This window comes from Pseudoalteromonas luteoviolacea NCIMB 1944, from assembly GCF_001625565.1.
Taxonomy (GTDB): Bacteria; Pseudomonadota; Gammaproteobacteria; order Enterobacterales; family Alteromonadaceae; genus Pseudoalteromonas; species Pseudoalteromonas luteoviolacea_F.
Genome location: NZ_AUXS01000052.1, coordinates 1 through 55,750, shown reverse-complemented (window position 1 = coordinate 55,750; position 55,750 = coordinate 1). Strand labels below are relative to the sequence as shown.

At 40.9% G+C, this 55,750-nt stretch carries 40 protein-coding genes and 1 pseudogene; 27 read left to right on the top strand and 14 right to left on the bottom strand.

Translation table 11 applies throughout. The features are described from left to right. The 4 genes and pseudogenes from N483_RS27535 to N483_RS19360 all read left to right on the top strand — a co-directional run. Positions 1 to 268, top strand: a pseudogene (locus N483_RS27535) (transposase); the annotation flags it as partial. Positions 269 to 745: 477 nt separating this feature from the next. Continuing rightward, complete coding sequence (locus N483_RS19370; protein WP_023399079.1) at positions 746 to 1,429, top strand: hypothetical protein; 684 nt, start codon at positions 746 to 748, stop codon at positions 1,427 to 1,429. A gap of 691 nt (positions 1,430 to 2,120) precedes the next feature. Further along, positions 2,121 to 2,432 (top strand): hypothetical protein, encoded by a 312-nt coding sequence (locus N483_RS19365; protein WP_023399080.1) that lies wholly within the window; start codon positions 2,121 to 2,123, stop codon positions 2,430 to 2,432. A gap of 529 nt (positions 2,433 to 2,961) precedes the next feature. After that, on the top strand, positions 2,962 to 3,294 hold the full coding sequence (locus N483_RS19360) for a hypothetical protein (RefSeq protein ID WP_023399081.1): 333 nt from the start codon (positions 2,962 to 2,964) through the stop codon (positions 3,292 to 3,294). Positions 3,295 to 3,429: 135 nt separating this feature from the next. On the opposite strand, the gene N483_RS19355 is transcribed toward N483_RS19360, so the two are convergent. Continuing rightward, positions 3,430 to 5,274, bottom strand: coding sequence for a di-heme oxidoredictase family protein (locus N483_RS19355; protein WP_196764417.1), 1,845 nt, complete (start codon positions 5,272 to 5,274; stop codon positions 3,430 to 3,432). A 510-nt stretch (positions 5,275 to 5,784) separates the two neighbouring features. On the opposite strand from N483_RS19355, the gene N483_RS19350 reads away from it, so the two are divergent. The 5 genes from N483_RS19350 to N483_RS19330 all read left to right on the top strand — a co-directional run bounded on the left by N483_RS19350 (position 5,785) and on the right by N483_RS19330 (position 12,746). Next, a complete protein-coding gene (locus N483_RS19350) occupies positions 5,785 to 6,792 on the top strand; it encodes a ferritin-like domain-containing protein (RefSeq protein ID WP_023399083.1) in 1,008 nt (335 codons plus the stop codon). Positions 6,793 to 6,803: 11 nt separating this feature from the next. Continuing rightward, positions 6,804 to 8,960 carry a LodA/GoxA family CTQ-dependent oxidase gene (locus tag N483_RS19345; protein WP_023399084.1) on the top strand — a complete coding sequence of 719 codons (2,157 nt, stop codon included), beginning with the start codon at positions 6,804 to 6,806 and terminating at the stop codon, positions 8,958 to 8,960. Between the two features lie 9 nt (positions 8,961 to 8,969). Further along, complete coding sequence (locus N483_RS19340) at positions 8,970 to 10,091, top strand: NAD(P)/FAD-dependent oxidoreductase (RefSeq protein WP_023399085.1); 1,122 nt, start codon at positions 8,970 to 8,972, stop codon at positions 10,089 to 10,091. A gap of 164 nt (positions 10,092 to 10,255) precedes the next feature. After that, positions 10,256 to 12,163 (top strand): ammonium transporter, encoded by a 1,908-nt coding sequence (gene amt, locus N483_RS19335; protein ID WP_196764416.1) that lies wholly within the window; start codon positions 10,256 to 10,258, stop codon positions 12,161 to 12,163. 349 nt (positions 12,164 to 12,512) lie between these two features. Further along, a complete protein-coding gene (locus N483_RS19330; protein ID WP_023399087.1) occupies positions 12,513 to 12,746 on the top strand; it encodes a hypothetical protein in 234 nt (77 codons plus the stop codon). 284 nt (positions 12,747 to 13,030) lie between these two features. Here N483_RS19330 and N483_RS19325 read toward each other — a convergent pair whose 3' ends face one another. The 5 genes from N483_RS19325 to N483_RS19305 all read right to left on the bottom strand — a co-directional run bounded on the left by N483_RS19325 (position 13,031) and on the right by N483_RS19305 (position 23,084). Continuing rightward, complete coding sequence (locus tag N483_RS19325; RefSeq protein WP_023399088.1) at positions 13,031 to 13,927, bottom strand: heparin lyase I family protein; 897 nt, start codon at positions 13,925 to 13,927, stop codon at positions 13,031 to 13,033. A 468-nt stretch (positions 13,928 to 14,395) separates the two neighbouring features. After that, positions 14,396 to 15,730 carry a glycosyl hydrolase family 28-related protein gene (locus N483_RS19320; RefSeq protein WP_023399089.1) on the bottom strand — a complete coding sequence of 445 codons (1,335 nt, stop codon included), beginning with the start codon at positions 15,728 to 15,730 and terminating at the stop codon, positions 14,396 to 14,398. A gap of 420 nt (positions 15,731 to 16,150) precedes the next feature. Next, positions 16,151 to 19,441 (bottom strand): TonB-dependent receptor, encoded by a 3,291-nt coding sequence (locus N483_RS19315; RefSeq protein WP_023399090.1) that lies wholly within the window; start codon positions 19,439 to 19,441, stop codon positions 16,151 to 16,153. Positions 19,442 to 20,444: 1,003 nt separating this feature from the next. After that, a complete protein-coding gene (locus N483_RS19310; protein WP_023399091.1) occupies positions 20,445 to 22,037 on the bottom strand; it encodes a S8 family serine peptidase in 1,593 nt (530 codons plus the stop codon). A 669-nt stretch (positions 22,038 to 22,706) separates the two neighbouring features. Next, positions 22,707 to 23,084: a hypothetical protein gene (locus N483_RS19305; RefSeq protein WP_023399092.1), complete on the bottom strand. Its 378-nt coding sequence runs from the start codon at positions 23,082 to 23,084 to the stop codon at positions 22,707 to 22,709. 1,154 nt (positions 23,085 to 24,238) lie between these two features. Between N483_RS19305 and N483_RS19300 the strand changes: the two genes are divergently transcribed. Beyond that, positions 24,239 to 25,084 carry an alpha/beta hydrolase gene (locus N483_RS19300; RefSeq protein WP_023399094.1) on the top strand — a complete coding sequence of 282 codons (846 nt, stop codon included), beginning with the start codon at positions 24,239 to 24,241 and terminating at the stop codon, positions 25,082 to 25,084. Between the two features lie 146 nt (positions 25,085 to 25,230). Here N483_RS19300 and N483_RS19295 read toward each other — a convergent pair whose 3' ends face one another. Then, positions 25,231 to 26,523, bottom strand: a complete 1,293-nt coding sequence (locus tag N483_RS19295) for an alkaline phosphatase (RefSeq protein WP_023399095.1) — start codon at positions 26,521 to 26,523, stop codon at positions 25,231 to 25,233. Positions 26,524 to 26,652: 129 nt separating this feature from the next. Here N483_RS19295 and N483_RS19290 point away from each other — a divergent pair, with 129 nt between their 5' ends. From N483_RS19290 to rnd, 3 genes are all read left to right on the top strand, one after another. Next, a complete protein-coding gene (locus N483_RS19290) occupies positions 26,653 to 27,525 on the top strand; it encodes an alpha/beta fold hydrolase (protein ID WP_023399096.1) in 873 nt (290 codons plus the stop codon). A 122-nt stretch (positions 27,526 to 27,647) separates the two neighbouring features. After that, complete coding sequence (gene fadD / locus N483_RS19285; RefSeq protein ID WP_023399097.1) at positions 27,648 to 29,297, top strand: long-chain-fatty-acid--CoA ligase FadD; 1,650 nt, start codon at positions 27,648 to 27,650, stop codon at positions 29,295 to 29,297. A gap of 51 nt (positions 29,298 to 29,348) precedes the next feature. Beyond that, positions 29,349 to 30,479, top strand: a complete 1,131-nt coding sequence (gene rnd / locus N483_RS19280) for a ribonuclease D (protein ID WP_023399098.1) — start codon at positions 29,349 to 29,351, stop codon at positions 30,477 to 30,479. A 177-nt stretch (positions 30,480 to 30,656) separates the two neighbouring features. Here the strand turns inward: rnd and N483_RS19275 are convergent, their stop codons facing one another. Beyond that, entirely contained in the window at positions 30,657 to 31,751 is a 1,095-nt protein-coding gene (locus N483_RS19275) for an MBL fold metallo-hydrolase (protein ID WP_023399099.1), read from the bottom strand. Positions 31,752 to 31,851: 100 nt separating this feature from the next. Here N483_RS19275 and N483_RS19270 point away from each other — a divergent pair, with 100 nt between their 5' ends. Further along, positions 31,852 to 32,106: a hypothetical protein gene (locus tag N483_RS19270; protein ID WP_023399100.1), complete on the top strand. Its 255-nt coding sequence runs from the start codon at positions 31,852 to 31,854 to the stop codon at positions 32,104 to 32,106. A 49-nt stretch (positions 32,107 to 32,155) separates the two neighbouring features. Here the strand turns inward: N483_RS19270 and N483_RS19265 are convergent, their stop codons facing one another. Beyond that, positions 32,156 to 33,106, bottom strand: coding sequence for a carbohydrate kinase family protein (locus tag N483_RS19265; protein ID WP_023399101.1), 951 nt, complete (start codon positions 33,104 to 33,106; stop codon positions 32,156 to 32,158). Further along, entirely contained in the window at positions 33,103 to 34,296 is a 1,194-nt protein-coding gene (locus N483_RS19260; RefSeq protein ID WP_023399102.1) for an AGE family epimerase/isomerase, read from the bottom strand. Before N483_RS19260 ends, N483_RS19265 begins: the two co-directional genes overlap by 4 nt. Positions 34,297 to 34,537: 241 nt before the next feature. Between N483_RS19260 and N483_RS19255 the strand changes: the two genes are divergently transcribed. From N483_RS19255 to asd, 13 genes are all read left to right on the top strand, one after another. After that, on the top strand, positions 34,538 to 35,809 hold the full coding sequence (locus N483_RS19255; RefSeq protein ID WP_036976004.1) for a sugar MFS transporter: 1,272 nt from the start codon (positions 34,538 to 34,540) through the stop codon (positions 35,807 to 35,809). Positions 35,810 to 35,995: 186 nt separating this feature from the next. Beyond that, positions 35,996 to 38,323: a GH92 family glycosyl hydrolase gene (locus N483_RS19250; protein WP_231105483.1), complete on the top strand. Its 2,328-nt coding sequence runs from the start codon at positions 35,996 to 35,998 to the stop codon at positions 38,321 to 38,323. A gap of 2 nt (positions 38,324 to 38,325) precedes the next feature. Further along, positions 38,326 to 39,087, top strand: coding sequence for a basic secretory protein-like protein (locus N483_RS19245; protein WP_023399105.1), 762 nt, complete (start codon positions 38,326 to 38,328; stop codon positions 39,085 to 39,087). Positions 39,088 to 39,263: 176 nt separating this feature from the next. Then, the gene (locus N483_RS19240; RefSeq protein WP_023399106.1) at positions 39,264 to 41,153 is read left to right on the top strand and encodes a methyl-accepting chemotaxis protein; all 1,890 of its coding nucleotides are present in this window, start codon (positions 39,264 to 39,266) and stop codon (positions 41,151 to 41,153) included. A gap of 187 nt (positions 41,154 to 41,340) precedes the next feature. Beyond that, positions 41,341 to 42,093, top strand: coding sequence for a DUF3450 domain-containing protein (locus tag N483_RS19235; RefSeq protein WP_023399107.1), 753 nt, complete (start codon positions 41,341 to 41,343; stop codon positions 42,091 to 42,093). A gap of 61 nt (positions 42,094 to 42,154) precedes the next feature. Then, positions 42,155 to 43,474, top strand: a complete 1,320-nt coding sequence (locus N483_RS19230; RefSeq protein ID WP_419555115.1) for a MotA/TolQ/ExbB proton channel family protein — start codon at positions 42,155 to 42,157, stop codon at positions 43,472 to 43,474. 2 nt (positions 43,475 to 43,476) lie between these two features. Next, positions 43,477 to 44,004 (top strand): MotA/TolQ/ExbB proton channel family protein, encoded by a 528-nt coding sequence (locus N483_RS19225; RefSeq protein WP_023399109.1) that lies wholly within the window; start codon positions 43,477 to 43,479, stop codon positions 44,002 to 44,004. Between the two features lie 18 nt (positions 44,005 to 44,022). Next, positions 44,023 to 44,433: an ExbD/TolR family protein gene (locus N483_RS19220; protein ID WP_023399110.1), complete on the top strand. Its 411-nt coding sequence runs from the start codon at positions 44,023 to 44,025 to the stop codon at positions 44,431 to 44,433. Between the two features lie 9 nt (positions 44,434 to 44,442). After that, positions 44,443 to 45,048: an energy transducer TonB gene (locus N483_RS19215; protein WP_023399111.1), complete on the top strand. Its 606-nt coding sequence runs from the start codon at positions 44,443 to 44,445 to the stop codon at positions 45,046 to 45,048. A gap of 20 nt (positions 45,049 to 45,068) precedes the next feature. Then, the gene (locus N483_RS19210; protein ID WP_023399112.1) at positions 45,069 to 46,373 is read left to right on the top strand and encodes a tetratricopeptide repeat protein; all 1,305 of its coding nucleotides are present in this window, start codon (positions 45,069 to 45,071) and stop codon (positions 46,371 to 46,373) included. A gap of 176 nt (positions 46,374 to 46,549) precedes the next feature. Then, positions 46,550 to 48,163: a hypothetical protein gene (locus N483_RS19205; protein ID WP_023399113.1), complete on the top strand. Its 1,614-nt coding sequence runs from the start codon at positions 46,550 to 46,552 to the stop codon at positions 48,161 to 48,163. Between the two features lie 80 nt (positions 48,164 to 48,243). Continuing rightward, positions 48,244 to 50,958 carry a TonB-dependent receptor plug domain-containing protein gene (locus N483_RS19200; RefSeq protein ID WP_023399114.1) on the top strand — a complete coding sequence of 905 codons (2,715 nt, stop codon included), beginning with the start codon at positions 48,244 to 48,246 and terminating at the stop codon, positions 50,956 to 50,958. Between the two features lie 676 nt (positions 50,959 to 51,634). After that, positions 51,635 to 52,744 (top strand): aspartate-semialdehyde dehydrogenase, encoded by a 1,110-nt coding sequence (gene asd / locus N483_RS19195; protein ID WP_023399115.1) that lies wholly within the window; start codon positions 51,635 to 51,637, stop codon positions 52,742 to 52,744. 46 nt (positions 52,745 to 52,790) lie between these two features. On the opposite strand, the gene N483_RS19190 is transcribed toward asd, so the two are convergent. From N483_RS19190 to N483_RS19175, 4 genes are all read right to left on the bottom strand, one after another. Then, positions 52,791 to 53,216, bottom strand: a complete 426-nt coding sequence (locus N483_RS19190; RefSeq protein ID WP_023399116.1) for a hypothetical protein — start codon at positions 53,214 to 53,216, stop codon at positions 52,791 to 52,793. A 300-nt stretch (positions 53,217 to 53,516) separates the two neighbouring features. Then, positions 53,517 to 54,404 carry a sterol desaturase family protein gene (locus tag N483_RS19185; protein ID WP_023399117.1) on the bottom strand — a complete coding sequence of 296 codons (888 nt, stop codon included), beginning with the start codon at positions 54,402 to 54,404 and terminating at the stop codon, positions 53,517 to 53,519. A 9-nt stretch (positions 54,405 to 54,413) separates the two neighbouring features. Continuing rightward, on the bottom strand, positions 54,414 to 55,010 hold the full coding sequence (locus N483_RS19180) for a hypothetical protein (RefSeq protein WP_023399118.1): 597 nt from the start codon (positions 55,008 to 55,010) through the stop codon (positions 54,414 to 54,416). Between the two features lie 86 nt (positions 55,011 to 55,096). Next, positions 55,097 to 55,681, bottom strand: a complete 585-nt coding sequence (locus N483_RS19175; RefSeq protein ID WP_023399119.1) for a TetR/AcrR family transcriptional regulator — start codon at positions 55,679 to 55,681, stop codon at positions 55,097 to 55,099. Positions 55,682 to 55,750 lie beyond the last annotated feature (69 nt).

Here is a 55,750-nt window from a genome sequence, read left to right as displayed (position 1 = left end):
GTTACCGTTTGAATTTAAATATTACTTAGAACTCGTTGATTTGACGGGGCGTTGTATTCGCGAAGGTAAGCGCGGGTTTATCACAGACACTCAGCCCATCTTAGCAAGGCTTAACATACAACCAGAGAATTGGTTAAAACTAACCACTAAGTTTACCAAAGTCTTTAAAGGGTCAGTTGGCAGACCAGGCGCAAAACAAAAATACTGTGAGCATTTAAAGCTAAGGCGACGAGGCAATTTGAAGCAGTGTAGTGAATTGCTTGCTTAGTCCTTAATGCGCATTAAATACCGAAAATTAATTGTAACTTTTTAAAAGTTATATGGTTAGTTTCGTCTTAACCCCCTGAAAACATATAAAATTAAACAACATATCTGAGTAATCAACGCGAATTGAGTATTTTTAGAGGTTTATTTCTGTTTTGAAATTAGCAGGGGTGTTGCATTGGTATAAATAGATTTGGATGTCATGTTAAATTGTCAGCGCTGAGTTTAGTTCAGTAATTCATTACTCTGCTTCATCAATGTCAAACTTTCAGAAAAAGAAAAAGGTTTCTAAATATGAGAAGAAGTTAGGTTATCACGCGACTATGAGAGCTGGAATGGATGGGCTTTATGACCTAGCTCTTCATGAGATGGCACACACTTTTAATCAGACGGATCCGATAGGGCTGACAGGCCCGAAATTTCAAAAGCTGGAAGAAAAAAGGGCAGATTCATTCTTAAAAGAGATTAGGGGCTTTTAAATATGCGATTAAGTAGGGTTTTAATATTGCCGCTCGTTGTTGGTAGCACCTTAATGATGGGCTGTAAGGCCAAACAGCAATCATCGGAGAGCTTAAATACGGTGGATTCAGCTAAAATAAAATTCCATTACGTAAAAACGGGTTTGAGTAGTTCTAAAAAAGGTAAGCTCGAGAACCGTTATACTTTATCTGTTTATATGGATATTAAAAATGATGAGATTAATTTCGAAAGCGAAAGTGTAAACTCTCCGGGAATTGGTTGGCCCGGTAGTTATGACTTTTATCAAGAGTTGGATTGTGTTGAGTATTCGCACAAGTATTTATGTATTCCGTCAATCAAGCTGGCTATTCCAATTTCTAAATTTCAGTCAGAACGTCACTGGTCGCATAACTCTTTGAATTACTCAAATGGAGGGCTTCAAGATATCCCTACGCTGAGAGAGTTTGGAAAAGTTTTCGTTATAAATGCAATGCTGCAAAATAGTAGAGAGATAATATATACATACTATTTTACACTTAAGGGTGGCTTAGTAGCGTTCTCAAAAGGAGGGAGTCATGATACTTGGGTTCTCAGTGATAAAAATGAGTTTGGTGCCGGTGCTCTTTCACTTGGTAAATCCCTTGGCGTAAACTCTTGGACGGTAAACGACATCAAAAACTATTCTGTAATAAAAATGGTACGTTAGATGATTGTAAAATAGGCAGTAATTAGCAAGGGACAAATCAAGTTTGTCTCTTAGGTGGCAATATAAGCATGACATATATGGAAACTTCATTTATGTCATGTTAAGCAACTCCAACGAGGCAGTATTACTGCCTCGTTATATTTCACTTTAATACCTACTGGCCGGTTTCTTCTATTAACCGTTTGACTACTTCACTGAGTCAAATCGCTAATTCTATAGCAAGAGCTTATTTCAACTCACATAGACTTAAAGCGTTACTCGTCATTATCACGATTTCTACCTCAATTATCTTTAACTATAAGTTTAGTGTATAGGAATTATTGGTAGGCTAATGTCCTGCTAAAGCTTAATGCTCGCAGTTTTTCCATAAAAACTTCCGTTTAATAGAATTGATGAAGATACTTAAGATATTATGCTTTAATTCATTTTTATTTTTGTTAACATGGCAAGCCTTGCTTATAAGTTGTATAAGATCGCATTTTATACAGATTCAAATGGGTAAAACGGTTTTCTAGCTTGTCTATCAAGCGAATCATATAAGCATTGAAGGTGATGAGATTTTTGAAAGGGAGATTTGGTGTTGAATTACTTCTATATATCCAAACTCTCAATGTTTTCAAATCGATATGTTACTCGTGTTTTTAAAATGAAAACTGGTGCACAATCTACTTTATATCTAAAGGTTTAAATAATGATAAAAAAATTAATCCCAAGCGTAATATTTGCGTTTTCCCTTCTTACTTTCCAAGCTGCTGCGGAACAAAAAAATGATTTCAATGCAAAAATTACTCATGTCTATATAAATTCATATGATGACCTATTAATAAGAATTGATTCAAGCAGCGATTGGATTCGACTCGGTAAAGTTGGGGAGAAACGAGCTGAAATGATGTATTCTACAGCACTAGCTGCCAAGGTTGCCGGCGCGAATGTGTGGGTAAGGTACTGGGACTATTCAGATGATAAATATAGCGATATCAGAATTGTCTCTGTTCAGGGTTAAAGTATAACTTAGGCTCAACTTAATGCTTATTTCGTACTCATTTTCCTTTGTCTAAATATGCAGGTTATTCTGGAGTTTGACGAGAAGCGAAAAGAGTCATGAGATCGCCCTAATACTGCCTAATAGCACGGTATGGATACCGTGCTTTTTTGTATGCAGGTAATGGTTCTGGATTACATAAAATTAAGACAGCTGAAGAGCACGAAAGACGCAAACAGGAGCGTAACTTGCCAAGTTCTAAGTGCAGATATAATTTGTTGCTTACTGGTGACGGTGAAGTGATAGTCACAATAGAGTTTAATAGGCTAGAAGGGAGTTCTTTGCATAAGAAATCGAGCATTTAAAATAGTAGCTGATTGCATTTTAACCGAAATTTATTATATATGTTGAGTTTCCCTTATAAGTTCGAATTTTAAATATAGCCCTCGCTTTTGGGTGTGTTGTAAGGTAAGTTAATTTAATTTAAATTTAATTTTAATTTTTAACTCTTTTTTGTATATAATTTCAACCTTTATAAAAGGGTATGTATATGAGACTGTTAATTGTACTATTGGCGCTTTATAGTGGACTAAGTTTTGCGACACCAAGTCACACTGGAAAAATCACATCTGTATTATCTGGGCCTGTGTATGGTGATAAGTTATTTATAAAAGTTGAAGGTTCACTTATCAAAAAACCTTCCTGCCATACAAACACAAACTTTGATTATGTATTAGACACTTCAACTGCTGCAGGCGATAAGTATATGAGCTTGATCTTGACTGCGTATGCATCCGGAAAAAGCGTAACTATAACAGGTTACGATGGGTGTTCTATTTACACCGGTGTGACTAACTTTAGGTCAATTAACTTAAAGCAATGATAAAGGCAGTAAATCATCTTGATTAAGTGGCTAATGTTACTAGCCACTTAAGTTTTTTAATTAGTATAAGGCATAGTTAAAAAATAGTGTTTTAATAACCAGTACTTTATAAACTTCTTTCCACTAACAGCACTTCTACTTGCTCACGTACTGCACTTCAGATACACCTTCTTGTATGGGGAGTTTAAGGCTCTCTAAAAACTCAATGAGCGCTTGTTGCTCTTTTGCTGAAAGATTGTTGAAGTTGTCGAATTCTTTTTTCGCCTCACTTCCTTCGGCACCGTGCAACTGTATGGCTTCGAGCAAAGTCCTCGCTCGACCATCATGCATGTAAGGCGCGGTGTCACCGACCCCCCAAAGTGGTCGTGTTACATAGACACCAGGTTGAGCTGCATATCCCTTAGTATCAGTTGGTTGCGGGTAATTATCAGACAGTTTTTTGCCCATAAAATGAAGTTTCAAGTCACTGTACAAAGGTACTGAAGTCGAAGCCCCATTTTCGCTAAATAGCCTAGGCCACACATAATCTGGTACTTGGTTGTGGGCATATCCGGAGAGATTCAAATCAATTTGATAGTTACCTTCGGCTAAATGTTTGACGTGAGTCGTGTGAAGGTGCGGTAATGCGGTTTGATACAGTTTTTCAGGGGTAATTAGTGTATTTGAGCGAGTTAATGCTAACACTGACTGGTTTTGAAATGCATGCTCGATTTGTAGCATGGCTTCTTTCGCTGCACCAGAAAGTCGATCAGCTGGGTTGATCAGTTGTGCAACTTCACGGGGACAGGCTTCATCGTCAGGCACATCAGGAGGGGTCATTATGGTCAGTGTCGGGTTGTCTATTGTCAAACTAGAAGTGTGGCAGTTTATACAGCCAACCTGTTCAAAGAGCGCTTTACCAGGTGGCACTTGTGCGCTTTTGTCGTCGTAAACTGGCTGAATAGGCGGTCTAAACATACTGACATATGCTGTGAGAGCAGTCACGTTGCCTACTGTGATCTCATCAATAAGACCATCTTGGTCACAATCCTTGTTGCCAACTTTCTCAACAGCTTGAACGCTGAAGTGAAAGTCTAATGCGTCGCGAGCAAAGTGTCTGACCGTAGAGGAAATTCCACCCCATTGGAACGGGCGAACAACAAAGTCTTTCTGCACGCCGACAACTTTTGAAGTGTTTTCATCACAGTCATCAATTCCGCCCTTTTTACAGGTGACAGAGTAACGTCCGAATTTAATGCCTTTAGATGTCAATTGAATACTCTGAGTGTCGTTTCGATACAATCGAGCAACCATTTTGGTCGCTTCTACCTGAGCCTGTAATTCGGTTGTCATCTCCGTCGCTAACCGTTGGGTATAACCCGTACCGAATACATGAGGTGGATTGCGTACGAACTTGGTCATAACCGCTTTGGTGTTTGGATCAGTTCCCAGTAATTGATAGAGCTCTTCTGGAAACTGATCATTAATAAAAGCATTGCTGGCTACAGCAGCAGAGCCCCCTTGTGTCGCAGGTTTTCGAACCTGAGCAATCGTTTTAGCGTCGTTTGGTGTGTATTGTCCAATGGTATTGTGGCATTCAAAACAGCTTTGTGAATCAAGACCATTCACTCTTAAAAATGGCCACGCAGCTGGGTCTTTATCGGTACCACCCCGGTTATTCCATATGTACCTTTGCTTAGATCTAGGGCCCTGTGCGCCTTCGCCATGGCCATTGGCTGGGTCAAACGGAACATTAAACTGGTTTTGTCCAGCTTCAAGCAGTTCATTTAGAGAATATCCACCGGCTAGTAGCGTATCTTGATCTATACTCGGAACGCGCTGCGGGGTCTCATTTCCTCCTTTTGGGAAAGCGACGTAGAGATCCGGTGAAATTTTACGTATCCCAGAATCCGAAAACTGAAATGTGTTTGGCTCTTCAGGTTTCTCTTCATTGGTAAATATGTTGCAGCCAACAACTGTGCTTACTAGTATAACAGACATTGTGCCTAGCTTTAGCGTGGCCCTTGATGTGTTCAGACGGTGTTTCATCATAGTCCCTTGCTCATTGTGTCTCAAATCAAACTATTCTTGCCAAGAACAGCCCCATTCAAGCGTATCGCACCGCCTGATTTAAGGTATTACATCTTGTTACATTAAGTCCGTCCGCTGGTGTAATAAAGTGTAAGGTTAATTGACTGGCATTTTGATATATCGAGTCTAAGGTTTCGATGAGGTAAGTAGCAATCGAGGGGCGCGCATCTACTTTACCCGATACATTTTTGACAAAATTGGTGTTACTCAACAAGTACGCTACGTGTTGGTTAGTGTTTTGTTTGAACAGTCATTTTTGATCGTGTCAACGTGGTTCGCTCCTCATTTACTCCTTATGTACCGTCAAAGTTTGTTCGTAAAGTTACGCTCGATGTCTTTAGAGTTTGCATTGATCCATAGATGCGACTGGGGATGGCATTAAGTGGGTTTGCGACAAGCTAAACCCATAAAGGAATTATCATGATAAAACTTGTCAATGCTTCGCCCTTGCTAAAGGCAAAAAAGCTCATTAAACCTAAAAAAGTGGCTAGAGATGATCTCTGGACATTGGATGCTCTGCACGAGCATCTTAAATGGGCGGTTGATGTTGAACTGTATACAATCCCGTTTTATATGGCGGCAATGTATTCGATAAAGGATCAATCAACCGAAGCTGGGCGACTTATAAAGTCTATCGTTAACCAAGAAATGCTGCATATGCAAAGTGCTGCCAACATCGCCAATGCCTATGGGACAGAACTTCAAATATGTGCCCCAATGTACGGAGGAGAGATCCCACATCTAGACTTTGACTTAGATACACCCAACCCCAAAGATATTTACTACCCTTATTCAACCGCCATTGGTGCTTTTGATATTCAAAGATTAAATACCATGTGCATCATTGAGTATCCGGATTGGTCAGCGCCGGATAGCACACAGGTATCCGATGAGTATGGTTCAATTGGTGAGCTGTATAGTGCAATAGCAAACGGTTGCTATCATTTAAGAGAATGTATTCAAGGTAACCATAAACAAATTAATCATTTTGAACGCTTCTATCCGGATACGCAGTTGACCATTACAGAGTCTCGTGAACAGGGACTTCCTCAAGTGAATAACCTAATCAATCTGATCGTCGATCAAGGGGAGGGCGTTGCCAAGGATGCACAATATGTCCCTCCTGAATATCAGAATCGTGTTGATGACGTTCAACCAACGTGGGATCACTACGAGAAGTTTACTTATATGCTCAAGCAGCCACTGCCCGAAACATTTGCAATAGAACCCTATGGCGAGCGGCAGAAAAAATTACAGGAAATTCAACTTTCTCACTTCAATGAGTTTCTGTTGATTATGAATGAAACATTCACCACAGGTAACACGCCCAAAGACTTTGCCACTGTGATGTACAAAAATGGCGCGGCGATATCCGCGTGTTGGCAAAACGGTGTACTACCTGTTTTTTCGATGTCCAATGAATCATAAGGAACATGAGTATGTCTAAAACAATATTTAGAGTTCATCCAGCCATTGGCATTGCACGTGTTGGAAACAGTGAAGAATATTACCTTGCGCCAGAGTCTATCGCGGCGTTACCTCAACCAGGAAAGCCTGAAGATAAAACAAAGGGCGGATTGCCGCTCGACCCAGATACTGGAGAGGTCATCAAAAGTAGCCAGCTGAGAGATCAACAAGGAGCATTTAAGCGACAAGCTGCACGTTTTAGAGTCTTTGCATATAGCGACCTTGATAAGCCAAGCTACCCCGAACAGGCTTCTGAACAAGAAGTGACAATAGGGTCTCAGATCCAAGGGAAGACAGTTAAAAATATTAAATGGTGTGTGCACTTAGCCAATAAAAAATCGGCATGGTTTGTCAACGACGATGATCATGGTGTTGTTGCTTATGAAAACGGAAACTTTCCAGTATTAAGAAATTTACCTGAAGGCTTAGACCCCTACAATGAGAGCCGTTTGCGCCGTTTGGTAATTGATGCTGGACCAAGAGTGGTCGATCAAAACAATGATCTTGCACAGTTCGACAGTGAAAGCCACACACAGGCAGCATATTTAAAAGGTGCCGAAACAGTCAGTGTTGCAGATTACCCATTTTCCTTTCCTTTTATGCACTTTGACCATTTAGATATTCCAAAAAAGGGTGAAGACACCAAGCTCTGTACAGGAAAGCCGCTTCAAAAAAGTAGAGAAGCAAGGGGGATAACCAGCTTAGGAAACGTGCTAACAGACAGTTGCGGTAGGCTAATCGTGGCGGGTGGCTATGGTAAAGCAGTTGGTTGGCGGCTTGATAGCAAAGATAATCCCGTTCCCATTGATGGGCCGGTTAATAATGACCAATGGTTTGACGACACATCGGATGGTCCTGTAACAGCAGTGATTGAGTTTGAAGATGGCTCTTGCGAAGAAGTTTTTGGCGGCTGGGTTGTTGTAACAGATCCGAGTTACGCACCTCAAACCTTAAACGTAGTATCACTTTTTGATGAGGCGTATGACACGTTTGTGAGAAAGTTAAACTTGCAACCTGATGTGTTTTGCAATGGTCGCTTTAACCCTGAGTACAAACCTGCATTTGATGATCACATCAAACCTATTTTTAAAGCGACAGGGCAGCAACTTTGGAATGCCTATCTTCCGGAAATTGCGATACAAGCACATAAGTCTGTAGATGAGATCACCGCAAACGATGATCCCGACACGACAATTCTTGCTGGTTTAGCCTATATCCGCCAACCTAACCCCGGTACTGAGGCGACGTGGCGATCACAGTCAATTGACGAAGGTGCGCCACTTATGCCGTTATCGCTCGGGGATTCGAGCGAAGCGGGAGGAAAGCCATTTTTGACACCAACGGTTACGCAATATCAGTTCTTACATAGTTGGTCAAATCACAATTATGTAGAGAGCTACACGCAAAAGTTAGGTGAAGGCGAATATCTCGACCGAGCTACATTGCAAAATTGTCTGGGAGGTCGGTTTAGCCCTGGAATTGATATGACATGGATCATTAGAGAAACAGCCATGTATCAGGATTGGCAGACTGGCGCCGGTCCATTTCGGATAAAACACAAACCACTTAACTATGCTGCGATAAATAATGCCAATACAGCGTTTTTAGGGTTAGGTTGGATACCAAGGCATGAAGGTGTTGAGCATTTAGGTTTGGAACCAGGAGACGCGACTAAGTTTATGGCGTTGCCTTGGCATGCCGATTACAACTCTTGTGCAATTCACCAAACGTCTCCCAACGACTTGAATTCAGAAACCCTTTATTGGTCTTGGCCGGCTCAGCGCCCTGTAACCGTATATGTTGCGCATGACTATGATATTAATGCCAAAGATCTACCTGCACAGCGATACTCCGTTAGAGGAAAAGGAACTTACCCACTGGAGAATACGCCAACTGATAAACATGATTTAGCCAATGCCGGTCGCTTTTGGGAATACCGAGAAATGTTGACTAAATGGGATGATATTGGCGTTGTTGTTCAAGGTACTGTCATTGATGACGGCAGGGAGTATTCAGAGCATGTTTATCTCGAAGTCGAAAGTATGCTGCATGGGGATGAGCCTGAGTTAGCTGCGCCTAAACCATGGCCTTTGATAGGTGGCAGCGGTACTGCGACTCGCAAGAAGTAAGGAGAGATTATGCGCGATTTTTGTTTCGAAGTTGCCATTATTGGAGGCGGTCCTGCTGGTACTGCAACAGGGATCGCGCTTAAGAACATGGGCATTGATAGTGTTTTTATTGTTGAAGCGGGCTCATATTCAAAGCCGAAAATAGGAGAGAGTATTCCGCCAAATACTCAAACCCTGTTACAGCGTTTGAAGATATTTGATGCGTTCTCTTTGCAACATCATGAACCGTGTTTAGGTAGTTATTCGTGCTGGGGAAGCACGCAACTGGGGTTTAACGACAACCTATTTAATCCCTATGGAGCTGGCTGGCATTTAGATCGGAGCCAATTTGATTTGTTTATGGCTCGACAATTTAAAGCCTTATCTGGTGTTCTAGTTGATAACACACGGTTTGACAATTTATCGGTGATGAAAAATGACTTATACCCAATCAAGTTGTCATTTGAGAACCACCCTGATGTTTGTTGCCGTTTTGTCGTCGATGCAACGGGGCAGTCTGCAAAAGTTGCGCGAAAGTTTGGTGCTACGGTGAATATGCAAGATTTGATGGTGAGCTTTGCAGCGTATTTTGACTGTCAAGACACTCGCTTGAATGAGAATAAGTTGACCCTGTTAGAAGCGGTCGAGCATGGTTGGTGGTATTGTGCTTCACTACCTAACAATTTACAGGTTGTTAGCTTGACCACGGATATTGCGCTGGCAAAAAAGCTTAGGTTAAAACAGCCTGAAAACTGGTATTCCTTACTCAAAAATAGCATACATATCAATAGTCGAATTGAGGGCACAGTGTCCCCTAATCGACTAAATAATTGGAAAACACCCTCTAGTTTATTGAGCCCTCCTGCAGGAAACGGCTGGCTTGCAGTGGGTGATGCTGCTGCTTGCTATGATCCAATTAGCTCTCAAGGTATATACAAAGCTCTTGCAAATGGCCTACAGGCAGCTAAGGCAATTGTTCAATGGTTAGATGGAGACCCCGAGGGACTGACGGAGTATCGCAATAAAGTCGTCAAAGACTTTGTTAATTACCTTGAGCAAAGGGACTATTTTTATGGGCAGGAACAACGTTGGCAGGAAGCCGAATTTTGGGCTAAACGGCGCGCTTATCTAGCTGGGTTAAAATATGGATAGGTAATACATGCGTAAACGCGATGCTTTGAACAATCGCTCATACATAAAATGCACAAAAGCAGGGCTAGCTAGACTGTTTAATAACAGAATCGTTAGCTTATGTGGAGAAATATAAGGAGCTTGTCTAAGCTCGTTATACGAGTCACTAAACGTTTGGGGCATCTTTGCTAAATATCGAGATCGACCCACATACGATATCTATCACGTGGACGTTGCTTTGCACCGCGCTTGTGCTTTTAATGCAACCTGGGTTTACTTGCTTAGAAAGTGGATTGGTTCGAAGTAAAAACAACATTAATGTTGCTTTGAAAAACGTTGCAGATTTTTGCATCAGCGGTGTTTGCTTTTGGTTAGTCGGATATGGATTGATGTACGGAGCCAGTGCTGGTGGATTCTTCGGTACCAATCAATTTGCATTGGATAGCTATGACAACCCTTCAATCTTAGCGTACTTCTTATTCCAGATGATGTTTTGTGGCACTGCGGCGACTATTTTATCCGGCGCGGTGGCTGAGAGGATGCGATTTTCCGGTTACATTATCTGCTCTTTTCTCACCGCGACGGCATTATTTCCAATCGTTGGCCATTGGATTTGGCATGGTAAACACTTTGAACAGGCCCCCATGGGCTGGCTTATTGAGCTTGGCTTTATCGATTTCGCGGGCGCAACCGTTGTTCATTCCGTAGGAGGGTGGATAGCTTTAATTGCACTTGTTGTCGTGGGGCCTAGGTTAGGGCGGTTTACCCGAGAGGGTGAACCAAAAGAAATGTATTGCCAAAACTTACCCCTATCGGCACTGGGGACCTTTTTACTTTTTATCGGGTGGTTTGGATTTAATGGCGGCAGCATACATACACCCAGCACAGAATTGGCTCGGGTGTTTTCAAATACAGCTCTATCCGCATGTGCAGGTGGCGTGAGTGCACTGCTATTGTCTTGGAATTTACATTCTATGCAAGGAATACGTTATGTATTGAACGGGCTTCTTGCTGGACTGGTCGCAATTTCTGCCAGTGCAGATCTAGTAAACTTACCTTCGGCGATTGTAATAGGTGCAATTTCTGGCTGTATTAGTGTGCTGCTTGGCGATCTCTTGGAAAAGTTCAAAATTGACGATGTTGTGAGTGCGGTTCCCGTTCATTTAGGAGGAGGGATTTGGGGGACTGTAGCCGTAGCGCTGTTTGTGCCATTGGAAAAGCTAAAACTTGAAACGCACTCAGAGCAGCTTATTGTACAGTTGGTGGGAGTGGCTGCATGTGCAATTTGGGTATGTTCCATAGGCGCAATTTTTTTATGGCTGGTAAATAAAGTGCACCCTCTGCGAGTTTCCGCTCAAACAGAAACGATAGGCTTGAACTTTGGTGAACACGGCATGAAAGATGAACTGATTGACTTAATGGAGCAGTTCGACAATATCGCCAAAAATGAGAGTACGCCCCAACACCTTAACGTTGAACATGGGTCAAACAACGCGTCATTGTGCATGACTTACAATTATCTCTTAGATCATACTAGCAGGCACTTTAAGGCTCGTGAGGAGGAGTTGTTGCGCCTTGCGAGTTTGGATCCCTTAACTGGGATTGCCAATCGACGTGTTTATGAAAATGTGCTTGCGGAGACTTTGGAAAAAAGTAAAAAGTCCAATTTAGATTTTTGTCTTTTGGTGATTGATGTCGATAATTTTAAACAATATAACGATCACTATGGTCATCAACTAGGGGATTATTGTTTACAAAATGTTTGCCAAGCGCTATCTAGCAAATTAACGGTAAAAAATGGCTTGCTGGCGCGAATAGGCGGAGAGGAGTTTGCCATTATTCTTCCAAACACAAGTCAAAAAACGGCACAGAGTTTAGCTGAAAAAATACGTAAAGAAGTCAGTGCGCTTAAAATACCGCACTGTGCTGGGCAAGGTGAATTTGTCACCGTCAGTATTGGAGGTGCCCGTTGGAGTCATACAAATGAAGTAAATCTTCAGACTTTATTCGATGATGCAGACATGGCTTTATTTCAAGCCAAAAGTAATGGTCGAAACCAAGTGCGATTTAGTGATCAAGCAGCAACAAATTGAACTTGGAATTGGGTGACATTGCGCCATGAGTAAAGTCGTATCTGAAACCTGTTGCGGAAAATGGAGTGCCAATATAAACAGAGTTTTAGTGTTCTCCCTTTAGGTTAGCAACTCGGTATATGGCCAACTTACGTTAAATACACAGGTTAAACGGTACGTAAGGCGCAATAAATAGAGTCAATAAAGGCTGTTTGAGTGATGTGTTTAACACTGAGCTTAGCTCACAATTAATCCGCTTTTTAGGATGTTAAGCACACTGTTTAAAGAAATATGATTGTGACAAGTTTCTTTACATTTTGTAAATTTAGGTATAAAAAATACATGCTAATCAATAAAAGGAGAATAATTAATGAAATTAGCATCTGTATTCTTAAGTGCTGCAATGACACTTGGCGCTGCAATGCCAGCGTCTGCCAAGTCAGTTACCGATTTAGCGTATTATCATGTTGGCTGCTATGCGACAAGCACTGGTGATATGATGTGGTACGAAATTGCGGATACCAGCTCTCAGATAAGAAGCATTATCCAAAGATGTACCGCCGATGGAGGCCAATTTAGAATTCAGAAAATATACTACAGATAGTTTTGCGACTGTAGATATAATGAATGAGTACAACTTAATAAGCTCCCGCTCGGGGCTTATTATTTTTCTTTGAGTTGAAACTTAAGAACATAGTGAGAAAATAAACGCTTTCTTTACCATCAATCGCGCTGACTTTAGTTTCTGTGAAACTCTGACTCCGACGAGCCCAGACATTGGTAATGTAACTTTTTCCGCTATTGGTTTTGCAAAACACTGATAGATAATCAGTGGGCTGTGAATAAGTATTAATATGGGCATAGCCCACATTAATACTAAGTATGTTCTTAATTTCTATACTGACTAGGTAGACCACCAAAATAGCTATTGGAGTAAACTTCATCGAAGTAGATCACACCAGAAGAATTAGGCCTTGCCGGACCATACCAACCAAATTTGAAACTGTTCGGTTGCACTGAACGTCCATTGGCTGTTAGCTCATGGGTGAATGTTTTGAAGTAGTTCGTTCTGCCATTGGGGCCATAATAAGAAAATGCTTGCCAGCTACCACCTTGCTGTTTCACTGCGGCTCTGATGTCTCCATTTGCTACGGTTTTACCATTAAGGGGCGCATCAGCACTAATACCCATACGAACGTAATACCATTTGCCCTTTTCCACAGGGATTGATTTGAAATAGATTTTTCTATTATTGCGTTCATTACCACATAATGACTCGCCTTCTGAATTTACAAACTGACTGGCGTTGCTGTATGAGCACTTAATTGAGTGCTTAAAATTGAGTGTGAGCTTTCCGGTTAGTTTAGATAGGTAAAACTCCATTTTTGGTCCTGTAGCCGCTGTAGGGCTCCAAAATTGCTGAATGATCGCATACCTGTCGCCCAAAACCGGTCCATCTAATGCCGAGTCGTCTGCGACTTTAAAGCTAAACCCGTACCAACGATATTCATTGAGAGGCACATCTTGCAGTTTATTGGCATAGAGCTCTGTTCGACCTTTCCACTGACATGTGGGCGTTGTTACATTACCATTACGGTGAAACTTGACCCCTTTGCCATAATACCCATAGCCGTAGCCCTGAGATATAGAACCATTGCAGTCCTGTATATGATAATTATATTGTATTGGGTCGTTAAAACTGCCATAGCTCATATACTCAATGGCATTTGCATTTGTTGAAAAGTAACAGGCTGCAATAGTCAGGGATAAATTTATCAATTTCATAATCATTCCTTGTTAATAGTTATCAATATATTTACCTAAAAAGTATTAGGTGAATAAATTGTATAACAAAAACCTAAAACAACGAACTAGATAATAAATATCGCCTTCTCAATAATTGCAAACATTGGTCAGCGTTACGGTATATTGAAGTCTAAGTCTAACTTGCAATTATTTTAAATTTTCAAGATATTAATCCGCCTGATGGATAAGAGTACATGGGCACGTTTAAGCTGAGGAGCTTAGTTAAATAAGAAATGCGTTACTCAACAGAGCCTATTTTGTTGGCTTTATTGAATGTTTGAAGCATGCGGGGGTGTTGGCATGAACTCGTTTATGAGGCTTGTATCACTGTAACTTATTCGATAAACAAAAATAGTCGGAGTTCCAGAAGATATAAACAGGTTAATTGCAGTAGATATTTTTAACGTAGGGTGCGCTGAACTGCACACCCAAGATTCACACAAAAACTTAGTGAAGTCTTTCGATAGTCACTTTACCACCACTTAGACCGTTACCACCGTTATATGCTAACTGTGCGTATAGTCGACCACCTTCAACTTTAAATTTCACACGGCCCACCCCTGAATTGTGGGTGATCTTGCCGTAACGGCTCACACCATTCCAATTGAATATCGTGTATTCCTCCAAAACAGGCTCGTAACCATCACGGATCCCGGTAACGGTTACTCTGTAAGTGCTATTAAGAGAGATCGCCACACTGCTTGGTAGTGCAACCCAGCTGCTGTTGGCAGGTAGACTAATACCAGCGGTTTGTTTACTTGAGTAAACTGATTGAGCATCGATACTTGGAGTGCCACCAACTGCTGCAACGTGTCCTGTTAAGTTTGTATTTTTTAATACTACGCTGTGAGTCCACCAGTCTTGACCCGTCATACCTTTGATATTAATCACACCACCATTTTCGGCGTCTATAACAGCATACGCGCGATCACTGCTTTTACCACCTTGGGCAAACACGCCATTAATATCCAATGTTCTGGAGTTTTTTACTTTAAATACTGTCTTTACACCTTCGGCATAAAAGTTACTTATTTGATTATTCCATGTCCTATGATCTGCGGGTCCATAGATCTCGATACCTACTCGTGAGTTTTGTACCGTAGAGTTTGCAATGTCGCTGCCCATCGCAGCTAACTTTATGCCAGTATCTGACTTTTCTACATACACGTTGTCAAAGACGTTAACGTTATTAAACCAGCCATTTGGTTCTGTATTCCAATAAGCTGGTGCTTCACCATTACCATGTAAATGAATTCCAAGGTTTACATTGGCGATAAATAAATCTTCAAAGCGACTCCATATTACCCACTTGCCATTAATACCTGTATTGAACCCGGATATATCTAACTTCGAGAAGTTTGATCTATAACTTGCAAACGGAATGTCGATTGCAGTGCCTTTTTTATAACCAGCAGTTTGAGACAGAGATAAATTATGTAATTCCACACCGTGTGCTACTTTAAACAAAGCTATGTCGGCGGAAGTTTCTAATTTTGATAAGTTACGTTTCTCACCATATATTTTAATTCTAGAGTTGTGATTTCCTTTGCGTTGGGTTACATCAAGTGTATTTGAAACTTTAAAAGTACCTGCAGGGATGTATACGCTTTTGTTATTTTCTACAGCATAATTTATAGCAGCTTGAATTTGAACTGTGTCGTCAATATTATCATTTGCAATTGCACCAAAACGGCTGTCTGTAATTGATATTACACTTGCGTCAAAAGCAATTGCGGAAGAAGATAACAAGCTTAGCAAGAATATTGAGTTGCGGTAATTCATTGTAGTCCTTTTTTAAGTTTTAAGTTTCTCTTAAATAGTACACTATTTTTACAATTAATATAGTGTTTGGGTGAATATAATATAATTATTAATATATTAATTTTTTGGGTCTGCATTTTGATTTTTGATTGTCATCTTATAATTTATTTTGATGCTTTTTATTAATCTTTAGGGGTTTTGTTTTTTTAAAGGTGGAATTGATAGAGGTGTGGAGTAATCAATGAGTGAGAAAATATTGTGAATTTTAGTTCTGTATGGGTGAAGTTTATTTCTAACTTATAAATAAGTAAACGCATTCTCACTGATGGATTTTAAAGATAATGTTTATAGATTGAAATATAAAAGTATTTGATATACCTTATAAATAAAAATGACCAACAATTGTTGGCCATTATAAAGTTATTTAGTTAATTTCAGCTATTAAAATGTATAGCGGATACCAACTTTAGCTTGCCATGCTGACGAGCCTTTATCAATTTGAGAGTAGTTACGAACATCAGAGCCTTTGTAACGCTCATCGATCACTAGCTGACCATTTTCTAAACCACCAAAGTCATAAAGTTTTTGGTCACTGTGACTAAGCTTCTTCTCAATACCCCAGTCGCTATTAAGTAAGTTTGCAAAGTTTTCGATCATGAAATAGATCTCGCCTTTGTGCTCTTTATAGAAACCTGGAATTTCTTGTTTAAAGCTGACATCCATAGTTGTAACCCAAGGTTGAGTGCCCGTATTTCTGTCAAGGATCTGACCGCGCTCAGAAATGCCTGCACGGTTAAGAAGTGCCTCTAGCTGCTCCCAGCTGAGGCCAGATTCGTCCCAATTTACTTTTGGATCGTTGGCACCAGTTGGAATGTAAGCTAGGTATGCTGACGTGCGGTTAAAGTCGCGTGTATCACCAAAGTCGCTGTCATTGTATGAACCCATTGTGTAGCTGAATGGGCGGCCTGAACGACGTTCGAAGAAAACATTGAACTTAGATGCATAGCCATCAATAAACTCTGTTTGGTAGCGTAGGTTCAATTTGAAGCTATGCTCAACCTCGTAGTGACCACGACCAACTAGGTCAACATTACGACTGTGTGTAGTTGTATGCTTGTAGTTACCATCTGCTTGCGATGCACCGCCAGGTACGATGTCTTCAACGTCTTGGTTTGTGTAGCTTGCAGAGACATATAGGCCGTTTTCAAACTCTTTCGCAATTGCTGTTGAGATGATGATAGATTTGGCTTCAAGATCAGAATTGGTCATCATGATGTCGTAGTTATCACGTAGATCACCTGAGTAAATGCTATCGTAGATTATACGACCTGTCGCAGAGCGAACAATGTTTCCACTCTCATCTAACTGTGGCTTGATAGATGTGTTGCGCCATACCGCTTCGTCTTGTTTGTTTTGGTATGCAATTTCCGCAGACCATTTGAAGCCATCACCTAGTAGTTCTGAATCGAACTCATATTCAAAGCCTAATTGTGCACGAATACTTGAAGGCAGTTCAAAGTTTGGATCAGTGTATGCAGTGCTGCCAGTACCTGGTTTTAGAGAATCTTGGATCCCTTGAGGTACTTTTGTAATGTCTACTTGTTCAACGTCAGCAAAGTGTGCATTGATTGCAGCTTGCGTCGCGGCTACTTGTGTGTAACCGTCTTTTTGGAAAGGGTTGTTAAACCAAACATTTGGAATACCACCTTGGAAGCGGCCAATACCACCGTTGATAGTTAATGCGTCAGTCGCATAATACTTAAAGCCGATACGTGGCAGGATGATATCCGCGCCATCAAGATTTTCTTGGTTTGTGTAACCATAAGTATTCTGGAACGCTGCGTTAAGCCTTGGCTCATCGCTTGAAGCCAAACGTTCATAACGAACACCCGCTGTGATCTCTAGGTCATCAGTTAAATAAAACTTGTCTTCAATATATAATGCGATCTGTTCACGCGTTGCATCATAAGCAAGGTCGTTTACGTTATTAGTGTACGCATTAGTATATGAGAACTGATAATCTTCAATTTCAGTTCTTCTGTCTTTAATAACGTGCAGCTTTTTATTTGCAAAGTCTTCCAGGCTACCAAATGTCCAAGTACCCATTGAACCTTCACCGAATACGTTATATAGACGTTTACTTTCTAGTTGCGCACCAAAGTTGATTTCATGATCGCCCATGAAGTACGTAGCATCGAACGTCAGCGCGAAAGTCTCTGTTTCACTTTTGTTTGCATGGCGGTATCTGTCACGACCAAACTCAAAAGATTCACCTCTACCACCGTCAATAAATACTTCAATCGAGCCTAAATCAGAATTTGTGATACTGTCGTTGGTAACATTTTTGTACGCTAAGCCAATTTCTGTTGAGAACTCATCAGACCAATCAGAGTATAGCTTGGTTGCGAAGTTATCGAACTTAGTTGTGTACTCATATCGGCTAGATGCCAAGCTTAGTGAGTTACCGCCAGTTGCAAAGCCTCTGTCGTCTTTTTCATCTTGCCATTGGTAAGTGAAATCGGCACGGTGTAAGTCGCTAATATTCCAGCTCAGTTTTACTAGTAAGCTTTCACTTGTATCTTCTGGGTTGCCACCTAGTTCATCTTGAATACCGTAGGTGTTGTTTAGTGTGTTAACAAACGTGTTGTAATCTGATTCTGTGATATCGAACTCATGTGCAGTACCTGAACCATCAAAGCCGTAATCCATGTCCATCTCTTGCTTCCAAGAGTTGTAGTTCACAAAATAGAACAGCTCGTCTTTGACAATTGCGCCACCAGTACTGAAGCCCATGCGAGACTCTGTTTCGATAGGATCTGTACTAGAGATCTCAAACGTTTTATGGCCATTCTCATCAAGAATGCTAGAGCCTGCGCGGTGAATTGTGTCACCATTCGCATCTTTTACATCTTCTTTGTATTTAGCTTCAGAGATATTGTCTAGCTTACCTGTCAGGCTAGGCGTACTGGTTTCATAAAAACCAGTAAACGTGTATTCATTTGAACCAGACTTAGTTACAGCGTTAATAGTACCGCCACCAAAGTTACCTTTTTTCGCTGAAAAAGGAGATGTATCTACAGAGATTTGCTCAACAGCATCTAGAGCAACAGGTGGTTGTGAAGTAGGGTAGCCACCAAAGTTCAAGCCAAAATCATCATTTTGACCAATGCCGTCTACAGTTAAACTGTTTGTTCTAGGGTTGTTACCTGCAATGGTAAGTTCGCCGTTACCGTTAATGCTTGCCATTGGATTTAGGCGTGCAACATCTTTAATGTCGTTGTTGAAGCTAGGAACGTTATTGATTGCATCTTCACCAAATACGCTGCTTGAACCGCCAGCTTGTTGCACCAATTTATAACCACTTACTTCAATTTTTTCAATTGTTTGTAGCGGTTTTAGTTGATTGCTGATTCTATGCGTGTCGCCTAATTGAAGGAAAATATTGTCTAGCTCTGCGTCTAGGTATTTGTCCGAGTCCAGCACTACGCGGTAAGGTCCGCCTACGCGTAGGCCTTTAGCAATAAAAGCACCTGCTTCATTGGTAGTAAATGTGCTGACAGTGCCAGTTGGTTCGTGAATAACTGTAACTTTAACATTAGCTGCCGCATCTCCGTTAGGCGTGGTGATTTTACCACGCATAGCAGATGATGTATCAGAAGCGAATGCGCTTGCTGATACGCCAATAGCTAATGCTAAGGCGCCGGCCACTTTAGTTAAGCGAACGTTTTTCATTGTGTTGTTTCCCGTGTGTTTTGTATTTAAAAATTAATAAGGTCAAATATTTGAATCTCAGCTCAATACATATTTGACTTAAACAAACTTCTCCTGCGAACGACTTTATTTCTCACACCAAAACATGGTTAGACTCTAAGCTAGGACTAACCTTGAGAGTTGATGCTGTAAAGTTCAATCGATAGGAATTACTAATTAGAAGTTGAATCTATTGCCAAAGGGTATTTTGATTACGATGGTTTAATATCGGAGTGTTTACCAAGCGGATTGTTGAGTCACTCAAAAGTTTATCGACCAAGGTCGTTTCTTGAGTCTGTAACAGCATTGTGTGTTGAAGTACCACGTTTTAGTCTATCCAAATCATCGTTAAAAAGGTTTTTGACGTTGTTAAGCACAAAATAGAGTATCCATAGGACATTCATCCTGTGTACTTAAAGCAATGTGTTTTATTCTTCTCGTTTGCTTAAGCCACAGCTCCTAGAGCTAGCCATGTAACTAAGAAGAACCCTTTTGATTTTTGCAATTGTTGCGGCCATTATAGCGCAATGTTTATTAACTTATCAAAGATCTTGCTATCTAATGGAATAGAAAATATACAAAAGAGAGGTGGTTTTAACTCAAAGAATAAAGTGACTGTATAGGTATTCAGTAGTTGGTTCGAAATATGCGCACATATAGCATGTATTATCAATTGTTATATCTAAGTTCATATTAATAAAGATTTTAATTATTTCTAAGAATTTACTGTCTTTATCAGTAGGGTTGAATTTTGTGTAGTGAATTCGTGGGATCTGAACGCCTTGGTTAGGCAGTATTGAAATATTTTATTATTATGAATGGTTTGTAATAGGCTTTTCAAATACTGATTCTGTTAGTTGTTTTATTGTTGCTATATTTTATCTAATCTTCACAATTTTATTTCACCTGGGTGGAAGAGAGTCGGCGTATTCAATTCCGACTCTATTACAGCATTAAAGTGAGGTTAGCCTCACTTTAGGTGTGTTTATTTATATGAGTAGTTCAAAGTTACACCGTTGAAATTATTGTAACCATATAGGCTGATGTGCCATGTACCCGCATTTGGATTGGTAAATGAGCACTGTTCTTCATTGCCATTTTTCCATGGGCGGCAAGTATAGTTGTTGGCGTCTGGTTGAGCGTTGTATCTCACGTAAAGGTCTGCATCACCTGTGCCCCCAGTGATCGCCAAATTCATTTCTTTAACTCCCTGTGGAATATTCCATGTGTAGTGGGTCCAACCATTTTGATTACCTTGCAAGTTTGGCAAAGAACCATTTACTGGTTTAACACCGCCAGGATTGCCTGGATCTCCGCCACCTTGACAGCCATTTGCAGAAAGGTAGTCTGATGCACTTTTCGCTTGGGCGATGCCGTGTCCATAGTAATTGTCACGGCCAGCGGCACCTTTGTCTTTTGCTGTCGCATTAATTGCTGCGCGGATCTCTTGGTTTGTACATTGAGTATGATGGCTCCAAACGAGTGCAGCTACGCCTGCAACATGAGGCGATGCCATCGATGTACCACTTAGGCTTCTATAAGTGTTAGTTGGATAAGTTGAGTTTACATTCGATCCAGGCCCCGCAACTTCGACTTGATCATTATATTGAGAGAAAGATGAGCGAGATTCGCTTGAAGTTACAGACGCTACCGAAATCACCGAATTGTAAGATGCTGGGTATGACTTAGAGCTATTTCCGTCGTTGCCTGCTGCTGCCACAAGCATCATGCCGCCATTAACGAAGTTTTGCATCGCAGTGTTTTCACTGCTCGAATAGTTACCTCCGCCTAAGCTCATATTAACAACATGAGATCCTGCGTCTTTACATTGTTGGATAGCGTTAATGAGGTTCGACGCATGTGTCCACTGGCCATTATCGTTAAAAATTTTGACGATATGAAGGTCTACACCAGGATAAACACCAACCACACCTTGGCTGTTGTTTTCGGCTGCAATGGTACCTGCAACGTGTGTTCCGTGACCATTTCCATCATTATTCCACCTACCAACGGCGTTATTGTTCGCGATACCTGTGACGTTACCATAAGGTAAATCTGGGTGTCCTAGATTGTAGCCTGTGTCAATAACACAAACTTTTCTTGCTGAGGTATTATTTTGAGACAGCAAGTGTCCTTGCACCATATTGATACCGTATGGCGTACTTTGTGCGTAAGGGCTAATTACGCCATCAGATTTAGTGGCATCGAACAAAAAACGTTTCGGGTCAATCTCTATCGACTCGATAGAAGACAAGCCTCGTAATGTTTCTAGGCTATACTCATCTAACTCGGCAACCATAGCTTGTTGACCATTGAGCGAGAATAGTGGCTCAGCACCTGCTGTAAACAGGAAGTTCATGGCAATAAAGTCGTTGAAAACTCTTTTTTCGGCTGTTTTTTCGCTTTTAAATTTAATAATGTAGCGATTGTTGGTTGGTGATTTTTCCTCTAATTTAAGAGCGCTTAGCTGCTTTAGTTGTTGCTCTTGAAGTACTGGGGCGTCCGCCAGAGTTGGAAAACTCATTGCCGATACCATGATGGTTGCTACTGTAGAAAGTTTAAATCGCTTGATACTCATGTTTGTTCCTTGTTGTCTTTAGTTACGGTTGTTTTGAACTGATAACTCACTTAAACATCAGCACTAAAAAACAGAGCATAAAAGTGGTTTAACTACTCTTTCAATTTCATAAAATTGACGTCAGTTAAACATATCAGTTACATGTTGTGTGTTTTTTAAACAACCTTACACTTGGAACGGTCTAACCGCAACTATGAAACATATTAAACTTCGACTAGATACACCTTGAATGGCCAAAATTTAACCTAAAAGCCGTTGTTAAATATGCACTTTTTATCAACATGAAAAATTTTAATAATGAGCCAAAATTACAATTTGATTGTTAAAATTAGGTTAATGGCTTGGGTGGGGTTGATTTTTCCGTGAAGAATTCGGCGTAGTAGTTCGCACATATGCTCAATAGTGGATGTGTTAGAACAAACACAATGGAATAGAAGTCACCTGGAGGGGCAAAATAACTATAGCAATAGCGGGAACCAGTATTTGTCTATTTGGTGCACTGAGGGGCACGCGGAAACTGTGATCCAGATTAGCGCTATATTTTAAACTTGCGTTGTATTTTTCAAAATATCAAAAAAATCGGTAGCTTCGGTGTTTTTTATGAGTAACGAGTAGGCAGCGTCCGTTAAATCTAGGTTGGACGCTGCTGTCACTCAATAGGCCTAAATTTTAGTGACCTGTTTCGTAAGATGCTCTGGCTGTATTCGTTCTTTCCCATGTACCATCTTTATAAAGGATAAGTGCAGATGCTGTATTGCTGCTTGAATAAGCTCTTACTGTGACACTACAGCTAGTACCACCATTACATCTTGCAATACCTTCCCAACGAACCTCTGAAATTTCCTTTGACACATCCTTTAGGTAAAAACGGCCTGAAGTTGAACTACCGAAAGAGTAGTCAAAGGCCGTACAGTTTTGAGTTCCATTACCCCATGAATGACTGTTACCACCTTTAGGATATACATCACATACAACTTGTGCAGAGAAAGCTGAACCCGCAAATAAAGTACCTGCAATTAGTGTAAGAGCTTTTAATGTAGTTTTCATTTTAGTTTCCTGTTTATTGATATTTTTAATGTGGCGCATCAGCGCAATAACAAGGTAGTAAATAATTCTAGTTTGAGTCAATAGAGGGTAATTTTCTTGAATTTTCCTTTTTTTAATTATTAAGCATCCGTATTTTTCTTATTAAGTAGATAAATTATCCATTTTTATTAAAGGTGGTTTATTCTTATTTTTTCGATATTGATGATTTGTCTTCTTATTTTTTAATGTTTGTAGTGCTTTGGTAAAGGCGGGCAGGGCAGAAACGGGATAAAATCAATTTATTTTATTCCTGATCACGGGTATTGATTGGAATTTAATATCTTTTCATTTTAACTGTCTGATTTTATGAGCTATAAATTTCATATTTTTTGCGTTTAGCTTTATAAACCGAAAGTAATTTAGAAATTTCAAACGCCGAGAAAAACCATCGTTGTTTTTTTGTTGCTTATTTGTTACTTGGTGTTTCGGTGTTTCATGTTAGCGTGTTCGCCAATTTTTTGTCGATGTATCTGTATGTCAGTAGTGCGCATCAAGTAGGAAAACAATTTACATTAAAGACTCTGAGTTAATGAAACATGAACGGAGTGATAGAAGGGGGCACAACTTTGGGCATGAATAATACCCGTTCAAAATATTTCGAATTGGAGGTTGAGCATATAACTTACCTTTGAATATTCTCATTAGGCTAAAACCGGGTGAGCCGCATTTTCGCTTTCGAACACTGGCCTAGGTAATTTAAGTCGCATAGCGAGGTTTAAAATGCTAACAAGTTGAAAAACCTAGTATTATGTAGATATTTCATAAGCCAAAATATGGTAGATGAAAAGGCCATGACCAACGACTCAGTTCAATTCTTGCTGGCCGCTTTATTTTTATTTTAACGAACGGAGTGGTCTACATCGACGTCTATATTTGAAACCGAGCTAATAATCTAGCTGGTTTCCAAGTAAAAACAATCGTGTTTCATTTACTTGGCATTTTTCAAAGTATTACCATGAAAAGCATTACTCATTGGTTGTTGAGTATAACCACAATTTCTAGTTCAGGAATTTGTATGAGTCAGTTATTTTTAGTTACAAGTTGGGGCTGACAACAGCTTACTTATTTCTGCTAAATTATTCGCTCCATCGCCAAAGAATAATAAGGACAGGATGATGAAAAAAACGATGTTAGCCTTGGGGCTTGTAACGGCGCTTACGGGGTGCTCGGTGTCTATTAAGGAATCAAACTTTATTAGCCAAGATGAGTCAGTGACTGTTTATACTAATGACTTTGTTGAAAATCTGAATGCTAGGACGCCCCACCATGAAATAAAACCCATTTCAATTCAAGTTAATGGAGAGGCTGTCGTATTGCACGGTCTGCACTTTGACCACGCAAATACGAAAGACACCATTTTATATATTCCCGGCAATGGCATGAGCGTCGAAAAATCAGTGAGTTCTGAACTTATCGATATTGTTAAGTACGATTATGATATTGTCGTATTTGACCGCAGGGGCCTAGGCGCTAGCAATGGAACTGCCACGATTTCAACCTTGATCAGTGATGCGCAATTAAGTTATGAGTTTAGTAAAAGTGAACTGGGTGCTGAAAAGTTAATTGTTCACGGTTTTTCTCTTGGTAGTTTTGTTGCGGCACAGGTTGCCAAGAGCAAACCAATTGATGGCCTAGTGATGCAAGGATCGGCGACAAACGTTGCCGGTTGGATAGACGAAGCCATTCCTTGGTACAAAAAAATGTTAGTTGATGTGCAGGTCGATGACGTGTTTTTTTCAGTCAATAATGCGCAAGTTCTCAGCGATTATTATCAGGGTCCACTTCTGGTGATAGGTGGAGGAAAAGACAAGCAAACACCAGTATCTTTGTCACACAGATTATACGACGCAAGCCAAAGTATAGATAAACAGATAGTGATATCTGAAGAGGCTGGTCACTACAAAATGTTCGACAATAAGCAGGTACGTGCTGCATACGACGAGTTTCTCAACAAGATCTAGCGGTCACTGGAGGGGCATGAAAAATATCAGTTTAATAGCTTTGTTGGCTATGTACTTTATCTTTTGAATAAAAAGCAGCTAAAAATCGAGTTTATGATCAAGTTTGGCGGCCTTCATACCGCCAAACTTTCATACTAAAAAACTAATTACTCGATAAAAGAAATTAGTTTTTCAGCAATTTGGGTATTATTTTGTGAGCCAATAAAGTGTTCACGACCTTTACCGTGGGCAAATACTTGTACATCAATTGCTGTGTGGCCACCGGTAGTCCACCCTGTATAGCTTGCTTTATTGATGAATCCATTGATGACGTCAAAAATCGCTCTGTCGCCGCTAGATTTTGCCTCATTGAGCTTTTTCGCTATTTCTTCAGAGTATTCTAGTCCAGTCAGTGCCACCCAATCACGTTCAATATTTTTGCTATCTTTTAGCTTTTTGGTAATTGTTTTTACTGAATTTTTCACATTCGCTACGACATCTCTTTCCCATTTATAATCGCCGTCAGCTCCAAGAGTTAAACCTCCTGTTGAGTGGTCAGCTGTTATTACGAGTAGCGTGTCCGGGTTATTGTCAACATACGCTTTGGCCAACTCAATCGATTGTGCGAAGTCTTCCATTTCTTTCATGGCACACGCAATGTCATTAGCATGACCACACCAGTCGATTTGACTTCCTTCGATCATGACAAAAAAGCCTTTATCATTTTTATCTTTGTTCAACAAAGAAAGTGCTTTTTTAGTCATATCCGTTAGGCGCAATGGGCTTTCATCGATTGCGTAAGGCATGCCTTTTTCAGCAAAAAGTCCAATAGCAGGAATTGATTCAATAGTATTTAACTGATTTAAATCATCAATATACTGATAGCCAGCCTGTTTAAATTCAGAAACAATATTACGGTCTTCGCGAATAAAATACTTGGTACCCCCCCCGAGCATAAGGTCAACAGGCAGCTTACCTGCAACCTTTACATCAATATAGTCGTCTGCAATCTCATCATAATTACGACGAGACTCATTGTGTGCTGCAAAGCTAGCTGGGGTTGCGTGGTTTATCTGTGAGGTAGCGACTAGCGCTGTGGTTTTTCCGTTTTCTTTTGCCATTTGTAACATGGTCTTTAACGGCTTCTTTTTTGTGTCGACCGCGATTGCACCATTATAGCTTTTAATAGCTGTACTTAGCGCCGTTGCTCCTGCTGCACTATCCGTAACAACCGTGTTGTCGTCTGGATAAGTATGTGCCATGCCAACCAAAATCGAGTCAAACACAGTTGGTTCTACAGTTTTTGTTGTTTTATCGTCTTTGTAGTATCTATACGCAGTTGTGTATGCCGGACCCATACCGTCACCTATCATATATATGATATTTTTTGGTGCAGCGTAAATTTGACTACTAGCCAAGAGAGAGATAGCCGCTGCAACTGCCGAAATTTTGCGTGACATAGTTTTTCCTTTGATTTCCCGTGTTTGGTTTAAACGAGTTTTGTAATAATTGATATAATTATTACCTTAAACGCTTAAGTTTTATCGCGTATGATCTTAACTAAATGTGATTGTGAAGAATATCAATAAATGTCGATTAATAAAAAAAATGAGATGAAAGACTATTTTTGCGAAGGTTTTGCATGGCAGCAAGTTGGCCATGGTCCCAATAAGGTGGTGTGTTTGCATGGTTGGCTGGATAACAGTAATAGTTTTAAGCCTATGGCAGAGCTCTTAACGGAACAACACTTAGCAACGCATACTTGGTATCTGGTCGACTTGCCAGGCCATGGTCGTTCAAAGTGGAAGTCAGCGGATGCACAATACTATTTTATTGACTATATATACGATGTGATGCGATTTATGGACGCAATAAACTTGCCGCAGGCACACTTTGTCGGTCATTCAATGGGGGCGTTTATTTCAAATTTGCTGGCTAGCACTTTCCCAAATATGGTGCAGTCATTGAGCTTAATTGATGGCATAGGACTCGTATATCAAAGCCCTGAGCATGTGAAATCAAACTTGATTAAAGCTTTTGAAGAGAGAAAAAAACTTGCTGCGCAACCAAAGCGTTGGTTTGATGATAGACAATCAATGGTTAGAACAAGGGCCACGGTCGGCAAGTTTAGTGATGACATCGCAGAAATATTAATGGCGCGTACAATCATCAGCGAGCAGGGCAGATACACGTTAAGCTCTGATCCTAAATTGAAATTGCCCTCTACGATTAGGTTAGGTCAAGAACAAGCGATGAGTTTATTAGATAAAATTACAGTAGACACTATGCTTATCTTACCAAATGAAGGATATGCTCAAATGCGTGATAACATGAAACAATTTCTTCCATGTTTTGATATGCTTAGTGTTTCTGAAGTTCAAGGAGGGCATCACTGTCATATGCAATACCCAAAAGAAATATTGAAAGAGATCGTCTCTCATATTGAAAAAGCAAGTGCCTAGTTGATTGTAAGTTTGCTTTAAATATGGGAATATCCCTTAGTTAGAGTAATTACTCAATTGTTTAAGTGCCTTATTTGCTTTAAGGTAAGTGTAAAAAAAGAACGAGAATACAGGAGCTAAGAGTGGAAAAAATCTGGCTAAAACGCTATCCAGAAGGCATGCCGGCAACGATTGATCCAGAGCACTACAACTCGCTGCTAGAACTAATAGACGAATGTTTTACCAACTATGCTCAGTTACCCGCTTATTCAAATATGGGCAAAACACTGACATATAAAGAAATAGACAATGCGACTAAAGCAGTTGCAAGTTATATTCAGAATACGCTAAAACTTGGAAAAGGCGATAAAGTAGCGGTTATGATGCCGAATTTACTTCAAACGCCGATCACCATTTTAGGTGTGCTCAGAGCGGGCTGCACGGTTGTAAATGTGAACCCTCTGTATACGGTTCGTGAGTTGGAGCACCAGCTGAATGATTCAGAAGCAAAAGCGATTTTTATTCTAGCTAACTTCGCTAGTACTCTAGAAAAGGCTTTGCCTTCGACACCTGTGAAACACATAGTGATGACGCAGATAGGAGATTTGCTTGGTGGTGTTAAAAAGCACTTAGTGAATTTTGTCGTCAAGAAAGTTAAAAAGATGGTACCTGCTTATAATTTACCTTCGGCTATTCCGTTTGCTCAGGTAATGAACGCAGATCCCAATAGCTACAAAAAGCCAGACGTTAGCCAAACTGATTTGGCTTTTTTACAATACACTGGTGGAACTACCGGTGTATCGAAAGGTGCAATGCTGACCCATGGGAATATGGTTGCGAATTTAGAGCAGGTGTCGGGCTGTTTGGACAAAGTCCTAGATAAGGGCAAAGAAGTCGTTATTACAGCTTTACCGCTTTATCACATCTTTGCGCTCACTGCGAATTGCCTGACATTTATGAAATACGGCGGTCATAATATTCTAATCACAAACCCTCGAGATATGGCAGGGTTTGTTAAAGATTTGGCTAAGTATCCGTTTACGGTCATTACGGGTGTAAACACCTTATTTAATGGACTACTCAACACTGAAGGCTTTGCACAACTAGACTTTTCAAACCTAAAAGTGTCTTTAGGTGGTGGTATGGCGGTGCAAAGGCCTGTAGCTGAAAAGTGGCAGTCTGTGACCAACTCTCGATTGCTTGAGGGTTACGGCCTAACTGAATGTGCGCCGCTTGTCACAATTTGCCCGCTAGACCTAGAAGGTTACAATGGTTCGATTGGTCTACCTGCACCTAGCACGGATTTAAAAGTTGTGCTTGAAAATGGTGAGGAAGCACCAAAAGGTGAGCCTGGTGAATTGTTGGTTAAAGGCCCGCAAGTCATGGCTGGTTATTACAACAGACCTGATGCCACAGCCGATTGTTTGCAAGACGGCTGGTTCGCTACTGGAGACATAGCGACCTATGATGATGAAGGGTTCTTTTATATTGTTGATCGTAAAAAAGACATGATCTTGGTCTCTGGCTTCAATGTATTCCCAAATGAAATTGAAGAAGTCGTTGCTAGCCATGATGGCGTTCTTGAAGTTGCCGCTATTGGTGTACCTCATGAGGTAAGTGGAGAGCAAGTAAAAGTTTTTGTTGTAAGAAAAGATCAATCTTTGTCAGAAAAAGATATAATAGCGCATTGTCGTGAAAACCTAACAAACTACAAAGTTCCTAAAATGGTTGAGTTCAGAGATGAACTACCAAAGACAAACGTAGGAAAAATATTACGTAGGGCGTTAAAATAAGAAAAAACCGGCAGCAGCCGGTTTTTTTTCGCTAAATGCGAAGGAGTCAATGTGCAGTATCAGTTTATTCAATACCAAGCTGAGTTAGATGAGTTTGTAAGCCTCATTTCGGATAGTAAAGTTTTGGCAATCGATACCGAGTTTATGCGTAGAAGAACGCTTTACCCGGAAAATGCCTTATTGCAGGTCTATGATGGTAAGCATTTGGCGTTAATAGACCCCTTGGTAGATATGGACTTCTCAGCGTTGTGGGCACTATTTACGTCACCTGATGTGATTAAAGTGATCCACTCTCCTTCGGAAGATATTGAAGTATTTCAAAATTTTGCAGGTATAGTGCCAGCGCCCCTTTTTGATACTCAATTTGCTTTGCAACTTTTAGGTGAAGGCAACTGCGTTGGTTTTGCCAATATGGTCAAATCATTGCTAGATATTGAAATAGATAAAAGTATGTCTCGCACAGATTGGCTGAAACGTCCTTTGTCGGATAAACAACTAGAATATGCTGCGGCTGATGTATTTTACTTATTACCCTGTTTTGAAAAAATCATTGTGCAGATAGAACAAAAGCAACTGTTTGACATCGTGATTTCAGAAAGCGAACTTATTGCTAAGAAGCGCGCGTTCAGAACCCCTGACGAATACATTTATCTTAACATAAAAAATGTATGGCAACTTCGGAGTCGAGATCTGGCGGTATTGAGAGAGCTGGCTGCATGGCGTATGAATAAGGCTGAAAAAAAGAATATTTCGGTAAACTTTATACTCAAAGAGCTCAATATGGTTGAAATTGCTAAAAGGCGACCCTCCTCTTTAGCAAGTATGCGTAATATTCCTGAAGTTGAAGCGATGGAAGTGAACCGTTCTGGCAAAGAAATATTAGCATGTATTGAAGCGGGCAGGGCCGTTGAAGAAGATGCACTACCGGCCAAAGTTAAGCGTTTAATTGATTTCGCGCAGTATAAAAGGGCAGCGAAAGAGATTAAATCTGACATCAGCCAAGTTGCGAAAGAGCGCAATTTACCAGTTGATGTGATCGCGTCTAAAAAACAAATTAACCAGGTCATAAGCTGGAATTGGAAGCTTACCGACACACAGCGCCAAGTGATGATTAAACCCGATCTTTTCCAAGGGTGGCGCAAAGAAATTATTGGTGATGCGCTTAAAAAGTGGGAAATTTAAGCCTTCTAATTGAATAATCTATATAAACGCGTAAAAGGCACTGTCACAGTGCCTTTTACATTTAAATTCTATTTATCAGCAAGCACACATCTATCCTTTCAAATATGAGCCACTAAATCTCAACCGGACTGCTATTGATAGCGAATCATGAATACTCGCAAGCATTACGATACACAACTATAACTTAACCTGCTCGCCCTCATTTAAAATATACAGTGGTGTTGTACTTTTTAGCTGGTTTTTCATATGAAGTAGCCTAAATAGCGCAGAGTGAGAAGTATGATCACCCATTTTCCAGCTCATGTTGCCGTGACCCCATGGGATCATAACGCCACAATTGAGCTCTTTAGCTGCTAAAAGCGCATCTTCGGGTGTTAAATGAACATTACGATACCATTTGCCGTGTGTTTCATGATGGTATGATGCAATTGGAATGAGGCATACGTCCATATCGCCGTACTGTGCATGAATGTCTTTGAAGTGTCCTGAGTACCCTGTATCACCAGCGAAAAACAGTTGTCTGTCCGCGCTTTTAAATACCCATCCCCCCCACAAGGTTTCATCGTCATCATTGGTTATCATGGGCACAACCAAACGATTGCTGAAATGGTGTGCTGGAACAAAATGAACGTCAGTCTTTCCTACGCCATATTGAGTATACCAAGGCATTTCAACAATATTGTACCCGCCAGTTGGAAAATAATCAGCAAAGTTTAACGGAGTAAGGTAGGTAGGTTGATTACCGATTTTTTCAATATCAGATTTACTAAAATGATCGTAGTGAATATGTGAATACACGACCGCTTTGGCATCATTTAAAGTTTGTTTTTGGTAAGCGGTTGGTTCATTGCGATAAAACCCACCCGCAAGGTGAACAAATGCCCAATCTACTGGCCAATCGAATTGTCCTGTTACAGGATCAATCAAAATGGTTTCCCCAGTGGGGGTTGTTACTGAAAAGCTGGCATGTCCTAACCATTTTACGTCAAAAGTGCGCTCTTCATCGATAGATAAAGCGGGATTTTTTCCGATGTATTGACATGTTTCCATGTCGTTTTGACATTCAATATACGGGCTTTTAGGGTAACAATCTTCTTCGCAGGTATGGGGGTAGGCCTTTGGCATTTTATAGCTGTTAGCAAATTGATGTGTATATCCTTCAGTAGACTTATATTTTATCTCTTGAGATGGTGCTAGACGGTTGACATTGTTTGGTGTGGTGCAGCTTGCGAGTAAGATGCACATAGGCAATGGTAGGTATTTGTTTATCATGGGTATTCAAATCTTGTTGTAATTATAGCTATCTGTCTCTATTCTGACATTGACTGAACATAGCTTGTCTTATTCAATGTTAAACCGCGACGGGAGTATTATGGAACGAGTGTCAGATGAAACTTGGTACGCTGTATTAGTGTTTTTTGCTTTAATAATAGTACCGTTTTTAATAGGGCTCGCAATCTTTAAAATGTATCGAAAAGTGTTTCCTTACAAGCCATCTGAGTTTCAGTCTATTGTTGAGGAGCTCAATGCTAAACGGATCGGGTTTTTCAAACCTTTTTTGGTGGGGTGGGTGATTTGCAGCCCAGTTGTATTTTGGTTTTACAGTGAATATCTAGCACACCTTTAAAGTCTAAATAGGCTCTTCCTTGAGCCTGTCTCACACTTAGGAAAATGTTCTAGCCTATATCGTGCTTTGTTGGCAATGAAGCAAACGCGCCATATCGAGTCACTGCATATGCGCCGCATTTAGCCGAGAAATTAACTAAATCTAAAACGTGTGCCTCATTATTGGCTATTTCGTTGAACGTAGTTGACTCTAGCTTTCTGGACAACTCTGCAAGCAAACCGCCGACAAAAGCATCTCCTCCAGCAGTTGTATCAACGGCGTTGACTTTTGGAGGAGTAATGTAACCAGAAAATTGGTTGCTAAAATAGCGGATATCATTCGGCCCATCTGTAATGAGTAACAGTTTTACGCGACTATTGAGAATGGCTTCAATCGTTGTTTGCTCATCTTGTGAAGGGTGCGCATGGGTGTTTAAAAACTCCAGTTCTTCCTTAGAAAGCTTAACAATATCTGCCTGAGTCATGATGTGCCAAACTCTATCCAAACAATGATTCATGGATGGCCATAAATTTTCTCGTAAATTCATGTCAAAGCTTTTGATCAGACTATGGTTTTTAGCTTGTTCCATCGCGGTGACCGTACTTAGATAAATATTCTTTTCGGTCAAACTGTTTGAGCAAACATGCAGTATTTTTCCCTGCTCGAACATCTCAGATTCGAAGTGTTCTGCACGAAACAATAAGTCAGCAGCAGGTGGCCTATAGAAGCTAAAGCTTCGCTCACCATCAGCATCCAATGATACAAACGCTAGGGCCGTTTTTGCTTCTTTCGTGAACTTAACATACTGCGTGTTTACCTGTTGGTGAGATAACTCTTCTTTGAGAAAATGGCCGAACATGTCGTCTCCTAACATGCCACAAAATGCGCTGTCCACACCTTGTTTCGCCACTGCAACAGAGACGTTAGCGGGGGCTCCGCCAGCATATTTTGTAAATGACTCAGGCGTGCCGCCATCGGATAAGAAGTCAATTAATGCTTCGCCAAAACAAACTACACTCATTGGCTTTTCTCACTTATGTTGTAAGCTCTAAGTACTTCGTAACATGCGCCCATGGTATGGTAATCGGTTTTACCTGCGGGGCTTTTTTCATCGCTATATGAACGATTGTCTTGTGTTAGTATTCGGTACCACGCACCATATTTATGATCAACCATGTGTTGCCAGCTGTATTGCCAAATTTTGTCGTACCACTGCCAATACTTTTCGTCATTGGTTTCAATTGCGAGAAGCGCAGCAGCCGCAAAGCTTTCTGCTTGAACCCAAAAGTACTTGTCGCCGTCGCAGATAGATTTATCCGGCGCGAATCCGTAGCAAATTCCGCCATTTTCTTCATCCCACGCGTTATCTAGTGCTTGGTCGAATAAAAACTTGGCTTTTTCTACCATCCAAGATTCAGGCTTGTGTCTGTTGAGAATTAACAACAGCTTGGTCCATTCAGTTTGATGACCTGGCTGAAAACCCCACGGTCTGAACAAATGTTTCGGGTTGTCTTTATTATAATCCCAATCAATTTCCCAATTTGTGTTGTAGTGCTCCCAAATCAGTCCGTCAGCCAGTTTTGCTTGGCGAACAGTCATATTGTGAGCGAGCGTATAGGCTCTTTCTAAAAACTTGTTGTCGTTGGTCGCTTCAAAGCACATTAATAGCGCTTCACACATATGCATGTTGGCATTTTGGCCACGATATTTATCTGCTTGTTCAAAGCTTGCATCAAACTCGTCCAAATATAGCTCGAACTGTGTATCGTAATATTTGTCTTCTAGCAGTGACCATACACGCTCTATGGTGTCAGTAGCTGAGTTTATGCCCGCTTTGAGCGCAATTGCGTTGGCTAAAAGTACAAAAGCAAGCCCATAGCAGTGGTTGGTAAGGTCAGTGGCCACACCGTTTTCAATCAGCCAGGCATAACCACCGTTTTCTTGTTTGTGTACATTTTCAAGGTAATCAAGCCCATGACGTGCTAGATCTAAATATTCTGTTTTATCTGTATGGATATATGCCATTGCATAATTGAAAACAAAACGTGTACTTGAAACTAGGTGTCGAGTTGCCTGGTCATAAACTTCACCACTATCTTTAAAGAATTGATAAAACCCACCTTGGCTGTCTACGCATTTGGGGTGATAAAAATCCATCGTTTTATCAATATGTTGCTGTAAAAACTCTCTACTCTTAAAATCTAGCGACATAAATTCGTGCTCCACTTTCTAATCGCGTAGCGGTAAATGCATAACAAGCTTAGCGTCTTTTTGAATCAAAACGTTGTTCTTTTAGCTTTGTTAATTCAGGGAAGTGCATCAACCGTTGTTTTTCATTTATGCGTTTACTCTAGCATCTTCAAAAAAATAATGGAACGATCCAATAAAACATTTGTGATTTTCTTGTAACAATGTGTAGAATCATTACATCCTTTAACATGGAGTAATCCGAGTGAGTGAAATCAACATGAATCAAACCATTGCTGCTGGCACCCATAACAACGAAAAAAACTTTTTTTTTCCGTTAGCTGCAATGACAACCCTGTTTTTCTTATGGGGTTTTATAACCGTATTTAACGATGTATTAATTCCGAGATTAAAAAGTGTCTTTGACTTAAACTACACCGAAGCAATGTTAATTCAGTTTTGTTTTTTCATTGCCTATTTTGTCGTTTCCCTTCCTGCAGGCTCTTTAGTAAAACGTTTTGGATATCAAAAAGGTATTATTATTGGGTTGATTGTCGCCGCGTGTGGTTGCCTATTGTTTTACCCCGCAGTGATCGTTCATCAGTACTGGATCTTCCTAACGGCTTTGTTTGTAATGGCTTCAGGTATTGTGATTTTACAAGTATCTGCCAACCCGTATGTTGCAGCACTGGGAACCTCAAAAACAGCCTCAAGCCGTTTAAACTTAGCTCAAGCACTAAACTCTCTTGGTACAACTCTAGGCCCAATCGCAGGTGGTATGTTGTTATTTGGCGCAGGTGGAGCAATGGCTGTCGAAGCTGCAAGTGCGGATTCGGTAAAAGTGCCCTATCTCGTTATTGCAGGGGTTTTGGTTGCTATTGCTGTGGTATTCGCATTTTTAAAGCTACCTACAATTGAAGCACTTGTTGAAACGGTAGATTGCAAAGTTAAAGATAAAAACCTCAAAGAAGCCCCGCATTTGATGATGGGAGTTGTCGCAATCTTTTGTTATGTAGGCGCGGAAGTGTCTATTGGCAGTTTTATTGTAAATTACTTTGCAGAAGAACATATTGGTGGCTTGGATGCGCCAACAGCAGCCAAGCTACTAGGGTATTATTGGGGTGGAGCCATGGTAGGCCGATTTATCGGTTCGCAAGCACTTAAGTATGTAGCGCCATCTAAGGCACTGGTGTTTAATTCTGTCTTTGTGATGTTGTTGCTAGTAGTAACAATGTCCACAGAAGGGAATGTCGCAATGGTTGCTGTATTAGCTATTGGTTTGTTTAACTCCATTATGTTCCCAACTATCTTTACAATCGCAATTGAAGGTCTAGGTTCGTTGACCAGCAAGGGCTCTGGCTGGTTGTGTTTGGCTATCGTTGGCGGTGCAATTATTCCTCTATTACAAGGGGTTGTGGCGGATAGCATGCATATTCAAATTAGCTTTATTGTGCCACTGGTGTGCTATGTGTTTATTGCATGGTACGGACTTAATGTCGTTAAGTTGTCTAAACAATGGCACGATAAAATAGCCTAACGCTCAAGTACTCCTTTCAATTAGGCAAGTGTTCACTTGCCTTTTTCATCTTAAATTTATAAATTTCTATCTCATAACTATTGAATACGTATTCATAGACGTTGTATATTAAACTCAGTTGGAACGATCCAATCATAATTTAGAATAAAGGAGAGGCACATGCATCGCTCTATTTGGGCAGCAGCTATGCTATCGCTTACCACTGTATCGTCGGTAAGCGTCGCTAGCGGGTCAAACACGCAGTGGGTTGATACATTTATTGGTACCGGGGGAGATGGTCATACTTTCCCTGGCGCAGTGGTTCCATTTGGTATGGTGCAATTAAGCCCTGATACCGATAACCCAATGCGCGGCGTTTCACCACAACCAGAAATATACAAACGTTGTGCAGGTTATCATTATGATGATCACACCATTGTTGGATTCTCCCATACACACTTCTCAGGTACCGGACACTCTGACTTAGGTGATCTTTTGGTCATGCCAATTACAGGCGATGTCAAACTTGAAGCCGGTACAGCGGAAAAACCTGACACAGGTTATCGCTCTCGCTTTTCTCATGACAAAGAGTGGTCAGAGCCTGGTTATTATGGTGTCGAACTACAAGACTACAATGTGACGGCTGAACTCACCGCAACAGCACGCGTGGGCATGCACAAATACAGCTTTAATAGTCATGACAGTGGCCATGTTCTATTTGATTTAACCAGCTCTATTTATAACTTTGAAAATAAAGTGATTTGGAGTGATATCCGCAAGGTCGATGATAGAACCTTAGTTGCATATCGTGCCACCAACGGTTGGGCTAGAAATAGACAAATGTATTTTGCTATTCAGTTCTCTCAGCCAATTGATGACTACCAATTTATCAATCAGGACAACATGCGCTACAGATGCATGAATTGTCTAAATACAAAGCAAAAACATTCAACAATTGAAAATAAAGCGGTTAAAATGACCGCGGGTAAAGCAGTTAAATTTGTCGCATCATTCAATGGCTTAAAAGATAAACCTCTTTACGTTAAGGTCGGTCTTTCTGCTGTGAGTCGTTCAAATGCCCTTGAAAATTTAAATGCAGAGATCCCACATTGGGACTTTGACAAAGTACGTGCAGACTCAAAACAACTTTGGGCAAATTATTTAGACAAGGTTGACGTAGAGGGTACGGTTTCTGAAAAGCGTCAATTTTACACAGCACTTTATCATGCACTTCAAGCACCGAGCATCTATCAAGATGTCAATGGCCAGTATCGTGGTGTTGATGGTGAAATCCATGATGGTAAAGGGTTTGAACATTACACCTTATTCTCTTTATGGGACACGTACAGAGCGCTACACCCGCTATTAACATATATTGACCCAGATCGTGTATCGGGCATGATCCAGTCTATGTTAGTTCACTACCAGCAAAGCTATGAAAAAATGCTGCCAATTTGGTCTTTCCACGCTCATGAAACTTGGACTATGATTGGCTACCACGCGGTATCGGTTATTGCAGACGCTTACCTAAAAGGCATTCGAGATTATGACATTGATCTAGCAGTTGAAGCGATTACCAATACGGCCAACAATAAAGTATATGATGCTATCCCTGAGTACAAAAAGTATGGCTATGTCCCTATGGACGTGCTGCCAGAGTCTGTGTCAATCACATTAGAATATGCCTACGATGACTTTGCAATTGCACGCATGTTTGAAGCTATGGGTAAAACAGAACTGGCTAAAGATTACTATGCACGTGCAATGAGCTATCGAAATGTATTCGACCCACAAACCAAGTTTATGCGTGGTCGTGATACGAAAGGTAACTGGAACCCAGATTTCAATGCGTATGAAGCAAAGTACATGGGTGCATTCACAGAAGGTAACTCAATGCAATACAGCTTCTATGTGCCACATGATGTCGCAGGTCTGATTGACTTAATGGGTGGCGACGATGCCTTTGAGCAGCGCCTTGATGATCTATTTGATACACACTTGTCTGCTGACATGATTAAAGAGCATGAAGATATAGCAGGTCTTATCGGCAACTATGCACATGGTAATGAACCAAGCCACCATATTGCATATCTATACAACTATGCAGGTAAGCCTTGGCGTACACAAGAGCGTATTCGCCAGATCATGGATACATTGAGCTCTGATAAACCAGATGGTTTGGCAGGTAACGATGACGTAGGTCAGATGTCAGCATGGTATATTTTCTCTGCAATGGGCTTTTATCCTGTTGCGCCAGGTGATTTAGCTTATGCAATTGGTGCGCCTCAAACGCCTAAAGTAACGCTTAAACTTGCCAACGGTAAAACGTTTACAACCACGGCGAAAGGTTTGAGCAAAACACACAAATATATTCAGTCTGTTAGTTTAAATGGTAAGCCGCTGAAGCGTAACTATCTGACTCATGACGATATCATGGCTGGTGGTGAGTTAAAGTATGTTATGAGCGACAAGCCTAATAAAGCTTGGGGTAGTGATGTTACTGCTCGTCCGCCTTCAATGTCGGAGTATCACTAAGCATGACAATTAAGACTGCAATCACTACGCTTGCAGTGGCTGTGGGCCTATTGGCTCACAGCGCATCAGCGTTAGAGAATATCAATACAGACATTAAACCGATTCAATTTGATGCAGACATTGCCTGGCAAAGCTTTTCATTGCCTAATGTTCAAATACGTAACTTTAGCAAAGAAGCAGTGCCTGTATGGCAGCACGTCAACGTTGATTTGATCAAGCAAATCTCATACAACGTCGCACGTATTTTATATAGCCAAAAGCATCGAGCGCCCCAGCTACCATTGCTGGAGATCATCGTTGAAGATATGAAAGGAGTTGCCTACAAAGAAGGTGACTTTAACGGCGCAAAAATACACATTAGTGCGCAGTATCTTAGTAAATTCGCCAAAAACCATAGTAAGCAAGCGCTTTATGATGAGCTCGTTGGCGTGCTTTACCATGAAATTGCCCATGCTTACCAATTGGACGATCACAATTATAAAGAGATTGGACCTATCATTGAAGGCATTGCGGACGTGGTGAGAATGAAAGGTGGGTATGTCGATTTTGCACATAGAAAGTCCGGTGGAAATTATGACTCAGGTTACAAAACAACTGCATTTTTCTTGCACTGGTTAGAAGAAAATCATCACCCTAACTTGTTGGTAGAACTAAACGCCCAATTAGATCCCTCTGATAATAAAAAGTGGACTTGGCAAACCTTCTCCTCTGAGCTGGAAATAAGCTTGGATACGGCTTGGTCTGATTATCAAAGTAAACTCTAATATTAGTTCTTTTTTACTAGTTAAAAGGCGGGTCATACCTGCCTTTTTTTATGCCAATTAAAAATAATTCAATAAATTTATAATAGAAACATAAAAACTGCCGATAACATAAGACAAAGCCTTAAAGATTTGATACAACCTACTTAGAAGTAGATAAGAATTAAAACAGGATCTGCATGTTTAGCGCCTTTAAATTTACCACCAAAATTACCCTTGCGGCTTCGGTCGTGCTTGTTATCGTTTTAAGTCTATTTACAGTGAATAACTTTGTCTTGATGCGTTCACAAACTCAAGACCAGTTGACACTTGTATTACAAGAGATATCCCAATCTGTATCGCAAAATATAGCTAACTGGCTCAATGATAGATTAGATATCGTGCAGTCGGTTGCACAAGGTCACCTTAAGTCGGACAGTGATGAAGAGGTACGTAGAAGATTACAAACAGCCGCTAAAGCTGGTCACTTCAAAAATACTTTTATTGGTACACCAGACGGCCAATTTGTATTAAACGATTCCTCTATTGTATTGCCGAGCGACTTTGATGCGACAACGCGTCCATGGTACCAGTTGGCAATGCGAAAAAGAGATACAGCTTTTACCACGCCATATACAGATGCAACCACTAATGAGCTGACGATTACTGCGGTTGTGCCTGTCTATAGTAACGGCGTTTTGTCGGGAGCAACTGGTGGTGACATAGATATGGGCACTATCACTCAGATCATTAATGAGATAGATTTCTTAGGCTTTGGTTACGGTTTTTTACTCGACGGAGAGGGGCGCATCTTAAGCCACCCTAATACGCAAATGAACGACAAAAACATGCGTGATTTATTTGGCCAGCAACTGAACCTGCAAGAAGAATTTGTCGAAATTGAAATCGATGGCACTGAAAAGCTCGTCTCGTTTGTCAAAATGCACGGTATCAAGAATGTTGAATGGTACCTTGGCGTTGTTATTGACAAAGAAATTGCCTACTCCTCGATTTCATCGTTTAGAAATATGGCTCTAATCTACATGTTACTGGGTGTAGTTGTAATTGTCGTTTTGATGCAGCTGCTATTGAAGTATCTAATGAGACCAATGACGCATCTCAATGAAGCCATCAAAGATATTGCTCAAGGCGAGGGCGATTTGACTCGGCGCTTAGTTGTGGAAAATAACGATGAATTTGGGGAGCTTTCAAACTACTTTAATTTGTTTGTAGAAAAAATTCACCAAAGTATAGGTAAGGTTAAAAGCACCACAGATGCGTTAGAAAATGTCATGGAAGGTTTGCAAAGGCAAACTCAAGATGCTTTGGATATCTATACTGAACAAACTAAACGTACGGACAATGTTGCAACAGCAATCAATGAGCTGTCCTCCAGTGCAATTGAAATCTCAAACAATGCTAAGCACGCATCTGAGTTAGCAACAGGTGCAAATACAATGTCTGATGAAAGCCAATCGGCGTTGAACTCTAATATTGAAGAAATCGGCGCGTTGAGTTCAAAAATGCAAGAAGCTCAGTCAACCATTGATGGCCTTGATAGATTGACAGCCAGCATCGGACAAGTATTAGAAGTTATTAAGGGAGTCAGTGAGCAGACAAACCTGTTGGCACTCAATGCTGCGATAGAAGCTGCTCGTGCTGGTGAAGCTGGGCGTGGATTTGCAGTCGTTGCTGACGAAGTAAGGCAGCTTGCACAACGTACCCAAGAGTCGACACAAGAAATTGAAAATACCATTGCCGAGTTACAACAAGGTTCGGCGTCTGCCGTTGCCGTTATGAAGCTAAGTATTGAAGATTCCAGTGCGAGTGCAGAGCAAGCGCAATCAGCTGGCACGAAGATGCAAGAGGTGTCTCATGCAATTGAATCGATCGATGGAATGAACCATGCGGTGGCTAATGCGACACAAGAGCAAAATACAGTAATTCAATCATTGGATAGTGATATCCATGGCATAAGTGATTTATGTGTTCAGGGGAGTGCAAGCTTGCAGCAAACCTTAGATGAATGCAAAACACTAAAATTGCAATTTGATGAACTAGAAAACATGATGAATAAATTCAAAGTATAATTATATTAGGGCTGTATAAATACAGCCCTTTTTTTAATGTTGAACTAAATAGCACAAACCCACCTTTAAAATAATATTACAGCTGTAACATTAACGTATTATTTGCGCAACACGGCTGTCATTTTTCATATTTAAACTGCACACACTTCAAAATTGGAACAAGCAAATATTATAAAAGGTGTGTGAGATGAAGTGCGTTAACCAATTGCTTTTAGCGGGCGTGTTTGCAGTAGCAAGCAGTACGCAGGCAAGCGATCTCAATCAAGTAATAGACTCTAGCTCTGCAATCAATAATTCAGCGCTAACTTCTCAAAATAAAATCGATTCGATTTCAGACAGTATGCAGTCTCGTCTGCAGCAATTTAGAACTCTTAACAAGGAAATCGAAGGTCTCGTTGTTTATAACAGCCAATTAGAAAAACAGATTAATAACCAACTTGAAGAAATGGCAGCGATTAATGCCTCTATGGATCAAGTATCGGTAATAGAACGTCAGATCACCCCATTAATGCTACGTATGATCACAGGCCTAGAGCAATTTGTAGCTTTAGATGTACCATTTTTACCAGAGGAGCGTGCAAATCGCATTGCATCACTGAGAACATTAATGGACAGAGCCGATATCACATCCAGTGAAAAATTTAGACGTGTACTTGAAGCTTATCAAGTCGAAGTAGAGTACGGACGTACAATCGAAGCATACTCAACACTTCTGACGATAGATGGACAAGAGCGCGAAGTTGATATGTTGCGAATCGGACGCCTTGAGCTGTTATACGTCACTAAAGACTCTGCAAAAGCTGGTAGTTGGAACCGAGAGTCAAAGCAATTCGAAGCATTGCCTAATACCAACATCAGCCAAATCAATAAAGGGGTTCGAATAGCGCGCAAACAACTAGCCCCAGATATGTTAACTCTGCCAATCCAAGCTGCTCAATAAAGAGGTATAACTAATGAGCTTTTTAAAATCATTTAGTCGCAAAGCATTACTTGTATCCTCAATGGCCTTAAGTGCATCAGCTCTGGCAAATGAAGCAATGGATCTAGACTCCTTGTTAAAAACGCTAGAATCTGGTCAAGCAGCGCAAACGCAACAAAACCAGCAACGTGAAGCTGAGTTTAAAGCACGCGAAAACCAGCAAGTAAAAATGTTAAACGATTTAAAGTCAGACCGTAACGATCAGCTTAATCGTTCTGAGCGCATGGAAACGCAGTTTGAAGAAAACGAAATCAAACTGGGCAACTTAAGTGACACGTTATCTAAGCGTATGGGGTCACTAAAAGAGTTGTTTGGTGTGCTTCAACAAGCTTCAGGTGATGCGAGTTCAAAGTTTAGAACCTCAGTTGTGTCTGCTCAAATTCCAAATCGTAGCGACGTGATGGATGAAATGGCCAAGAAAATGGGCTCAACATCTAAACTTGCATCAATCGAAGATATTGAAAAAGTTTGGTTTGAATTACAACGCGAAATGACCGAGCAAGGTAAAGTGACGCGTTATAACACGGATGTCATTGTAGCTGGCGGTGAGAAGGTCAACAAAGAAGTTGTACGTGTTGGTGCTTTTAACCTAATTGCCGACGGACAATACCTGAACTACAACCCTGAAACCGATACTATTTCAGAGTTGACACGTCAGCCAGTATCTCGCTTCCAACAAAGTGCGGGTGACTTGCAAGCTGCAAACTCTGGCATTGTTGACTTTGCATTAGACCCAACTGGCGGTTCTATCTTGGGCTTGTTAGTACAGGCTCCTAATCGTAAAGAGCAGGTAGAGCAAGGCGGTGTAGTTGGTTATGTCATTTTAGCAGTGGGTGCTTTGGCGCTCCTTATTGCACTAGAGCGTTTTATTTCACTGATGTTGATTGGTGCCAAAATCAAGCGTCAGCTTAAATCAGATGTTGCTAAAGACGACAACCCGCTTGGCCGAGTTATGAAAGTCAAAGACCAATACCCGGATGTTGCTTACGACACGCTTGAACTTAAACTAAGTGAAGCGATTCTGCGTGAAATGCCGAAAATTACCCGCAACCTAACTTTGATTAAAATCATCTCAGTGGTTGCCCCTCTGCTAGGCCTACTCGGTACTGTAACTGGTATGATCAACACATTCCAAGCAATTACACTGTTCGGTACTGGTGACCCGAAACTAATGGCTGGTGGTATCTCTACTGCACTTGTAACTACGGTATTGGGCTTAGTAGTCGCTATCCCGACAGTGTTCTTATACACGCTATTGAACACGCGTTCACGCAACCTTCTGCTTATTCTTCAAGAGCAAAGTGCGGGCATTATCGCTGAGCGCAGTGAGAAAGGAGCGTAATCATGGTGCTACTAGTAGATGCTATCACTGCACTACAAGAGTTCCTTGATACTGGTGGCCAGGTTCTCCTGGTCATCGCAGTAGTCACCTTTGCTATGTGGTTACTTATCCTGGAACGCTTTATGTACTTTTTTGGAAAGTACAGAGGATATAAAAAGCAGACAGTAGAAACCTGGCAAAACAGAAACGAGCGCAACAGCTGGAATGCTGAACAAATCCGTCAAGCCATGATCTCTAAAGCAGGTATTGAACTTAACAGCAACCTGCCTTTTATCAACGTGATGGTTGCGCTGTGTCCTTTATTAGGGCTATTGGGTACGGTAACGGGCATGATTGAAGTATTTAACGTAATGGCTATTACAGGATCAGGCAGCGCACGTTCAATGGCGGCGGGTGTATCAAAAGCCACTATCCCAACAATGGCAGGTATGGTTGCAGCATTATCTGGTGTTTTTGCATCGACTTACTTGCAACGAAAAGCGAAACGGGAAGTTGAGCTTTTAGAAGATAAATTGCTGTTAGACCATTAAAGAATTTGAGGTAAAAAAATGAGAGCTCCTCTAGCAAAAGTTTTCCAAGAAGAAGAAACCGAAGAAATTAACATGACGCCTATGTTGGATGTCGTTTTTATCATGCTTATCTTCTTCATCGTTACAGCGACATTCGTCAAAGAAGCGGGCATTGATGTAAACCGCCCAGAAGCTGCAACGGCTGTTAAAAAACAACGCGCCAATATTCTGGTAGCCATTTCAGACAAAGGTGAGATTTGGATAAATAAACGCCAAATTGATATCCGTGCGGTTCAAGCAAATATCGAGCGTCTTAAAGCGGAAAATCCGCAAGGTAGCGTTGTAATTCAAGCTGACAAAAAAGCAACGACTGAAATTCTAATTAAGGTCATGGATGCGTCAAGAGCGGCTGGTGCCTTTGATGTTTCTATCGCTGCACAGGAATCCTAAGGGAAAACAATGCGCTATATAATTGCATTATTAATTGCTGGTGTAGTCACGTTCTTCTTATTTTTGGGAATGCAAGCCTTGATCAATGGTGGTCAAGGCACAGCCACGGAGCCAGTTAAAGGCAATGTGCTTGATTTTGTTCGTCTGAAAAAAGAAGAAACGGTAGAGAAGAAAGAGCGTAAGCCACAAAAGCCACCTACACCTAAAGAGCCGCCACCGCCGATGGACGCACCGCAAATGCAAGCAAATAACTTAGATGCGGGCGCTTCAAACTTTGATTTTTCAGCAAACGTTGACGCTGATGTTGATCTCGCCGGTGGACTGGCACTGGAATCAAGTGATGGCGAGTACTTGCCAATAGTAAAAGTGGCACCGGTATATCCAAGACGCGCGCTTTCAAGAGGTATTGAAGGGTATGTATTGGTTGAATTTGTGGTTACAAAGCAAGGCACAGTGAGAGATCCTAAGGTGCTTAAAGCCGAGCCAGAAAACATTTTCAATCGTGCCGCGATGGATGCTGCACTGAAGTTTAAATACAAGCCTCGTGTCGTAAACGGCGAAGCTGTAGAAGTGGCTGGTGTACAAAACAAAATCACCTTCCAAATTAACGGTTAGTGAAATTAGGAGTTTGTATTATGAAGTTAATAAAAAACGCATTGGTACTGAGTGCCGCTGCACTGGCCATTAATGCTTCTATTAGTCTCGTTTCTTTGTTACCTGAGGTGTCTATGTCGAGTGCATACGCTGCGACGAAGACAAAGCGTGTGCCTGCGTTGAGGGAAAAGGTATACAGCCAACTTGCCAGAGCTCAAAAGCTGGCAGATGATGGTAACGTTCAAGAAGGTCTTGAGGTACTTGACTCAATTCAAGAGCGCTCATCTAGTATGAATTCGTATGAAGTGGCCATGATGCATAACTTTTATGGGTTTATCTATTACAACGAGAATGAGTTAAGTAAAGCCATCGCATCGTTTGAAAAGGTTGTCGCCGAAGAAGCAATTCCTGAGTCTTTAAAACTGTCCACGACATTTAGCTTGGCGCAGCTTGCAATGGCAAACGGCGACTATGAAAAAACGGTAGTGTATTTAGATAACTGGAAAGCGTTAAATACACAGCCAATAAAGAGCAACTACTATACATTAAAAGCGCAAGCGCTTTACCAAAATAAATCATACCAAGATGCATTGGAAAATATAAATGTTGCCATCTCTTTGTCTGAGTCAAAAAACGAAGTGCCAAAGGAAAACTGGTTAGTACTTCAAAGGGCTCTATATTACTCACTAAACCAACCTAAAAATGTCATTAGCACATTGGAAAAAATGGTTCAGCTATTTGACAAGCCACAGTATTGGATTCAGTTAGGTGGCATGTATGGTGAAGTGGGAGAAGAGAAGAAGCAATTGGCGATATTAGAAGTAGCTAAACAACGCGATTTTATTAAAACCAAATCAGAAGTATTGCAGCTTGCTCAGGTTTATTTATATAACGGACTTCCATTTAAAGCAGCACAAACTTTAAAGCAAGGTATAGAAGCCAAAGTAATAGATAATTCAGAAAAGAACTTATCTTTTATTGCTGAAGCGTATGTACAGGCTAAAGATGAAGAAAAATCAATCACTTTCTTTATGGAAGCTGATAAGCTAGCTTCACATGGTAAATTCCAACAGCGCCTTGCCGAAGTATACATTAATATGGAGCATTATAATGAAGCCGCTGATGCCGCAAGAGCAGCATTAGATAAAGGAGGTTTGACTTTTGAGTCTAACGCCTATATTGCACTCGGCATGGCCCAATATAACCTGGAAAACTTTGATGCTTCTATATTAGCGTTTGAGCAGGCAGAAAAGCATAAAAAATCAGCCAAACTGGCTAAGCAATGGATTAAATATGTACAAAATGAAAAGCTTCATAAATTAAGTTTAAAACAAGCAGTAATTTAATTTATTGTTAAATATTCGCAACACCAAAGCCGCCTTCGGGTGGCTTTTTTATTTTTAAATAATATGCATTATGTCATTTTAAATTATAAAAACTGTCACCCATTTGTAACACGTTAAATCTATTCTTTCTCCATTAAATAAATACCGTTATAACAATTATATCTTTGGAGACCAACATGAACCTTTCTGGTTTATTTAAAGTAAGCTTAATTTCTTCTGCTCTTGTACTTGCTGGTTGCGGCGGCGACATCAATATCACACCTACTAACAATGACAACCATGTAGACAACTCAGTTGAAAATCCGGTCGTTGTTCCAGATACAGGTAATGATGATAACGATAAGCCAGTTGAATTACCTTGTGCGAGCTACACTATTGATGGCACAACATTCGAAGGCGACCAAGATGGTACGCACTGTAAATACAGCCAAGCGTTCGCGAGCAATGCAAAGAACATTACATCTTCTTTCCTATTAGAAGCATTGCCTGACGGTGGTGCTCACATTTTCGAAGGCGCACTATTCATTGGTGATGATGTGCAGACTTCTGAAGGCGAAACGGTAGATCCAAATGGCCCAACACTGACGATTGAAGCCGGCGCAACAATCGCATTTACAAAGGCTGAAAACTTTGTGCGTATCGGTCGTGGTTCTAAAATTCACGCAGTGGGTGAGCTAGGTAAACCAATTACTTTTACGTCGATTAAAGAAATCGATGGCGATGATACAACTGTACCAGCGATGCAGGACTGGGGCGGAATTCAAATCAATGGTATGGCTAGAACAGAGAGCTGTTCAAAGACTGCTGCTGACGAAGGTAAGTGTGATGCAAAAGCGGAAGGTGTAATCTCTTACTACGGTGGTAACAATGACGCTGACAACAGTGGTTCTTTAGAGCACGTTGTTGTTAAGTTTGCTGGTAATGGTGTTGAAGGCGACGAGCTAAACTCTATCACGCTAAATGCGGTAGGCTCAGGCACTAAGATTGAATACATCCACATTCACCAGGGTTACGATGACGGTATCGAGCTATTCGGTGGTCAAGTTAACTTAAAGCACATTGTTGTAACTGAAACAGCGGACGATGGTATCGACTGGGATACAGGTTGGAAAGGTAATGGCCAGTTCATCCTTGTTCAAACACTGACTCAGGGTAACCACGGTTTCGAAACAGACGGTGGTAAAGATGACCCTACTACTGCTGACAAAGCGACAACTGTATCAAACCCAACAATTGCAAACGCGACAGTTGTAAGTAACGGTATCAAGGGCCCACGTGGTCACGGTGCGGGTATGGAAATGAAAGAGTGGGGTAAAGCTCAACTTCACAACATGCTATTTGTAAGCAAGGGTACTGAAGACGGTTCTGGTTGTTTTGACCTAATGAACAAAAATGACTTATCTGGCGCAGCGGGTATTCACGCTAACGCGAAGAATGGTGAAATCAAGTTCCACAACTCAATTTTTGCTTGTGCGAAGAACTTCGAGTCAACAAAAGTTCCACTTGAAGGTGATTTAGCTGACTTCAACATCGAAACTTGGTTCACGAACGACGGTAACAAGCTGATCGGCTTTAACTCTTTCTCAAATGTACTTGGTGACGACTTAGCAACAACGAAAGGCACAATCCTAGACAAAGATGGCAACGCTATCGAAGCTGTAGAAACTTCTAAGCTAAGCGACGAAAACTCATTCTTTACTGACGTAACTTACGTAGGTGCGTTAGGCGAAGATGAAACGGACACTAACTGGGCTAAATTCGTAGCTGAGTCAATCGCTCGTACAAAATAATCTAAGCCATATAAGAACAAATTGAAGGGCGCTTTAATGCGCCCTTTGTGAATCAATATTTTGGTTTAGAGGAATTACAAATGAAACCAATCAAAGTGTTCAAAACAAATTTGATAACGATTTCTTTGCTTTCTCTGTTAAGTCCTTTGTCTACACATGTAATGGCAGAAGAGACAGCCCAAGAAATAGAAGAAGTTGTTGCAGTAGGTAGCCGCCTTAAAGGTAGCGCAAGTGCGGTAATCGAAGAGCGTAAAAATCAGGCTTTTGTTGCAGATATCATGGGCTCTGAGCAGATCTCCCGTACTGGCGACAGTGATGCTGCTTCTGCGCTACGCCGTGTGACAGGCTTGAGTTTGGTAAATGATAAGTTCATTTATGTTCGAGGCCTGGGTGAGCGTTACTCAAGTGTGAGACTTAATGGTGCTCAAGTACCGAGTCCGGACTTAACTCGTAATGTCATTCCGCTTGATATATTCCCGTCAAGCATCATCGAGTCTTTGGCTGTGCAAAAAGCCTATTCACCAAATATGCCTGCGGCTTTTGGTGGTGGTGATGTAAACATCAGAACAAAAAGCATTCCGAACGATCGTGTTATAAAGCTAGAAATTGGTGTTACACACAAAGATACCAATGATCATGGCTTTGTTTATAACGGCAGTGATGATGACTGGTTAGGTGAAGATGATGGTTTGCGTGCAATGCCTGCAACGATGACATCGGCACTGAACAAATACATCAACGGTATTTCAGATATTTCGGTATTGAATATCCGTGATATTGAGTCCAAAGAGCGTGGTGAAGCTGTTTCTCAGGAAGAAGCTATTGCGATCAACAAGTCACTTACCAAGTCTCTTCATCGTGACTTTGGTATGGTTGAAAAAAGCTTGGACCCAGATTTCGGTGGTAAGCTTGTTTACGGTGACAAGTTTGACGATGTATTTGGGTTTGGTGGCGCGCTAGGCTTTTTATTCTCAGCGGCATACGACCATGAATGGTCACATAGCAAAGGATACTCAGCTGTATTATCTTCAGTGGAAGTTAACCCTGATGACTGCGGCAAGTCTGACTTAGAGTGTTACTCTGCTAGAACAGATAAAGAGTCAACTAAAAAGAACGTTAAGTTCAATACCTCTTTGAACCTTGGCTACAAATTGGATGGTCATGATTTAAACGCATCTTATATGAAGCTAAGAGATACCGAAGATGAAGCAGCTGTGTCTCTATACCAAGAGCCATCTAAGTCTCTAAGTATCGCGGATGGCGAAGTTCAACGTAAAAACCTAACGTCTTTTGAGCAGCGTGAGCTAGAAGTAATTCAATTCCGTGGTAATCACAACATTGAATATGACTTTATCAAAGGTGTTGGTTTCGACTGGCAATATACAGATTCAACCGCTACGACTGATATTCCGAGTGAGTTAGAGATCACGGCACGAGATCGTTACACAGGCGGGACTTATACTGACACATACACAAGTGGTGCATTAGGGGGCGATCCTTTCTTATACCGCTTTGTTGATATGGAAGATAAGGTTGAAAACTATAGCTGGAACCTTTCTAAGGTCTTCTACTTTGATTCTTCTGAAGTAGAGCTCAAAGGTGGTGGATATTTCGTTGATAAGACACGTGAATACAAAACTGACTTCTTCAAGTATCGTTTTGGACCGAGTGAAAATATTACACTCGCAACGAATAAAAACGAAGCCTTAGGTATCGGTAGTATTTTCAGAGATGACAGTCGTGTAGACGACACCGAAATTGAACTATTATTCCAAGAGCCAATTGCTGATGATTACCTAGCGGCGCAAAAAATTGATGCTTACTATGGTAGCTTTGATTATGTGTATGCAAATGACTGGCGATTCTCTGGTGGTCTGAGATATGAAGACTTTAGACAAGTCGCACTGGCTTTTTCACGCTCTACATTTGATGCTGAATTACTCAAAGACAAGTTAAGTGGCGAAGCAATTCAAAAGTCGACAGTAATGGAAGACGAGACGTTTGGTTCACTATCTATGACGTACAGCCAACCTACTTATCAAGTACGCGCAGGCTGGGGTCAAACAATTGTTCGTCCTGATTTACGAGAGCTGACACCTGTTCAATATCAAGATCCACTGACTGACTACAGAACGCTTGGTAACCCAAGGCTGGAGTCGAGTCATTTAGATAACTTTGACTTACGCGTTGAGTTTTACTTTGAGAGCGGTGATAACTTCTCTGTCGGTGCATTTTACAAAGACATCGACAAGCCAATTGAAGCTCAGTTAAATGAATCTGATGGTCGATTCACACTTGAGTTTGAAAACGCCGATTCAGCTTACGTTTATGGTTTGGAAGCCGAGTGGCTGGTGGAGTTGTCGTCTGACTTCCTAGGTGGCGCATTCTTCACCTCAGGTAACTTAACGGTGAGTGATTCTGAAGTTGAAATTTTAGAACTTGATGCTGGCGATTTGACAAACCTCAAGCGTCGTATGACTGGTCACTCTAAATATGTTGCAAACTTACAGTTGAATTACGATTCTCATGATGGCAATCATCAAGGCTCGGTGATTTACAACGTATTTGGTGACCGTATTCTTGCGGCAGGTGTTAATGGCTTTGACGATGCTTACGAGCAACCGATCAATTCTTTAGACTTGGTGTATAGCTACTATCCAACGTTCAGCACAACTGTGACCTTCAAAGTTAAGAACCTTTTGGGTCAAGACTTTGAAGTAGAGCAAAACGATGTGCTCATCCGTTCGAAAGAAACGGCACAGCAAGTTAGCTTAGACTTTGCGATAGAATTTTAATATTAAAAACTGTTCAAAAAAAGGCCGCCTTTAAAGGCGGCCTTTTTATTTTTGCGAATAACTTAATAATTATAAATAATATTTAGTATAATTATTTTAATTTCTTCTAAATATGTACCGATTTAAATCGTCTTCATTTTAACTTGGAATATTATCTATAAAATTTAATAACTTTCATGTGAAAAATATTACATTTACGTAAAGGTAAACATATATTAAATTTAGATTTTTTTTATAACCTAGATCAATATTTAGAATGATTTTTACTTGAAAATAGTACTAAAGTGACTCATAATAGCTAACACAAAAAGGTTATCGCATATCCTTACCACATTCAGGTATTTCGTTTACATAAAATAAACATATTACCGAAACAGAGTTCTAGTTTGATGCGTAGCATCAAGCTTGGACGCAACCTTTACATGTTGTATCCAAACCCCGCATTGCGGGGTTTTTTTATGACTCCTAACTGCCTAACCAACTCAATTTTGATTGTCCTTTAACTTCAGAAGTTGCAAGACGTTTGTTACGCCAAAAACTGATATATCTCCGTTACATGAGTAATTCGCTTAACGACTAAAAAAGTACTAGAGATGGCAGGTTAATTTTGATAGGTTAGACGTCTAGACGTACCCCCTCACGCAATGAGTCATTTAAAATTAAATAAGGGTAATGTATGAACAATGTTGGATTTATCGGCTGGCGCGGTATGGTTGGCTCAGTATTAATGGAGCGCATGCAACAAGAAGGTGACTTTGCTCATCTTGAGGCGCATTTTTTTACTACATCTCAGGCGGGCCAGCTAGGACCTGACTTTGCTGGTGAAGCCAAACCACTTAATAACGCTTATGATCTTCCTTCTCTAAAGGAAATGGACATTATTGTTTCATGCCAGGGCGGTGACTATACCAAAGAAGTTTATCAGCCTTTGCGTGATGCTGGTTGGCAAGGATACTGGATTGATGCCGCCTCAGCGCTGCGAATGTCCAGTGATAGTATTATTGTTTTAGATCCAGTCAATAACGACGTTATTCAGCAAGGGCTAGAGCAGGGTGTTAAAACGTTTGTAGGCGGCAATTGCACTGTTTCTTTGATGCTACTAGCACTAGGTGGGCTATTTGAAAAAGATCTCATTGAGTGGATAAGCCCGATGACCTATCAGGCCGCATCAGGTGCTGGTGCGCGCAATATGAGAGAGCTCATTGCGCAAATGGGAGAGATCCACAGCAGCGTAAAATCTCAGTTGGAAAGTCCCTCATCAGCGATTTTAGAATTAGACAAGATTGTAGCAGACAAGCTCAAAGATGATGAATTGCCAAAAGATCAATTCGGTGTGCCACTGGCAGGCAGTTTGATCCCATGGATTGATGTTCCAATGGAGTCAGGACAAAGTAAAGAAGAGTGGAAGGCAGAGGTTGAGGCCAATAAAATTTTGGGGTCAATCAAGCAACCTATTCCTGTGGATGGTCTTTGTGTTAGGGTCGGTGCAATGCGATGTCATTCTCAGGCTCTTACAATCAAACTTCGTGAGGACATCGAAGTTAGCGAGATAGAAAGAATTCTCGATGAACACAATGAGTGGGTAAAAGTTATTCCTAATGAAAGAGGGATAACAGAGCAGGAGTTGACTCCTGTGAAAGTCACTGGGTCTTTGCATATTCCAATTGGTAGGATCAGAAAGTTGTCTATGGGCGACAAATACATTAGCGCATTCACTGTGGGCGACCAGTTACTGTGGGGAGCTGCTGAGCCGTTAAGACGCATGCTCAGAATCATCACAGGTTAGCAGGCAAAAAGTGCCTAGGATCTCAGCCTAGGCACTACTATCTTTATTAAAAGTGGAATTCATGCACACTATAGGTGTGGTCTACGCCATTACAATCCGTTGCGATTGCTGTAGTTGGGCGAAAGCTATTATCTAAGAACCATTTAGCCTTCATTTTTGAGCCATCCGGGCAAGTTGCCCCTTCTGTATACGCGACTCTTTTTCCTGCTGATACACCCGCCGGGACATTTTTATTCCAGTAAATTCGAACTTCTGAATGTGGTGGAATATCAGGTACAAACTTGTAATAGACTTTCATAGGGTAGCGACGTGTTACAATATCACCGCAAGAGCTAGATTCACATTTAAGATAAACAAAGTTGTATGAGTACTTTAGTACGCCATCACTACTTTGTGTACCTTGTTCGTTTGCCAAGGCGAAGTTGCCTGTAAAGCCAGCGGCTAAAAGACCAGCTAAAATAACGCTTTTCATAATTTATCCTTTTATGTATACCAATTTTAACTACGGTTTGCTTAAACCTACTTATCTATAGCACCCAAATGGGTAATTAAATACCCTAAAATGGTTACCATTTGTTTACATTGAAATGGTTTTGAAACAAGTGTGACTGTCAGTGGATAGATGCTGGTAATTGGGCCTTAAATCCAAGGAAAAAGAAGAGCTCAGACATGCTTTTTCTTGGCCAGTAGGAGGGCTGTTGACCTTTGGGAGGAGTGGCCAAGGAATCAACTAAGCTCGTCAATGCCAAGGCCTGCACCTAAGGATTAAAAGCTATTTGTTTTTGTTTTCTTGTTGCCAAGCCCAAAGTGGTGGCTTGATGAGTAAGTTCCATCGGTAACGCCAATTAGGGGCGTGCCAGATTTGACGCAAAAGCTTTACATACCCACTAAAAAACACTGTGATTGGGTTGATACTCTTAACTGCTGGATAGATCCCGTATTTCACTTTGACATCTTCCTTAGCAAACGTACCAAACATGCGGTCCCAGATGATAAAAATACCTGCGTAATTTTTATCTAAGTACTGCTTATTTGTCGCATGGTGTACACGGTGATGGGATGGAGTATTGAAAATTGCTTCGATTGGACGAGGTAGCTTTTTAACGGTCTCCGTATGTAACAAAGTCTGGTAAACCTGAACGACCACTTCTGCTAGAAAGATGATAAAAGGATTGAAACCCAAAATAGCCAAAGGTAGGTGAAAGAATAATGGAAACAACCAATCTAACGGCCCATGACGGTACGCGACAGAAATATTGAAGTGCGGTGAGCTGTGATGAACAGTGTGTGTGGCCCATGCAAAACCATTTTTGTGTAAGAAACGGTGCTCCCAGTAATATGCTAAGTCAGCCAATACGATGCAACAAAGTATTGTCCAAGGCGTTAGCGGAAGTTCAACTAATTTAAAATTATCATAAACATAGAAAAAAACCCCCGCATAGGTCGCTGCTACCAATGCAACAATCAAGATGAAGGTACCGAGAGTAATAAAGTTGGTGATGCTGTCACCAAGCAAATTGCGTGTAAACGTCTTTTTAAGGCCGTATCGAATAAGCTCAACGACAAAAAGTGATAATGCAATTACCAAGAACCAATCGTCAATGAACGTTTCAAGCCACCAAATATCATCGGTTGAGAATGCGTGTGTTAAAAAGTCCATAATTTACCCCTATTTGTAATTGACCATGAACTCAGAAGACACTGGGTGCCCACTTGCATCCAAGTAGTGGATCTCAAGTACAGATTGTAAGTTTTTGCGGTAATCTATTTTTTTCCATGCATCTGCTAATTCAGCGTTTGAGTGAGCCTTCTTTTGCAAGATCCTCTCATACTGCGCACCAGGAATGGTCGTTGACTGGTTAGCGGAGCGCACTATGTCTGATAGGTAACCAATAGAAACCTCTGCCTGTTGGAAGTCTTGACTGAAGTTTTGGTAATAGACGCTGATTTTTCTTGGATATCGCAATAGATTTTTATTGAGTGTTTGTTGATTTTCAAACGTCTGCCACAACTTTGCGATGTGTTTGATTGCAATTTTTTGCTGTACGCCACTGATACTCATCGTGTTAATCCGTACACCCTTCACAGCCTCAGTTGTACTCGGGCGTGGATTGGATTGTTTTGTTGTGAGATTGGGTGCTTCAACCTGTACATCAGGTTTGTCGCTGTGCTCAGTTGCAGCCATAAGGGGGAACTGCGCCATAGCTGCCCCCCAAATACCTACAATCACAACTCCCGAGATTGCGAATGAACTCATTAACTTCATTGATACTCCACATAGCATATGATCATTAGATTGATATATAGGCTAGTGTTAGAGCTTTAAATTGTCAATATGAAAATTTACTTCGTTTATTCAGTGCTAAGTGTCGTGCATAACAATTTTGAGCTATGTTTTAAGGTATGAACTTGCTCTTTAAACTTGAGCGGGAGTAATGATTCGGCCATTAAATAATTGGCATATATACCATTACTTACTAGGTTGATCTTGTCATCTCCAGCATTAGGGTAGTCCACTTTTAAGGCTTCCGAGACGTGCTCGATAAACTCGGACATTATGTGTTGTTGGTCGTCTTTTATGGCATCAAGACGTTTGGCTTCGGCAAATAAGGCCTCGCCAATGATAGTCGCGTTGAGTTGTTCAGCAGATCCGACGGAGAATAGCGTTTCTATGAGTGCTTCCGAACGGTTATTATTGGGCAGCCAGTCTATAACTTGTTGCCATTGAGCACTGTAGATACCCCGCCAGCGTTTGCTGAGTGCGCAAATAATGTCATCACGATTTCCGATATAGTGGCGCAAAATCGTTCTTTTTACGTTGGCGGTTTCCGCTATATTTTCTAAAGATGTTGCTTGCATACCTTGTTTTAAGATACACACCTCTAAGGCATCAAGAATCTCTTCAATTCTCTGTGCTGCCATGCTTGGGCGAGCCATATAAAACCTCTTCTATCACAGTGCTTGAATATGGATAATTTTAGCAAATATATTTTCACATTGACAATT

Coding starts and splice junctions, on each gene's coding strand:
- N483_RS19220 (WP_023399110.1), top strand. CDS start 44,023: ATGAGAGCTCCTCTAGCAAAAGTTTTCCAAGAAGAAGAAACCGAAGAA.
- N483_RS19215 (WP_023399111.1), top strand. CDS start 44,443: ATGCGCTATATAATTGCATTATTAATTGCTGGTGTAGTCACGTTCTTC.
- N483_RS19185 (WP_023399117.1), bottom strand. CDS start 54,404: ATGGACTTTTTAACACACGCATTCTCAACCGATGATATTTGGTGGCTT.
- N483_RS19275 (WP_023399099.1), bottom strand. CDS start 31,751: ATGATAAACAAATACCTACCATTGCCTATGTGCATCTTACTCGCAAGC.
- N483_RS19295 (WP_023399095.1), bottom strand. CDS start 26,523: ATGTCACGCAAAATTTCGGCAGTTGCAGCGGCTATCTCTCTCTTGGCT.
- N483_RS19205 (WP_023399113.1), top strand. CDS start 46,550: ATGAACCTTTCTGGTTTATTTAAAGTAAGCTTAATTTCTTCTGCTCTT.
- N483_RS19245 (WP_023399105.1), top strand. CDS start 38,326: ATGACAATTAAGACTGCAATCACTACGCTTGCAGTGGCTGTGGGCCTA.
- N483_RS19250 (WP_231105483.1), top strand. CDS start 35,996: ATGCTATCGCTTACCACTGTATCGTCGGTAAGCGTCGCTAGCGGGTCA.
- N483_RS19355 (WP_196764417.1), bottom strand. CDS start 5,274: ATGTCTGTTATACTAGTAAGCACAGTTGTTGGCTGCAACATATTTACC.
- N483_RS19320 (WP_023399089.1), bottom strand. CDS start 15,730: ATGAATTACCGCAACTCAATATTCTTGCTAAGCTTGTTATCTTCTTCC.
- N483_RS19300 (WP_023399094.1), top strand. CDS start 24,239: ATGAAAAAAACGATGTTAGCCTTGGGGCTTGTAACGGCGCTTACGGGG.
- N483_RS19350 (WP_023399083.1), top strand. CDS start 5,785: ATGATAAAACTTGTCAATGCTTCGCCCTTGCTAAAGGCAAAAAAGCTC.
- N483_RS19200 (WP_023399114.1), top strand. CDS start 48,244: ATGAAACCAATCAAAGTGTTCAAAACAAATTTGATAACGATTTCTTTG.
- N483_RS19225 (WP_023399109.1), top strand. CDS start 43,477: ATGGTGCTACTAGTAGATGCTATCACTGCACTACAAGAGTTCCTTGAT.
- N483_RS19365 (WP_023399080.1), top strand. CDS start 2,121: ATGATAAAAAAATTAATCCCAAGCGTAATATTTGCGTTTTCCCTTCTT.
- N483_RS19240 (WP_023399106.1), top strand. CDS start 39,264: ATGTTTAGCGCCTTTAAATTTACCACCAAAATTACCCTTGCGGCTTCG.
- N483_RS19230 (WP_419555115.1), top strand. CDS start 42,155: ATGGCCTTAAGTGCATCAGCTCTGGCAAATGAAGCAATGGATCTAGAC.
- N483_RS19265 (WP_023399101.1), bottom strand. CDS start 33,106: ATGAGTGTAGTTTGTTTTGGCGAAGCATTAATTGACTTCTTATCCGAT.
- N483_RS19210 (WP_023399112.1), top strand. CDS start 45,069: ATGAAGTTAATAAAAAACGCATTGGTACTGAGTGCCGCTGCACTGGCC.
- asd (WP_023399115.1), top strand. CDS start 51,635: ATGAACAATGTTGGATTTATCGGCTGGCGCGGTATGGTTGGCTCAGTA.
- N483_RS19345 (WP_023399084.1), top strand. CDS start 6,804: ATGTCTAAAACAATATTTAGAGTTCATCCAGCCATTGGCATTGCACGT.
- N483_RS19175 (WP_023399119.1), bottom strand. CDS start 55,681: ATGGCTCGCCCAAGCATGGCAGCACAGAGAATTGAAGAGATTCTTGAT.
- N483_RS19190 (WP_023399116.1), bottom strand. CDS start 53,216: ATGAAAAGCGTTATTTTAGCTGGTCTTTTAGCCGCTGGCTTTACAGGC.
- N483_RS19235 (WP_023399107.1), top strand. CDS start 41,341: ATGAAGTGCGTTAACCAATTGCTTTTAGCGGGCGTGTTTGCAGTAGCA.
- N483_RS19270 (WP_023399100.1), top strand. CDS start 31,852: ATGGAACGAGTGTCAGATGAAACTTGGTACGCTGTATTAGTGTTTTTT.
- N483_RS19180 (WP_023399118.1), bottom strand. CDS start 55,010: ATGAAGTTAATGAGTTCATTCGCAATCTCGGGAGTTGTGATTGTAGGT.
- N483_RS19315 (WP_023399090.1), bottom strand. CDS start 19,441: ATGAAAAACGTTCGCTTAACTAAAGTGGCCGGCGCCTTAGCATTAGCT.
- N483_RS19325 (WP_023399088.1), bottom strand. CDS start 13,927: ATGAAATTGATAAATTTATCCCTGACTATTGCAGCCTGTTACTTTTCA.
- N483_RS19360 (WP_023399081.1), top strand. CDS start 2,962: ATGAGACTGTTAATTGTACTATTGGCGCTTTATAGTGGACTAAGTTTT.
- N483_RS19330 (WP_023399087.1), top strand. CDS start 12,513: ATGAAATTAGCATCTGTATTCTTAAGTGCTGCAATGACACTTGGCGCT.
- N483_RS19340 (WP_023399085.1), top strand. CDS start 8,970: ATGCGCGATTTTTGTTTCGAAGTTGCCATTATTGGAGGCGGTCCTGCT.
- N483_RS19310 (WP_023399091.1), bottom strand. CDS start 22,037: ATGAGTATCAAGCGATTTAAACTTTCTACAGTAGCAACCATCATGGTA.
- N483_RS19290 (WP_023399096.1), top strand. CDS start 26,653: ATGTCGATTAATAAAAAAAATGAGATGAAAGACTATTTTTGCGAAGGT.
- N483_RS19305 (WP_023399092.1), bottom strand. CDS start 23,084: ATGAAAACTACATTAAAAGCTCTTACACTAATTGCAGGTACTTTATTT.
- N483_RS19370 (WP_023399079.1), top strand. CDS start 746: ATGCGATTAAGTAGGGTTTTAATATTGCCGCTCGTTGTTGGTAGCACC.
- N483_RS19260 (WP_023399102.1), bottom strand. CDS start 34,296: ATGTCGCTAGATTTTAAGAGTAGAGAGTTTTTACAGCAACATATTGAT.